Genomic DNA, 57,671 nt, shown 5'->3' with positions numbered 1-57,671 from the left:
GTCGTAACGCGCCCACAGCACCCCGACGCCGGTCGGTCCGACACATTTGTGGCCTGTGAATGCGACCGCATCGGCACCCAGAGTGCTTATGTCATAGGGCATCTGCGGCACGGCCTGGGAGGCGTCGACGACCACAATCGCGCCTACCGAATGCGCCTTGTCGGCGATCTGCGCGATCGGGTTGATCGTGCCGAGCATGTTGGACACATGGGTCAGGGAGACAACCTTTGTGCGTTCGGTGATCAGCTCGTCGATATTGCTCAGGTCGAGCCGACCCTCGTCGGTGATGCCGAACCATTTCAGCGTCGCGCCGTTGCGTTGCGTCATCAACTGCCAGGGCACGATGTTGGAGTGGTGTTCCATCTGGCTCACCACCACCTCGTCGCCCGGCCCGATGCGCAGGTCACCGGTCGCGTTGCCGAGCGAGTTGGCCATCAGGTTGAGTGCCTCGGAGGCGTTTTTGGTGAAAACGATCTCTTCGCGACTCGGGGCACCAATGAAGGAGGCAACGGTGTCTCGCGCCGCCTCCATCGCGGCCGTTGACTCCTCGCCAAGGTGGTGCATGGCGCGCGCGACATTGGCATTGTGGTGTGCGTAATGATCGGCGATCGTGTCGATCACGATTTGCGGCTTCTGCGACGTGTTAGCCGAGTCGAGGTAGCACAGCGGTACGCCGCCATCGAATACCCGTTGCAGGATAGGAAAATCCGCGCGGATCTTCTCGACGTCGTATCCGCCGCCGAGAGGCCCGGTGGCGGGTTGGCGGCTCGCGCTAGGCGCTTGCCTTGATGAAACGCTCATAGCCTTCGGCCTCCAACTGCTCGGCAAGCTCGGGTCCACCATGCTCGGCGATCTTGCCGGCGACGAATACGTGGACGAAGTCCGGCTTCACGTAACGCAGGATGCGGGTGTAGTGCGTGATGAGGAGCATGCCGAGGTCGCCGGTCGCCCGAGCCCGGTTGATGCCCTCGGACACGATCTTCAGCGCATCGATGTCCAAGCCGGAGTCGGTTTCATCCAAGACCGCCATCTTCGGCTTCAGAAGTTCCATCTGCAGGATTTCGTGGCGCTTCTTCTCGCCGCCGGAGAATCCTTCGTTGACCGAGCGCTCTGCGAAGGCGGGGTCGATGTCGAGGTTGCTCATAGCTTCCTTGACTTCCTTGATCCAGTGACGAAGTTTCGGCGCTTCACCACGTACCGCGGTTGCCGCTGTACGCAGGAAGTTGGACACCGAAACGCCCGGGACTTCAACGGGGTACTGCATCGCGAGGAACAGGCCGGCGCGGGCCCGCTCATCGACCGTCATCGCGAGTACGTCCGCACCGTCGAGCGTGACGCTGCCACCGGTGACGGTGTACTTCGGGTGGCCGGCGATCGAGTACGCGAGCGTAGATTTACCGGACCCGTTGGGGCCCATCAGCGCATGGGTCTCGCCCGAGTTGACCGTCAAGTCGACGCCTTTAAGGATTGGCTTGTCTTCGCCATCGGTCTTGACGGTGACCTGCAAGTCGCGAATTTCTAGAGTTGACACTTTGTCCTGTTTCTCCTGGTATGTAAGCGAAAGTTGAGAGATCGGCGCCGGCTAGGCGTTAGACAACCGCAGTTCGTCCTCGACCGCTTGGACGAGCTGCGCCTCGATATCTGGGATGCCGATTTTGCGGATGATGTCGGCGAAGAAGCCGCGCACAACGAGCCGGCGAGCCTCCTCGGCGGAAATCCCACGAGACTGCAGGTAGAACAACTGCTCGTCGTCGAAACGGCCGGTGGTGCTCGCGTGGCCCGCGCCTTCGATGTCGCCCGTCTCGATTTCGAGGTTAGGCACCGAGTCGGCGCGGCAGCCATCGGTCAGCACGAGGTTGCGGTTGGACTCATAAGTGTTGATGCCTTGGGCGATCTTGCGGATCAGCACGTCGCCGATCCACACGCCATGCGCATCCTTACCCTGCAGCGCGCCCTTGTAATCGACGTTGCTGATGGTCTTCGGCGCATTGTGATCGACGAACAGTCGGTGCTCCAGATGCTGGCCAGCGTCGGCGAAATAGATGCCGAGCAGCTCCACCTCGCCACCGGGCCCGTCGTACTCCACCGACCCTGTGAAGCGCACGACGTCGCCACCGAAGGTGACAGCCACGTGCCGCAGCATTGCGTCGCGGGATACGAGCGCGTGGTGGTGGGTCAGATGTATCGCGTCGTCGGCCCAGTCCTGAAGCGACACGACGGTCAATTTCGCGGAGTCGCTGGCAATAATCTCGACGTTTTCGGTGAGCATCGCCGAGCCGGTGTAGCGCAGGACGATGGTCGCCTTGCTGAACGCCTCGGCCTTGATCACCAGGTGCTGCGCAGAAGCCGATTCGATGGACTCGCCGCTGATCGTGACGATCGTCGGCGCATCGATGACGGCCTCGGTGGGCACGGTAATGGTCAGGGCTCCATCGGCGGCGTGCCACGCGCGGGCAGCGATCCGATCGGCCGGGAGGTAACCGCTGGCGCCCTTGGTGTCGTTGCCTTCCTGAGTGACGAGTACGCCGTCCGGGGCGTCGACGCCGATAGTGAGCGCCGACGCGTCGCCGATCGGGGTGTCTTTGTGCAGCCCGGCCAGCCGGCGCATCGGGGTGAATCGCCAGACCTCCTCGTGCCCGGTAGGCACCAGGTGTGCGTCGAGGTCTGTCGACCCCTGTGGATGCAGATGCGACTCGATGCGCTCGTTCTCGGCGAGTGCGGTCGCTACGTTGTTCTCAGACAAATCTGTGGCCATCGTGAGCCGACGGTTCCTTCCGTATGTTTGCGGTGCAGCAAGAGTGTTCGGACCAGCCCACTAACCGCCGCGCGGGCGGTTAGTGGGGATTGGGCGTCGGCTATCCGACGGCCCCTTCCATCTGGATGTCGATCAGGCGGTTCAGTTCGAGTGCGTATTCCATCGGCAGCTCGCGAGCGATCGGCTCGATGAACCCGCGCACGATCATTGCCATGGCCTCGTCTTCTTCCATGCCGCGGCTCATCAGGTAGAACAGCTGATCTGCGCTCACCTTGGTGACGGTCGCCTCATGACCCATCGACACGTCGTCGTTGCGGATATCGACGTAGGGATAAGTGTCCGAGCGGCTGATCTGATCGACCAGCAGCGCGTCACACTTCACGACCGAGGACGAGCCGGTCGCGCGTGGATTGATCCGGACCAACCCGCGGTACGACGTGCGCCCGCCGCCGCGGGCTACCGACTTGGAGATCACCGAGGACGAGGTGTGCGGCGCCATGTGCACCATCTTCGATCCGGCATCCTGGTGCTGTCCCGCTCCGGAGAACGCGACCGACAGCACCTCGCCGCGAGCGTGCTCACCGAGCATGAACACCGACGGGTACTTCATAGTCACCTTGGAGCCGATGTTGCCGTCGATCCATTCCATCGTGGCGCCCTCGTGCGCATTTGCGCGCTGTGTGACGAGGTTGTAGACGTTGGTGGACCAGTTTTGAATCGTCGTGTACCTGCAGCGCGCGTTCTTCTTGACGACGATCTCGACGACCGCCGAATGCAGCGAGTCCGACGAGTAGATCGGCGCGGTGCAGCCCTCGACGTAGTGCACGTAGGCGCCTTCGTCGACGATGATCAGCGTGCGCTCGAACTGGCCCATGTTTTCGGTGTTGATCCGGAAATACGCCTGCAGTGGGATATCTACGTGCACACCCGGTGGCACATAGATGAACGAGCCGCCGGACCACACGGCAGTGTTGAGTGCGGAGAACTTGTTGTCGCCGGCCGGAATGACGGTGCCGAAGTACTCTTCCATCAGTTCCGGGTACTCGCGCAGCGCGGTGTCGGTGTCCACGAAGATGACACCTTGTTCGGTGAGGTCCTCACGAATCTTGTGGTAGACGACCTCAGACTCGTACTGCGCGGCGACGCCGGAAACCAGCCGCTGCTTCTCGGCCTCAGGAATGCCCAACTTGTCGTAGGTCGCCTTGATATCGGCGGGCAGGTCATCCCAGGTGTCGGCTTGTTTCTCGGTCGACCGGACGAAATACTTGATGTCGTTGAACGGCACCCCGGACAGATCTGATCCCCAGGTGGGCATGGGCTTCTTCTCATACAGCCGCAGGCCCTTAAGCCGCGTGTTGAGCATCCATTCCGGTTCGCCCTTGAGCGCCGAGATGTCACGAACAACCTGCTCGGAAAGGCCGCGCTTGGCGATCAAGCCGGCTTCGTCGGAGTCCGACCAGCCATAGTTGTATTTGCTGAGAGCTTCGATGTGCTCGTCTTGCGAAATTGGCGCAGTGGCCTCGGTGCTATCGGTCGTCGTCATGCGGTAACCCCTTCATTTCTTGGGTTCTATACGACGCATCCGGTCAGGATGCGTGATTTTTGTGCGTGCGGTGATTGTTGTGTGCGATGGGCTGCTTGATCTAGAACTCGTGGATAGCGCGATTGGGCTGTGACGTTTGCTGGTGTTGGCCAAACTCGTGCTGCTGGTCATGGCGTTAGGCACGTGCGTGGTGCAGACCCCGTCGCCGCGGGCGATCGTAGCGAGACGTTGCACGTGTGAACCGACCAGTCGACCGATGACCTCGGTTTCGGCCGCGCATAGCTCGGGAAACTCCGCGGCCACGTGCGCGACTGGACAGTGCCGCTGGCACAACTGGCCTCCCGAGGCAAGTGTTTCGGCCGATGCAGCGTAACCCTCACTGGACAACGCCCGGGCAAGCGCTTCGGCACGGGCCATCGGGTCCGTACCAGCGCCGTCCATGGCGGTCCGACACCGACTCTCCAGTCCGGCCACCTGCGAATCGGCGAACACGCGGACCGACTCGCGACCTCCGATGGCGGCGAGTTGGCGAAGTGCCGAGAGTGCGAGGTCGTCGTAGGTGTGCGGGAAGTGCTCACGACCGGTATCGGTCAGCCCGTATCTGCGGGCGGGTCGACCACGTCGACCAGATTCCACCGACTGTTCGGCGACAAGTCCTTCGGACTCGAGGACATCAAGATGCCGGCGGATGCCCGTCGTCGTCAGCCCAAGCTCGCCCGCAACTTCGGACGCGGTCAGCGCGCCACGCTGCAGAAGTAACTCGATGATCCGATCACGGGTGCGTCCATCGACAGCCTCCTCGGTGGCTGTCGACTGCGCGCACGTGTCGGTCCTTTTCACAACACTCATGTTACCTAATTCGCCCAATAGGCGCGAATAGGCGAGATCAAGGGTGACCAACCCCATCACCGGTACTAAACGTGTACTTAGTTGCCCCCACCGGGTTTATTCATGCCGCTCAGCGGTTGACGTAGTCGGACAACTGATCCCGCTCAAACTGCAGGTTGTCGATCGCCGACTTGACTACGTCCCCGATGCTCACGATCCCCTTGAGCTCGCCGTCGTCGATAACGGGAAGATGCCGAATTCGACGCTCGGTCATCTCGGCTCGCACCTGCTCGATGCTGCTGTCCGTACGGCACACCGTCACATCGGCGGTCATGATCTCCTCGACCGGGTGATCGAGGACGCCTACGCCGTCGACGAGCCGGCGTACGACGTCACGTTCGGACACGATCCCCAACACTCGAGAGTCAGCGCCTTGAACGACCGCGGCGCCAATGTTGTGCTCGGCCATGACCACGATCAAGTCACGAACCGTAGTGGCCGGGACGACCGTAATCACGTCGGAACCCTTGCGCCGCAGTATCTCGCTGATATTCATGACGAACTCCCATCAGAAATGCCTTGCCAGACGTCCTTGGGCGGTGAACGCGGACCATATCCGTTGACTGTGATGGTAACCACAATCGACGTACTGCGATAGCGCAGTGATCGACGGCCGCGTGCCCGAAGTCGCACGCCTACCGAGGGCTTTCTCGGCGGCGCCGGATTACCCTCAGAGAGTGCGCACGCCTTTTGTTACTTCCACCGTGATCCGCCGACTCGCCTTGGCCAACGTGGTCACCAACATCGGAATCGTCGTCAGCGGCGGCGCCGTCCGGCTGACCGGCAGCGGACTGGGCTGTTCGACCTGGCCGAAGTGCACGTCGGACGACCTAGTACCCACGAGTGCGATGCCCATCCATACCTACATCGAATTCGGCAACCGCTTGCTGACCTTCGTGGTGGCCATCGTCGCGATCGCCACCTTCGTGGCGATCCGGCTGGCGAAACCGGTGCGGCGCGATCTCTCACTGCTCGCCCTGCTGGTGGGACTGGGCATTCCCGCGCAGGCGGTTCTCGGCGGGATCACGGTCCTCACCGGACTCAACCCTTACACAGTAATGGCGCACTTCTTGGTGTCCGTCGTACTTGTCGGCCTGGCAACGGTGCTGTGGCGACGTACCCAGCTTGACGAGCGCGCGCCATACCTGCCAGCCCGTCCGTGGATGCGAACCTTTGTGGTCGTGTTAACGGCCACCGCATTCGTGACCCTCGCGCTGGGCACCTTCGTTACGGGCAGCGGCCCGCACGGCGGAGACCCCAAGGCCGGGCGCACCGGATTCGATCCTGCGCTCGTCTCGCAGTTGCATGCGGACATCGTCTTTCTGCTGGTCGGCCTCACGGTCGCGCTCGTGATTCTCGTCAACGTCATCAATGTCGGGCAAACCGCCCGACGGGCCGCGTACATCCTTCTCGGCGTCGAGCTCGCGCAGGGCGTAATCGGTTATGTGCAGTACTTCACGGGACTACCGCTCGCGCTGGTCGAGCTCCACATGCTCGGCGCCGCGCTGCTCACCGCAGCGGTCGCCAATGTCGTCGTGCAGATCGCGGCCCCACGCGGCGTACCGAGCGACTTCGGGTCTACTTCGCGGCGCGACCGCGACCCATTCGACCCCACTCGTAGCCAGACGTCTTTACCGAATCCGTAGACTCCCGATCCCATTCGGGTGTGACCTCCAGGCCAGCGGCCACGGTCACGGCTTCGGCCGCCTCGGCGCTCGGCAGGACCTGGTCGCCGTAACGGCCGTCCTTGGCCACGACGACGACGCGGGTGAACGACGACGCCACATACTCGACGAACGTGTTCGCGGCGCCACCATGCGCGTCGGCGAACTTCGTGAGATTCTTGGCGGCAGCCTTGATGGCCTCGGCGTGCGGTGGAGTGGTCTTGGGCGCCTGCTCGTCCTCGCTTGGCGCGGGAGCGTTGGTCGACTCGGTCATGCTCTACAGGCTACCTGTGCACGTTTCCCGCCTGCGACTAGTGGAGAAGCGAGTCCACCGCGACGAGGATGAAGACCAGCGTCAGATACGTGTTGGACATGTGGAAGACCCGCATCGGCCGAATCGGCGCGCCCCGAACCGTCTGCACGTGGAGCCGGCCGGCCTCGAACAGGAACCACGCGCCGAGCAGGCTCACAATGATGCCGTAGACCAGCGTCATCGCCAGCGGCCACAGCGCGATCGAGAACGCAACCATGGCAACTGAATGAAACAGCATCTGCAATGTCACGGTGCGTGGTTCGGCCACCACCGGCAGCATCGGGACGTTTGCCGCGGCGTAGTCGTCTTTGTATTTGATTGCGAGGGCCCAGAAGTGCGGTGGGGTCCAGAAGAAGATGATCGCGAACAAGATGAACGGCGCTAGCGACAACGACCCGGTGACTGCGGCCCAGCCGATCAATACCGGCATGCAGCCCGCGGCCCCACCCCAGACAATGTTTTGCGAGGTGCGTCGCTTCAAGATCATCGTGTAGAACACGGCGTACAGCAAGATCGCGACGACGCACAAGACGGCCGCAAGCCAGGTCGTCTGCCACCACATCAGGCCGGTGGAAACTACCCCGAGCACGATGCCGAAAATCAGCGCCGAACGCGGCTCGACCACGTGCTTGACCAGCGGTCGCTTGGCTGTGCGATGCATGACCGCGTCGATGTCGCGGTCGACATAACAGTTGAACGCGTTCGCCGATCCGGCGCACATCGTGCCACCGATCAACGTCGCGATGATCAGGCGGACCGATCCGAGACCGCCGGCCGCGAGCATCATCGCAGGCACGGTCGTGATGAGCAGCTGTTCGATGATGCGTGGTTTCGTCAACGCAACATACGCACGAACCACGTCCAGCGTGTGTTGCCGACGCGCGGTCTTCGAGGGCGCCTTGCGGCGTACTTCGGTCGTCACGTCAGACAGCGCCAACGCAAAGATCGCGATGAGACCGACACGGAACAGACACAGCATCCCTCTAACACGAAAAGAATGAATTTGCCGGTGGGCGAACGGTCTGTTCGCACGGCGAAACCTCAGGCCGAGTCTAGCCCTACGGACGCGTTTGTTGGCGCCCAGGTAACGCGAGGGTGACCACACTCGCGAACCCAACCGGTAACACCCCAGGCCCGCGATTATTTTCGATCTAGACACGATGTGCCCGATGTTGCGCGGGGACTAGGCTTGAGCGAGACCCATCCGGCCCGCAACGAGGAGAGTTATTTCGTGTCCGAGCGTTCTGTATCAAAAGCCATACTCCCCGATAGCTGGACAGACCTCGACCAAGCCGCTATCGACACCGTCCGCACTCTCGCGATGGACGCCGTGCAAAAGGTCGGCAACGGGCACCCGGGTACGGCGATGAGCCTTGCCCCGGCGGCGTACTACCTCTTTCAGCAGGCGATGCGGCACGACCCGTCCGACGCGAACTGGGCCGGCCGCGACCGATTCGTGCTGTCTTGCGGCCATTCGAGCCTCACTCTCTACATCCAGTTGTTCATGAGCGGCTACGGCTTGGAGCTGAGCGACCTCGAGGCCCTTCGCACGTGGGGCTCGTTGACCCCGGGGCATCCCGAGCACGGGCACACCACCGGCGTGGAAATCACCACCGGCCCGCTGGGCTCCGGCATGGCGGCGTCCGTGGGCATGGCGATGGCCGCGCGCCGCGAGCGAGGCCTGTTCGATCCGGACGCCGCTCCGGGCGAAAGCGTCTTCGACCACCACATCTTCACGGTGGCCTCCGATGGCGACCTCGAGGAAGGCGTCACCAACGAGGCGAGCTCGCTCGCCGGCACTCAGCGCCTCGGCAACCTAGTGCTGATCTACGACGACAACAAGATCTCGATCGAAGATGACACCAACATCGCGTTCACCGAGGACGTCTCGGCACGCTACGAGGCACTGGGCTGGCACGTGCAGAACGTCAGCTGGATCACCGAAGACGACCAGTACGTCGAAAACGTGACCGCGTTCGCGGCGGCGATCGACCAGGCGAAGAAGGTCACCGACCGCCCGTCGTTCATCAACCTGCGCACGATCATCGGATGGCCCGCGCCCAACAAACAGAACTCCGGCGCGGCACACGGATCGGCTCTGGGTGACGACGAGGTCGCCGCAACCAAGTCCGCTCTCGGGCTGGACCCGGCAAAGACTTTCGACGTACCTGCCGAGGTCCTCGCGCACACGCGCAAGGTAAAAGAGCGGGGACAGGCCGCGCACGCGACGTGGAACGAGAAGTTCAGCGCGTGGCAGGCGGCAAACCCGGAGCGAGCGGCGCTCCAGGCTCGGTTAGCCGCGCGCGCCTTGCCCCGCGGATGGGAAAGCGCGCTCCCCACCTTCGATGCAGACGCCAAAGGCATCGCCACGCGTGCCGCGTCAGGCAAGGTGCTCAGCGCTCTCGCCTCGACTCTTCCTGAGCTATGGGGCGGGTCGGCCGATCTCGCGGGATCAAACAACACGACCATGGACGGCGAACCCTCATTCCTGCCGGACGATCGCCAGACCAAGGACTTCCCTGGCGGTCCGTACGGTCGCACCCTGCACTTCGGTATCCGGGAAAACGCGATGGGGATGATCCTCAACGGGATCGCCCTACATGGCGGCACGCGGCCGTACGGCGGCACGTTCCTTGTCTTCTCCGACTACATGCGCCCCGCGGTGCGGCTCGCCGCTCTGATGGGCGTGCCGGTCACCTACGTCTGGACGCACGACTCGATCGGGCTCGGCGAGGACGGCCCGACCCACCAGCCCGTTGAGCATTTGTCCGCACTGCGAGCGATCCCGGGCCTGGATGTCGTCCGGCCGGGAGATGCCAACGAGACGGCCGTCGCGTGGCGGACCGTCTTGGAGCACACGGCCCGGCCCGCCGGGCTCGCGCTGTCCCGTCAGGCATTGCCCACGCTTGACCGCACGAAATACGCGTCTGCCGACGGCGTCGCCAAAGGCGGTTACGTCATCCGCGAGGCCAAGGGTGGCACGCCGGAACTACTGATCATCGCCACCGGCTCCGAACTCTCGATCGCGCTGGAGGCTGCCGATTCGCTCGAAGACGCCGGCACCGCCACTCGCGTGGTCTCGATGCCCTGTGTGGAGTGGTTCGACGCGCAGGAGCAGTCCTATCGGGACGAAGTCTTGCCGCCGTCGGTGCGCGCTCGTGTCACGGTGGAGGCTGGCGTAGCGCAGAGTTGGTATCGGTTCCTCGGCGACGCCGGTCGCCCCGTTGCCATCGAGCACTTCGGCGCCAGCGCGGCCGCCGAGGTGTTGTTCAAGGAGTTCGGTTTCACGCCCGACAACATCGTGGCTGCCGGCAAGGAAAGCCTTGAGGCCGCCGCCCGCCAGCGCAACGCCTAACTAACTCACTACGGCTGAAGGAGATCACCAGATATGAGTTCGAACAAGCAACTACAGGAGCTGTCCAAGCAGGGCGTCGCGGTCTGGCTCGACGATCTATCTCGCGAACGTATCCAGAGCGGCGGGCTGGCCAAGCTGGCCAAGGATATGTCCGTCGTTGGCGTCACCACTAACCCGACGATCTTCCAGGGCGCTATTACCAAGTCCGATCTCTACGACGAGCAAGTCCGTGAATGCAAGCGGCTCGGCATGACGATCGACGAGACGGTCCGCATGCTGACCACGCACGACGTCCGCGACGCGTGCGACATCTTGCGACCGGCCGCAGACAGCAGCAACGGCCGCGACGGACGAGTCTCGATCGAGGTCGATCCGCGGCGGGCGCGCGATACCGAGGGGACCAACGCCGAAGCACGCACTCTGTGGTGGATGGTCAACCGCCCCAACTTGTTCATCAAGATCCCGGCCACCGTGGAATGCCTTCCGGCGATCACCGCGACGATCGCGCGCGGCATCAGCGTCAACGTCACCCTGATCTTTTCTCTTGAACGCTACAAGGCGGTCATGGATGCCTATCTAAGTGGCCTTGAGCAGCGAGTCGCGGACGGTGGAAGCCTCGAGGGATTGGAGTCCGTCGCGTCGTTTTTCGTCTCCCGCGTGGACACCGAAATCGACAACCGGCTCGATGCGATCGCGTCTGATGATGCGAAAGCCGCGCGCGGCAAGGCCGGCCTCGCCAATGCGCAACTGGCCTACCAGGCATACGAAGAGGTCATCGCGTCTGACCGATGGAAAGCGCTGGCCGCTAAGGGCGCGCACGTTCAGCGTCCGCTATGGGCCTCGACCGGAGTCAAGAACCCGGACTACCCAGACACCATGTATATCAGCGATTTGGTCGCTCCCGACACGGTCAACACCATGCCCGAGAAAACTTTGGACGCCTACGCCGACCACGGCAAGCTCGGCACGCCGGTGACCCAGACCTACGACACGGCGGCCGCCACAATGAAGGAACTCGCCGCGCTCGGCATCGACTACGACGATGTGGTGAAGGTTCTCGAAGACGAGGGCCTGGAGAAGTTCGAGAAGTCCTGGCACGAACTGCTGGACTCGGTGAAGGCTGAGGTCGACGCCAAATAGCCGACAACCAAGGGACGGCCATGACGCTGCGATATCGCGCATCCACAGACCTCGAACCCATCATCGAGCAACTCACCACGGACCAAATCGCATCGAAGCTCACGGCAGCCGATCCGACGCTGTGGGGTTCGGCCGCCGAGTCCGAGGCGTCGATTCGGCTGTCCTGGGTGGGCCTGGCCGAGTCATCCCGCCCGCTGCTGGCCGAGATCGAGGCGCTGCATGCGGAGCTACGCGAAGAAGGCCTCGACAGGATCGTGCTCGCCGGCATGGGCGGCAGTTCACTGGCACCCGCGGTCATCTGCGCGTCATTCGGCGTGCCGCTGATCACGCTCGACACGACCGATCCGGGCCAGGTGCACGCCGCGCTTGATGGCGACCTGAAGCGGACCGTGCTGGTCGTCTCATCGAAGTCCGGCGGCACGGTCGAAACCGATTCGCACCGGCGAGTTTTTGAGAAGGCATTCCGAGACAGCGGTATCGACCCGGCGCGCCGGATAGTGGTCGTCACGGACCCGAACTCCCCCTTATACGAGTTGGCGATGGAATCGAGCTATCGCAAGGTTTTCCTGGCTGACCCGCATGTCGGCGGTCGGTATTCCGCGCTGACCGCGTTCGGGCTCGTGCCTGCCGGCCTCGCCGGTGCTGACATAGGCGCGCTGCTCGACGATGCGGCCGACATCGCGCCGACCCTTGCACTCGACGAGCGCACCAATCCGGCGCTTGCGCTCGCCGCGATTCTGAGCGCAGCGCAGGAAGCTCGCGCCGAGAAACTCGTCCTGGCCGACGAAGGTTGGCCGCACAAGGGATTTGGTGACTGGGTGGAACAGTTGCTCGCCGAGTCCACCGGCAAGGACGGCATCGGCGTACTTCCGGTGGTTGTGGAGTCGCCCCAATCGGTCGGTTTCGTCGACGCCGGCCGCGACTGCGTCAAGGTCTCGCTAGGCGGGGCCGTTCCCGACGGTGGCAGCGACTACGCCGTAGCTGTCGGTGGCGAACTCGGCGCGCAGTTCTTGTTGTGGGAGTACGCGACGGCTATCGCGGGTCGGCTGCTTGGGATCAACCCGTTCGATCAGCCCAACGTCGAAGAGGCCAAGACACAGACCCGCAGCCTCCTGGATACCCAGGATCACGCCGCGCCAAAGTCACACTCAATCGAGCCAATCGCGACCGACGGTGCGGTCGAGATCTACGCGCATGGCGACTGGCTTGGAAACGCACGCGACCTGCGCGGTGCGCTTGACGCACTGACCGCCGCCGTGCCGGTCCACGGGTACGTCGCGGTCATGGCATATCTCAACAGATCCGACGACGGCGCGGTGCGCGAGGTTCGGACGCTCCTCGGTGCGAAGCGATCCGTCCAAACGACGTTTGGCTGGGGTCCGCGCTTCTTGCACTCGGCCGGTCAGTATCACAAAGGCGGCCATCAAAATGGCGCGTTCCTTCAGATCACCGCCGAATGCGCGCACGATCTCGAGATTCCAGACAAGCCGTACACGTTTCATAACCTGCAGCTCGCGCAAGCTGCCGGGGACGCTGCCGTGCTCGCCGGCAAAGACCGGCCGGTGCTTCGCCTGCATCTGACGAAACGTTCCAAGGGGATCGACGCGGTCCTGAAGGCATTACGTGCGAACTGAGCGAAAAGGAACCGAATGAGCGATAAGGCACGCGGTAACAAGAGCGCAGCGAAGAAAGCCTCAAAATCCGCTAAGTCCACGACAAAAAAGACGACGAAGTCAGCGGCCGCAAAAACACCAAGTACACCGAAGCCGGACGTCGTAGTCGAACCGGCGGACACGGCAGCGGAACTACCGCCGCGGTCCATCGACTCCTCGCACGCCGAGTTCGTCGCCGCCACCAGCCTGGCCCCGCTGGCCAATCCGCTGCGCGACCGTCAGGACCGACGCCTCCCCCACATGCCCGAACCCTGCGCTCTTGTCGTCTTCGGCATTACGGGCGACCTGGCCCGCAAGAAGCTGCTGCCGGCCGTCTACGACATCGCCAACCGGGGCCTGCTGCCGGCCAACTTCGTCTTAATCGGCTTTGCCCGACGCGACTGGGAGGACGGCGACTTCGCCTCTCTGGCACACGATGCGGCCAAAGAGCACGCGCGCACCCCTTGGGATGAAGGCGTGTGGCAACGCCTTGCGAACAACATCAAGTTCGTGTCAGGCAGTTTCGATGACGACAAGGCCTTTGACCGGCTCGCGCGCACCCTCACCGACCTGTCCGACTCGCACGGCATCGTCGGCAATGCCGCGTTCTATCTGTCCATCCCGCCCGCCTTCTTCCAGACGGTGCTGCGTCAGATCGAGCGTACTGGGATGGCCAACAATCATGCTGCCGGCGGCTGGCGCCGAGTGGTCGTAGAGAAGCCGTTCGGACACGACCTCCCCAGCAGCAAGGAGCTCAACGACCTCGTCGACGACGTATTCACCTGGCGCGACGTCTACCGGATCGACCATTACCTCGGCAAGGAGACCGTTCAGAACCTCTTCGCATTTCGGTTTGCCAACACCCTGTTCGAGCCGGTGTGGAATTCCCACTATGTCGACTCCGTCCAGATCACCATGGCCGAAGATGTCGGGATCGGCGGCCGGGCGGCGTTCTACGACCAGACCGGCGCGGCCCGAGACGTCCTCCAAAACCACCTCCTGCAGTTGCTCGCGCTCACCGCGATGGAGGAACCGGTCCGGTTCATCCCGTCCGCGATCCGCACCGAAAAGCTCAAGGTATTGCGCGCAGTCTCGCTGCCGGCCGACTTGCGCGGCAACGCAATTCGCGGTCAATACAGGCAAGGCTGGCTCGCTGGTGAGCGGGCAGTTGGCTACCTCCAAGAGGACGACGTGCCGGACGACTCGACGACCGAGACGTTCGCCGCGATCAAACTGCACATCGAGACCCGCCGCTGGGCCGGTGTCCCGTTCTACCTACGCACCGGCAAACGACTGCCCCGCCGGGTAACCGAGATCGCGCTGACGTTCCGGCAGGCTCCGCATCTGCCCTTCGCGCCGACCGACACCGACGAACTCGGTCACAACCAGCTTGTCATCCGCGTGCAACCCGACGAAGGCGTCACGCTGCGGTTCGGCTCCAAGGTGCCCGGGACCGTCATGGAGGTCCGTGACGTCGCCATGGACTTCCTGTACGGCGAGACCTTCACCGAAGGAAGCCCAGAGGCGTACGAACGGCTACTGCTCGACGTACTCCTTGGAGATGCGACGCTCTTCCCGCTCAACGAAGAGGTCGAGGCCTCCTGGGCCGTCGTCGACCAACTTGAGGACTTCTGGGAGGGTCAGAAGCCGTTCGACTACCGAGCCGGCGAATGGGGCCCTCCCGAGGCCGACCGGATGCTGGCCCGCGATGGACGCGCCTGGCGACGGCCTTGATCGCGACGACAGCGAAAGGACAGGGCATATGACCACACTCTGGAACACCACCGGCTCGGCGGTCGTCAAGGCGCTTGCTAATGAGCGGCGTACCGGCGGCGCGGTGACTTCCGGCAACGCGCTCACCCTCGTCGTTGGCGTTGACGAGCAGCACATCGGCGCGGCCGAGAAAGCGGCCGCGATCGCCGCCTCGCGCAACCCGTGCCGGCTGCTCGTCGTCGTACGGCGCGAGATCGACCTACCCAAACCGCGCCTCGACGCCGAGATACTCGTCGGCGGTCGCCTCGGCCCGGGCGAGGCCATCGTAATGCGGATGTACGGTCGGCTGGCGTTGCACGCAGAGTCGGTCACGCTCCCCTTGCTGGCGCCCGATGCGCCGGTCGTGACCTGGTGGCACGGACCGCCACCGGAGAAGATCGCTACTGACCCGCTTGGGGTGTTCAGTGACCGCCGCGTCACCGACTGCGGCTGGCTCGGTACCGGCATCGATGGGCTGCGCCAACGCGCTATCGACTACGCGGCCGGTGATACCGACCTCGGCTGGACCCGCACGACGCCGTGGAGATCCGCGCTGGCGTCCGCGTTCGACACCGTCCACTCTGATGCGGTCAGCGCGCGCGTGCTCGGGGATCCCACGGCGCCACCCGCGCTACTCGCGGCCGGCTGGATAAAGAGTCGGCTGTCGCTCGAGGTGCCCGTCGTAGAGACCACCCGCGCCACCGGAAGCGCCGGCATCGCCGGTATCGAGGTGACCTTTGACAACGGCGAGCAGCTCAACCTGCTGCGCGAGGGTGACAGCGTCATCATCACCCGCTCCGGGCAGCAAGACCAACAGGTGACTGTCACCGAACGCAATCTCGGTGAGTTGCTGACCGAAGAGCTGCGACGGCTGGACGCGGACGAGACGTACGCGGCCGCGTTATCCGCGGCTACCGGTGTCGGCGGCCTGCAGCATCGCTCCGCTTCGCGCCAACACGAATGGTCCGACCCGACGGTAAACGCGTCATGAGCGCCGACCAGGTCGTCGTACATGCCACACCCGCGTTGCTGGCCGAATCTGCCGCGGCCCGTCTCATCACGTCGATCGTGGACGCACAAACCAGTCGCGGCCGTGCCTCGATCGTCCTCACCGGTGGAAGCACCGGTATCGCCGTACTCGCAAGCGTCAACGCCTCGCCGGCTCGCGACGCTGTCGATTGGCAGAGGGTGGAAATTTGGTGGGGTGACGAACGATTCGTGCCGGCGAGCGACAAAGAACGAAACGACCTACAGGCATACGACGCGCTATTAGGCGCGGTCCCGGTCGACCCTGCGCGGGTGCATAGGGTGCCTTCCTCGGACGGCAAGTTCGGCGACGACGCCGCGGCCGCCGCCGCCTGGTATGCCGATCAATTGACGATGGTCAACAACGAAGCCGGCCCATGGTTCGACGTGCTCATGCTCGGCCTTGGCGAAGAGGGTCACACGGCGTCGATCTTCCCGGAGTCACCGGCGGCGTACGACGAGGGCGTGACGTGCGCGGTCCGGGACTGCCCCAAGCCGCCGCCGACCCGCGTGAGCATGACGTTTCCGACGCTCGCGCGAGCCGATGAAGTGTGGATGATGACGGCCGGCGGCGGTAAAGCGGACGCGGTCGGCAAGGCTCTTGGTGGCGCGGACCGGACTCGGGTGCCGGCCGCGGGGCCGAAGGGGCGCAGACGCACGTTATGGCTACTCGACCAGGCCGCTACTGGATCTTGAACAGCAGTCCTAGGACCACGATGCAGATCAGCCAGATCAGCGAACAGAACACGGTGATGACGTTGAGGTTCTTCTCGACGACCGATGATCCAGACAGCTGGGAGGTCATCGAGCCACCAAACATCGAGGAAAGGCCGCCGCCGCGTCCCTTGTGCAGCAGGACGAGCGCAATGAGAGCGAGGCTCATGGCAATGAGCACTATCTCGAACAACAGCTTCACTTCGTCAACCACTCCAACTCGATCTGCACGCGGCGTCGAACGCACCGGCGTGACCTAGACACCTTACAAGACTAGCCGTTGGTGTGGGCGACGCCCACGAGAGCCACGTCGTACCCGTTATAGGAGGGATTGATCACGACATTGGTCAACCGCTCACCGGCCAGCAGTACCGACTTTTCCTCCACGAGCGGAACGTACGTCGTGCTGGCTTGAAGCGCGTCGACGAGGGTCGCGTTAGCGGCGACCGGATCTGGAGTCGCGTTGGCCGCGTCGATGTCCGCGTCAATCGCCGGGTCGGCGAGACCGGCGAAGTTGGAGCCGGCGTTGTGGTTCGCTCGGGAGTCCGCGAGCCGGGTAACAAACGCTGTCACCGACGGATAGTCGGCATTCCAGCGGATCAGCATCAGCGCGAGCGCCTGTGCGGTGACCGCGTCTTTGTTGCCGATAGTCTGCGAGTAGTACGTCGCCGGGTCCGCGCCCTTGTCATTCACGACAATTCCAACTGACGCAAGAGACTTGCGCACCGTGCTCGAGATGAGCAGTTCGGTCGCGGAATTCGGTACGGCCAGGTTAAGCGGTGCCGAACCCTTCGGCCAGCACTCCGCGGCGACGTTCTGGGCCGGTTTTTCTGGGGGCTTAGGATCGGTGGCCTTCGGCGCGTCTGGTAGTCCGAGCGGGATTATCGAAGAGACCGCTGCCGCGCGGGTCGGCCCGCCCAGCGCCTTGACGACCGCGTCGCGGTCCAGTGCTCCCGCGACCGCCGCGCGACATTGCGGCCTGTCGAACGGGGCGACGTACGTCGGCATGACCACCATCCGGAGTCGCCCGTTGAGTACGTCGCTCGACCGCCCGGCGAGCGTGGACGACGAGGTGATCGTCCGTTCGGTACGCGCGGCCACACCACTGCCGGTGAGGTCGATGTCCGCGGCTCCGGATAGCACCGCCTGGTCGCGTTCGAGTTGGCTGCGACCGGCCTCTACGACGATCTTGTCCGGCAGGGCGGTCCGCACTGAGTCGGTGTCCGCGGACCAGTGCTCGTTGCGCACGAATACCAGCCCGCCGAGCGGAGTGTTGGACTCGATTTTGTACGGCCCCGAGGACGCCGGTGCCTGGCCGTACGCCGCCCGAGTATCGCGCGCCTGAGGTACCGGAGCGGACGACGGCATCGCAAGCACCTTCGGGAACTCGGCGAACGACCGGTTCAGGGTGAATACGATCGTCGCGTCGTCGGGCGTCTGCACCGAGTCCAGGGCAGGGGCGGCCGGTGCCGGCATGCCGGGAATGGTCGATGGCGGTGGCGGCTCTTCGTACGGTCCGGGGTACTGCGCATCGGGGTTGTCCAGCAGGCTGACGAGGTACGGCGGCCCCCCGATCACCACATCCGCGGCAAAATTGCGCTCGATTCCGTATTTCACCGCCGCGCTGTTGATCGGCGTACCGTCATCGAACTCCAGGCCAGGCTTGAGGTGGAACGTCCACTGCGTGAAGTTGTCGTTCGGCGTACCCGTATCGGTGGCGAGATCGGCGACGACCGGGGCGTTGCCGTTGTCCGGTTCGCCGTAGGTGACAAGGGTGCGCGTGTAGAGGCGCATCATGTTCCAAACCCACTGCTGATAGGAACGCGCCGGGTCGAGGCTGTCAATCGGACCCGCCACCGCGTGCAGGACACCGCCGTGCACCTTCGACGGTTGATAGGTCGCACTCTCCCCCACGTGCCCCAGTGGCACCGAGCCCGGCTTCTTGGTCGTGGACTCGGTCGACGTACATGCAGTCACCGCTAACACGCTGGCCAACACCGCAAGTGCGACGACCAGACGTACGACGGATGAGCGGGCACGGCCGCAGACCTTCGTCCCGGCCGATACCCGACTGCCGTGTGTGTACATAGGTGGCGGGACCGCTATGCGCCCGCGGCTCCCCGGGCAAACCGGCAGATAGCCGCGAACTGTTCCCCGTCGAGGCTTGCGCCGCCGACGAGCGACCCGTCGACATCGGGCTGTGCGGCGAGTGCGGCCGCATTATCCGGCTTGACCGAACCGCCATAGATGATCCGGACCGCGTCCGCCAGGTCGCCGCTGTAGAGGTCGGTGAGCTTGTCACGCAGCGCACCGCAAACCTCCTGCGCGTCCTCAGGCGTCGCGGTCTTGCCGGTGCCAATCGCCCACACAGGTTCGTAGGCGACCACCACGTTGCGTGCCTGGTCGGCGGGAATGCCTTCCATCGCGGCGGTTAGCTGCGCCGTACAGTGCTCCACCTGACTGTCAGCCTCCCGCACATCGAGGCCCTCGCCGACGCAGACGATCGGCACGATGCCGTTCTTGAACGCGGCCTTCGCTTTGGCGTTAACGGTCGCATCGTCTTCGTGGTGGTACTCGCGGCGCTCGGAGTGCCCGACCACGGCGTACCGGCAGCCGAGCTTCGCCAGCATCGCACCGCTGACCTCGCCGGTGTACGCACCCGAGTCATGCACCGAGATATCCTGCGCGCCGTACGCGACGTCAAGCTGATCACCGTCGATAAGCGTCTGTACGCCGCGGATCGACACGAACGGCGGAAGCACGGCCGCCTCGACCGCGGTGAGCTCCTTCTCGTTGAGCGTGAAGGCGATCTTTTGCACCAAGGCGATTGCCTCAAGGTGGGTGAGATTCATCTTCCAGTTTCCCGCGACCAGCGGGCGACGTCCTGAAGTCGTAGCCATTTATGCCTCCAGTACAGAAAGTCCGGGAAGTTCCTTGCCCTCAAGGAACTCTAGCGATGCGCCGCCACCGGTCGAGATGTGCGAAAACTTGTCTTCGGGTACGTCGAGCGCCCGGACCGCGGCGGCCGAGTCGCCGCCGCCGACGACGGAGTACGCCGACGACTGCGCGATTGAAGTCGCGACCCCCTGTGTGCCTGCGGCGAAGGCAGGCATCTCGAACACGCCCATCGGGCCGTTCCAGAAGATCGTCTGCGCCGCAGCGATTGTCGCCCCAAACAGCTCCACCGTCTGTGGTCCGACATCCAAGCCCATCTGATCCTGCGGTAGCTCGTCCGCGGCGTACACCGTTGCCGGCGAGTCAGCCTTGAACTCGGGCGCACAAACGACGTCCACCGGCAGCACGATCTTGTCGCCGGCCTCGGTCAACAGGCGCTTGCAAGTCTCGACCTGGTCCTTCTCCAACAACGAAGAGCCGGTCTGCTTTCCTTGCGCAGCAAGGAAAGTGAAGCACATGCCGCCGCCGACCAAAAGCTGGTCGACCCGCGGCAGAAGCGACTCGATGACTGCGAGCTTGTCCGAAACCTTGCTACCGCCGAGGACTACGACGTACGGACGCTGCGGTGATTCGGTCAGTCGCTCGAGTACGGCGACCTCCTGCTCGACCAGTCCACCGGCGTACGCCGGAAGCAGCTTTGCCACGTCGTACACCGAGGCCTGCGCGCGGTGCACGACACCGAAACCTTCCGAGACAAACGCGGCCTCGGGCCCGACCAGATCGGCAAGGTCGGAGGCGAGTGCCTGCCGCTCGGCCTCGTCCTTGCTGGTTTCGCGAGGATCGAAGCGGACGTTCTCCAACACGACGACCTCGCCGTTGCCCATCCCCGCGATCGCTGACTTCGCGGACTCGCCGACGACGTCGGCGGCGAGCGTTACCCTGACGCCGAGTAACTCTCCCAGCGCTAGAGCGGCTGGTGCTAGCGAGTATTTCGCGTCCGGCTCGCCTTTCGGCCGACCCAAATGCGCCGTGATGACGACCTGGGCACCGGCCTCGGTCAACTTCCGGATAGTCGGAACGGTGGCCACGATGCGGCCTGTGTCGGTGATCGTCGTACCGTCGAGAGGCACATTGAGGTCGGCCCGGACAAGTACCTTGCGGCCTTCGATCCCGACGCCGACGAGGTCATCCAAGTTCTTCACGATGCAGACAAATCCTGTCAGATAGAGGTAAATGCCTCACATGGTCCGTCGTACCCGCGAGTACGACGGCATGTGAGGCATTATCCGGAACTGCTTGCTTAGAGCGACTGACCGACAACCCGAGTCAGATCGACGAGGCGGTTGCTGTAGCCCCACTCGTTGTCGTACCAGCCCACGACCTTGACCTGATCGCCAATGACCTTGGTCAGACCCGCGTCGAAGATGCACGACGAGGGATCGGTGACGATGTCCGAGGAGACAATCTCGTCTTCGGTGTACTTGAGGTAACCCTTGAGCTGTCCTTCAGCGGCGGCCTTCATCGCAGCGTTGACTTCCTCGACAGACGTTTCGCGTCCGACGTTGACGGTCAGGTCGGTCGCCGAGCCGGTCGGGACCGGTACCCGCAACGCGTAGCCGTCAAGCTTGCCCTTGAGCTCAGGCAGCACCAGCGCGATGGCCTTCGCGGCGCCGGTCGAGGTCGGCACGATGTTGATCGCGGCGGCGCGTGCACGGCGCAGGTCCTTATGCGGGCCGTCCTGGAGGTTCTGGTCGGCGGTGTAGGCGTGGATCGTGGTCATCAGGCCCTGCTTGATGACAAACGTGTCCTGCAGCACCTTCGCCATCGGCGCGAGGCAGTTGGTCGTGCACGACGCGTTGGAGACGATGTGGTGCTGCTGCGGGTCGTAGTCGCCGTCGTTCACACCCATCACGATGGTGATGTCTTCGTTTTTCGCTGGCGCCGAGATGACGACCTTCTTGGCGCCCCCATCGAGGTGCACCTTGGCCTTTGTCGCGTCGGTGAAGATGCCGGTGGACTCGACGACGACGTCCGCGCCGATATCACCCCACGGCAGTGCTGCCGGATCGCGCTCCGCGAATGCCTTGAAGGTGTTTCCGCCGGCGGTGATCTCGGTGTCCGTCGACGAAACCTCGCCGTCGAACCGCCCGAGGATCGAGTCGTACTTGAGAAGGTGAGCCAGCGTGGCGTTGTCCGTCAGGTCGTTGACCCCAACGATCTGAATATCCGCGCCACTGGCCACGACGGCCCGATAGAAGTTACGGCCAATGCGCCCGAAGCCGTTGATGCCAACACGAATCGTCACTTCGAAAACTCCCGGAGGTTTGTTCGCGTCCGCACACAAGGAAGCGAGCACGTTACGCGCTAAATGTCAGTCCGGCGATTCTACCGCCCATCGATACGCGCCGAGCACCCCATCGATGAGGATCACACATCCCCGTTACGTCGATTCCGCAATCGGTCACGAAAGACCGGTCGTCCGGTTAGTCAGTTGAGCATGTCGTCGGTAACGACCGACTCAGTATCCGGAACCCCGTCGTCGTGCGCACGCTTGTCGGCGAGCGCGAGGAGCCGGCGAATGCGACCGGCGACAGCATCTTTGGTCATTGGCGGGTCGGCGAGCTGGCCGAGCTCCTCAAGAGAAGCCTGGCGGTGCTCAAGGCGCAGCCGACCGGCGAAGACGAGGTGATCGGGTACGTCCTCGCCGAGGATTTCCATGGCGCGCTCGACGCGGGCGCTCGCCGCAACGGCCGCCCGCGCCGAACGACGCAAGTTGGCGTCGTCGAAGTTGGCGAGACGGTTGGCGCTGGAGCGGATCTCCCTGCGCATACGGCGTTCTTCCCAAGCGAGCACAGACTCGTGCGCGCCAATTCGCGTCAGCATCGCGGCGATCGCGTCACCGTCTCGGATCACGACGCGGTCGGCGCCGCGAACCTCTCGCGCCTTCGTGCTGATCCCCAGTCGCCGAGCGGCACCGACAAGTGCAAGAGCGGCCTCGTTGCCGGGGCACGTGATCTCCAGCGACGACGATCGACCTGGCTCGGTGAGTGACCCATGCGCCAGGAATGCCCCGCGCCACGCCGACTCCGAGTCACAGGTCCCGCCCGCGACGACGGCCGGCGGTAATCCACGCACGGGACGTCCGCGCAAGTCGACAAGGCCAGTCTGGCGGGCCAAGCTGTCGCCATCCTTGCTAACGCGGACCAGGAACCGACTGTTCTTGCGCAGATTGCCGCCGCTCATCATCTGAATGTCCGAGCTCAGCCCGAACAGGTCAGCGATGTTGCGGTGCAACCTGCGCGCTACCGCACCGGTATCGAGCTCTGCCTCGACGACAATCCGGCCACCGACCAGGTGAAGTCCACCTGCAAGGCGGAGCATGGTGGCGACCTCGGCGCGGCGGCAGCACGTCTTGCGCACTTCCACTCGACTCAGTTCTGCTTTTACATCCGCTGTCATCGCCATGTAGGGGCCCTCGGTCTCGTCGGTGCAATTACTCATCAGATTGTGCCTTGTATGGCAAGCACCGTCAGGTCGATGTCGGGTTAGGTGACCTGTTCGACGGCCGCGGCGATCACATCGGCGTACCTGCCGGGGTCATGTTCGAAGCGCGACGAGGCGGACGCAATGGGCTCTACAAGCAGCCGTGCTCCTATCGCGTCACACTCCCGCTCCAGCTCACGCAAGTCGAGGATCGCCTCGGGATCGGCGATTACGCCATCAATCCGCAAGCCTGGGGCATGCGCGCATAACGCCGCCAGCAGTTCGGCGGGCGAGAAGTTATCGGTCTCCCCCGGCTGCTGCGCGAGATTGAGTGCGACAAGTCGCTTCGCGGGCGATGCCTCCATCGCGCGGCGCAGATCCGGCACCATCAAGTGTGGGATCACGGACGTGAACCAAGATCCAGGTCCGAGTACGACGACATCGGCCTGTTCGATTGCAACACATGCTTCGCGGCATGCCGGCGGGTCGACCGGAAGCAGGTGCACCGACTGGACCCGCCCCGGCGTCGTGGCGACGGCGACCTGGCCGCGAATGCGGCGACTGTCGCTAGGGTGCGCCGGATCGATGCCGCTGACGAGCGCCGCGATCTCTAACGGCTGCGGAGACATCGGCAGCACGCGACCGACCGCTCCAGCGACATTGCCCACCAGTCGCAGCGCCTCTAGGGGGTCGTCGCCGAGCACTTCGGTGAGGCCCGTGATCAGTAAGTTGCCGACGTTGTGCCCGGCCAGCGCGCCTTCGCCGCCGAACCGGTGCTGCAACAGATTCGCGAACACTCGATGCCCATCCTGGTCACCGGCTAGCGCGGCTATCGCCATCCGCAGGTCACCGGGTGGAAGGACCGGGAGCTCGCGGCGAATCCGGCCGCTCGAGCCGCCGTCATCGGCGACCGTGACGACGGCGGTGATATCGGTCGCGATCAGTCGCAGCGCCCGCAGCGTGGCCGCGAGCCCGTGGCCGCCGCCAAGCGCGACGACGCGGTTGATGACCTCGCGTTGGGGGTGGTTAAGCGCCATCACTCGTTTCCTACGTCGCGGTGGTCGACTCGGGTCTGGATGTCGTCCGAGCCGAGCCGTCGCGCGAACTCTTCGGCGATCGCGACCGACCGATGCTTCCCACCCGTGCAACCGATCGCCACAGTGAAGTAGCGCTTGCCTTCACGACGATAACCACTGCTGATCGTGTGGATGAGCGCCTCGAACTGATCCAGCGCGAGCCGGGCGTCGTCGTTGCCGAGCACAAAGTCACTTACTGACTTGTCTTGGCCGGTGAGCGGGCGTAGTTCCGGTACCCAGTGCGGATTGGGCAGGAATCGAGCGTCGAAGACGACGTCGGCGTCGAGAGGTATCCCGTATTTGTAACCGAACGACATGACGGTCGCCTTGAGCGGTCCGGACAAGTCCTCGTCGAAGGTCTCTTCGAGTTTGCGCCGCAGGTCGTGCACCGAACGGTTCGACGTGTCGAGATAGACGTCGGCAGCGGTCCGGACCGACGTGAGCAAACCGCGTTCCTCAGCGATCCCGTCCACAATCCGCCCGTCGCCCTGCAGCGGGTGCGCCCGGCGAACGCTCTCGTAGCGACGTACGAGTACGTCATCGGTGGCATCGAGGAAAACGACGGTCGGTCGGATGCCCTCGTCCTCGACCTTTTTCAGTACGTCGTCGAGCCGGTCGAAGAACGTTCGGCTGCGCACGTCGGTCACGATCGCGAGCTTGGAGATCGCGCGTGCGGACACCGCGCCGAGGTCGACGATGTTGGGAATCAACGCCGGCGGCAGGTTATCGACGACGTAGTAGCCCAGGTCCTCAAGAACCCGTGCCGCCGTGCTGCGGCCGGCACCGGACAGTCCGGTGATCAAGACGACCTTGATCGGCGGGGTGTCGGGCGTTTCTTCGCTCGTCATTGGGACTCCCCCAGTTGCTTGGATTGATCGCTGGCGTGAGGTGCCTCGTCGGGCTCGAGCAGCTCGCCCGTCAACGGGTCGACCGCCCCCATCGGCGGCGCCTCGACGTCGTGAAGTGCCGCGTAGATCGACTGAGCCGTCACCCGGCCGATGCCCTCGGTCTCGGTAATCTGCTCCACCGTGGCGGCACGTAGTTTACGAACACTGCCGAACTTGGCCAACAATGCCTGCCGCCGAGTCGCGCCGAGCCCGGGCACTCCGTCAAGCAGACTCGCGACCATCGCCTTGCCGCGTTTTTGACGGTGGAATGTGATTGCGAAGCGATGCGCCTCGTCGCGGACACGCTGAAGCAGATAAAGTGCCTCGCTGTTGCGCGGCAGGATTATCGGGTCTTCCTCGTCCGGCACCCAGACTTCTTCGAGACGCTTGGCGAGTCCGATCACGGCGATATCGGTAATGCCGAGCTCATTGAGTGCATCGCTGGCCGCACCCACTTGCGGGGCGCCGCCATCTACCACAAAGAGGTTTGGCGGATAGGCAAACCTGCGCGGCTTGCCGTCTTCGTCGTGCGTGCCGTGCTCCTTGGCTTCGAGGTATCGAGCGAACCGCCGGCTCACCACTTCGTGCACGGAGGCGGTGTCGTCCACGCCCTCGCCGCGCCGAACCTCGTCGACGCGAAGGGACTCTCCGTCGCGTTGCGCGCCCTTGATCGCGAACCGCCGGTATTCACTCTTGCGGGCCAACCCGTCCTCGAAGACGACCATGCTGGCGACTACGTTGGTGCCTTGCACGTGCGACACGTCAATGCATTCGATCCGCAGCGGCGCCTCGTCGAGGCCCAGGGATTCCTGCAGCTGAGCTAGCGCCGCCGAGCGCGCGGTCAGATCGCTCGCCCGACGGAGCCGATGCTGGGTGAATGCCTCCGCGGCGTTTCGTTCGACGGTCTGCATGAGCGTCCGCTTGTCGCCACGCTGCGGGACCCTGATCGATACGTTGGACCCGCGGAGCTCAGTCAGTCGTGTTTCGTGCGCGGCGACGTCGACTGGCAGCTCGGGTACCAATATCTCCCTAGGTACTAAGGACATCAACGGAGTCTTGTCCTCCGCCTCGGGATCGTAAATCTGCACGAGGTAGCGGTCGACTAGGTCTGCGGTAGTGACGTCCTCGACCTTGTCGACGATCCAGCCGCGCCGTCCGCGGACCCGCCCGCCGCGTACGTGGAACACCTGCACCGATGCCTCCAGCTCATCCTGCGTAAAGGCGAGTATGTCGCAGTCTGTGCCGTCCGGCAGGACGATCGCGTTTTTCTCCATAGCCCGGTTCATCGCGGCCAAGTCGTCGCGAAGCCGTGCCGCCTTCTCGAACTCCAGGCTGTCCGATGCATCGGCCATCCTGCGTTCGAGACGTTTGATGAAACGATCGGTCTTACCGGCCATGAAGTCACAGAAGTCGTCGACGATCGCGCGGTGTTCCTCCGCGCTCACTCGCCCAATGCACGGCGCCGAGCATTTGTCGATATAGCCCAGCAGGCACGGTCGTCCCATCTGGCCGTGGCGTTTGAACACGCCCTTCGAACAGGTGCGTGCCGGGAACACTCTGGTCAGCAGGTCCAACGTCTCGCGGATCGCCCAGGCATGGGCGTACGGCCCGAAGTAGCGCACACCTTTGCGTTTGGGCCCACGCATGACCTGGAGCCTCGGATATTCCTCGTTGAGGGTGACGGCGAGGCTTGGATAACTCTTATCGTCGCGGTAACGGACGTTGAACCGCGGGTCGAACTCTTTGATCCAGGAGTATTCAAGCTGCAGCGCCTCGACCTCTGTGTTGACCACGGTCCAGTCGACGCGGGCACCGGCCTGCACCATTTGCTGCGTGCGAACGTGCAGCGCGGTGATGTCCTGGAAGTACGACGAGAGCCGCGAGCGCAGGCTTATGGCCTTACCGACGTAGATGACCCGCCCATGCTGGTCGTAGAAGCGATAGACGCCCGGCTCGTCCGGGATTGTCCCCGGTGCTGGGCGGTAGGTGGATGGGGCGGCCATCTAGTCGGGTTTTCGGTACGTCGTAGTCACAGTTTCAGCCTACGATCTCGTCCCTGCCGCCGCCGATTTCTTGGCGGCTGTGCGCCGAGCCGTCGGGGCAGCCTTTTTTGCGGGCGCTTTAGTGGCCTTCTTCGCCGGTGCCTTGGTTGCCTTCTTCGGTACGGCGGACTTCGCGGCTTTCTTCGCCGCGTCGGCCTCGGCCTTCTTAGCCTCTCGCGCCGCGGCGCGTTTGGCCTTCCGTTCGTCGGCCGCCGCCGCCTGCTTAGCTTCCTTGCCCTCCTGATAGGTCAGCGGGCGCGCCTTGGCAGTGACCGGCTTGCTGGTCGGATGCGCGCGGTCGAGCACCATGTGCTTGAGGAACGAACCGGTGTGGCTGCCATCCACTCGCGCGATGTCTTCCGGCGTGCCGGTCGCCACGACTTGGCCACCCCCGGAACCACCTTCCGGTCCCATGTCGATGAGCCAGTCCGCGGTCTTGATGACATCGAGGTTGTGCTCGATGACAATGACCGTGTTGCCTTTTTCGACTAGTCCGTCCATCACCTTGAGCAGTTTGCGGATGTCTTCAAAATGCAGGCCGGTGGTTGGTTCGTCGAGCACATAGACGGTGCGTCCGGTCGAACGTCGCTGGAGTTCGGAGGCGAGCTTGACCCGCTGCGCCTCGCCACCGGACAGCGTCGGCGCGGGTTGGCCGAGCCGGACATACCCCAGCCCCACGTCGACCAGCGTGACGAGATGCCGACTGATTGCCGGGATCGCCTCGAAGAACCCGGCGGCCTCCTCGATCGGCATATCGAGCACCTCGGCGATCGTCTTTCCTTTGTAATGCACCTCCAGCGTCTCGCGGTTGTAGCGCGCGCCGTGGCAGACCTCGCACGGTACGTAGACGTCGGGAAGGAAGTTCATCTCGATCTTGATCGTGCCGTCACCGGCGCAGTTTTCGCAGCGGCCACCTTTGATGTTGAACGAGAAGCGCCCCGGCTGGTAGCCGCGCACCTTCGCCTCGTTGGTCTGCGCGAACAGCCTGCGGACGTGGTCGAAGACGCCGGTGTACGTCGCCGGGTTGGAGCGCGGCGTACGGCCGATCGGCGACTGGTCGACACCGACGACTTTGTCGATCAGCTCAAGTCCGCTGACCCGGGTGTGCCGTCCGGGCACGAGCCGTGCCTTGTTGGCGACATTGGCCATGACCGAATACAGGATGTCGTTGACGAGGGTCGACTTGCCCGAGCCCGATACGCCCGTGACGGCCACGAGGCAGCCGAGCGGAAAAGTCACGTCGATGTTCTTGAGGTTGTTTTCTCGCGCGCCGTGCACCGTGAGGGCGCGATCGGGATTTGGCGTACGTCGGGCCTTCGGTATCTCCAGCGTGAGCCGACCCGACAGATACGCCCCCGTGCTGCTCTCCTTGCTCTTGAGGAGGTCATCAACGGTCCCGGACACGACGACGTGACCGCCATGCTCACCGGCGCCGGGGCCGATGTCGACAACCCAGTCAGAGGCCCGAATGGTGTCCTCGTCGTGCTCAACCACGATCAGCGTGTTGCCGAGATCGCGCAGCCGGATCAGCGTCTCGATGAGACGGTGGTTATCGCGCTGGTGCAGCCCGATCGACGGTTCGTCGAGGACGTACAGCACGCCGACGAGCCCGGAGCCAATCTGGGTGGCCAGCCGAATGCGCTGCGCCTCGCCGCCGGCCAGGGTCGCCGCCGGGCGATTGAGCGACAAATAGTCGAGACCCACGTCGACCAGGAAGCCCAGCCGGGCATGCACTTCTTTGAGCACCCGCGACGCGATCATCGCGGCACGCTGGTCCAGGGTCAGCGCGCCGAGGAACTCGTTGCAGTCTCCGATGGACATCTCGGTGACCTCGGCGATGGATCGACCGCCAAGTCGCACCGCGAGGATCTCCGGCTTGAGTCGGGTGCCCTTGCACACCGGGCACGGGACGTCGCGCATGAACCCTTCATAACGTTCGCGAGACCACTCGGACTCGGTCTCGTTATGGCGGCGTTCGAGGAACGGCAGCACGCCCTCGAAGTTTGCGTAGTAGGAGCGCTGCCGACCGTACCGGCTGCGGAATTTGACGTGGACCTTGTCGTTGCTGCCGTTGAGGATCGCCTTCTGCACTGTGCGCGGCAACGACTCCCACGAGGCATCCATCGAGAAGTCGAGCTGCTCGGCAAGCGAACGCAACAGGTGTTGGAAGTATTCGCTGTTTTGGCCGGCCATCGCCCACGGCGCGATCGCGCCGTCGTTGATCGACTTTGCGGGGTCGGGGACGACCAGCTCCGGGTCGACCTCCTTGCGAAAGCCGAGACCGGTGCACTCGGGGCACGCGCCGTAAGGGCCGTTGAACGAGAACGACCGTGGCTCCAGCTCCTCGATACCAAGCGGGTGGCCATTGGGGCAGGCCAGCCGTTCGGAGAACCTGCGCTCGCGATGCTCATCGTCCTCGGTCAGGTCGACACGGTCGATGACCACGAGGCCCGACGCGAGCCCGAGCGCGGTCTCCACCGAGTCGGTCAGCCGTCGCTTCGAGCTGTCCTTGACCGACAGCCGGTCGACGACGACCTCGATGTCGTGCTTCTCCTGCTTCTTGAGCGTCGGCGCCTCGATCAGCGGATAGATGACCCCATCGATCCTGGCGCGGGAGAATCCCTGTCCCTGCAGGGATGAGAACAGGTCGAGATATTCACCTTTGCGGCCACGGATGACCGGCGCGAGAACCTGGAACCGGGTGCCCTCGGGCAACTCCATCACCTGGTCGACAATCTGCTGCGGAGTCTGCCTAGCAATGACCTCGTCGCAGATCGGGCAATGCGGCGTACCGGCGCGCGCGAACAACAACCGCAGATAGTCATAAACCTCGGTAATTGTGCCCACTGTCGAGCGGGGGTTGCGGTTGGTCGACTTCTGGTCGATCGAAACGGCCGGCGACAGCCCCTCGATGAAGTCGACGTCCGGCTTGTCCATCTGGCCGAGGAACTGGCGCGCGTACGCCGACAGCGACTCGACGTAGCGGCGTTGCCCTTCGGCGAAGATGGTGTCGAACGCAAGGCTCGACTTGCCGGATCCCGATAGCCCCGTGAAGCAGATGAGACTGTCACGTGGGAGGTCGAGATGTACGTCTTTGAGGTTGTGCTCGCGGGCACCGCGAATGAGCAGCCGATCCATATATTCGAGCCTACGCATCCCCACTGACAGTTTCCGGCCGCGTGCAAATTTCGGTTCGACGGTTGCGCCACATAAGGTGATGTGTGGGCGGCCGGGCGGGCCGGCACGCATCAGGCATCGGGAGCACGCATGGGCACGGAAGACCAGTACACCGGGCACGTCGACGCTGGAGGCACCTCGGCGGTACGTCGTACCTCTGTCCTCGAGATCACCAAAGCGTCCGTCGGGCCGATGGACAACAACGCATACCTGCTGCGCTGCACCGCGACCGGCGACGGGCTCATGATCGACGCGGCCAACGAGCCAGAACGGCTGCTCGATCTCGTGCACGAGCGGCTCGGCAGCGGGATCTTGTCAACAGTCGTCACCACACACCGGCACAAGGACCACACCGAGGGCCTCAGCATGGTGGTGGGGGTAACCGGCGCGATCGCACTCGCACACCCGAAGGACGCGCCGGAGTTGCCGATCCCGTCCGACCCAGTCGAGCACAAGGACACGGTGCGGGTCGGCGACGTCGAGCTCAGCGCGATCCACCTGCGCGGCCATACGCCCGGCAGCGTCGCACTCTATTGGCGTGACCCCGAGGGCGAGGGGCACCTGTTCACCGGGGACAGCCTCTTCCCTGGCGGACCCGGTCGCACGTGGTCAGCGGAGGACTTCGAATCGCTGCTGGACGATCTCGAGCACCGGATCTTCGACGTACTCCCAGACGACACCAACGTCTATCCCGGTCACGGTGACGACACCACGCTCGGCGCGGAACGTCCGCATCTCGCCGAATGGCGCGAACGCGGCTGGTAGTCGCTCAGGGCGTCTCGGTGTGCACGTACTTCCCGCCACGCAGCCACGACGCGAACGCCGCGATTAGGCAGGCCGCGATCGCAAACCCGAAGGCAATACCAAGCCCATCCGAAAACGGTCCGGAGATCAAAGCCGGGAAGAAGCCGCGGCTGGTGAGGTACGCCGCGTGACTCGCCGGTATCTGACCGAGCACCGTCGGGCCAAGCAGCGTCTGGATCGGGTTATAGCCCAGCAACGACGCGAAGAGCACCGATACCGGTGGCAGACCGACAACGTTCGCGACGTCGTGCGCCGGCACGCCCTGTGCGAGGAGACCGACAGACAGCGCGTGCGGCAGCGCCTTGGCCAGGCCGGTGATCATGAGCGAGAAGAAGATACCGATCGACAGCACCATCGCGGAGTTCTGAAAGGTGGTGCTCATCCCGGCGCCGACGCCCCGTTGGTTAGGCGGCAGCGAGTTCATGATCGCGGCCCGGTTGGGTGCGGCGAACAAACCCATCCCGATTCCGTTGAGCAGCAGCACGATCGCGAACTCCCAGTAGCTAAAGTTCACCGGAACCAGCGCGAGCCACAAGAAACTGGCCGCGGCCAGCAGCATGCCGCCCGTGGCGAAGGCGCGCGCGCCGTATCGGTCCGATAGCCATCCGGACACCGGCCCCGCGACGAGGAAGCCGACCGTCAGCGGGAGCATATAAATACCGGCCCACAGTGGCGTCGACTCGAAGCTGAACCCGTGCCGAGGCAGCCAAATCCCCTGCAGCCAGATGATGAGAATGAACATCAGCCCGCCGCGGCCTAGTGCGGATAGCAAAGATGCGAGGTTTCCGGCGGTGAACGCGCGTATTTTGAACAACCCGAGTCTGAACATCGGGTCGGCGACCTTCGTCTCCACCACGCAGAAAACTCCCAGGACTACTGCCCCGCCGATCAGCGCCGCCAGCACCCACGGGTTGGTCCAGCCCATCGTGTGCCCGGCGTACGGCTGGATTCCATACGTGATCCCGGACAGGATCGCAATCAGGCCGACCGCGAAGGTCAGGTTGCCCCAAATGTCCAGCCGGGCCGGCTCGCGAATACCGGTGTCGTGCAGCTTCCAGTAAGCCCACAAGGTGCCGAACACACCGAACGGCACCGATACGAGAAAGACCAGGTGCCACTCCACCGGTCCGAGAAGACCGCCGAGGATCAGTCCGATGAAAGAGCCGGCAATGCCCGCGACCTGGTTCAGGCCGAGCGCGAGGCCGCGCTGCTCGACCGGGAACGCATCGGTGATGATCGCGTTGGAGTTGGCCATCAGCATCGCGCCACCGACGCCCTGGAGTATGCGCATAATGATCAGCCACAGTACGGCGCCGGTGCCATGCATCCAGGTAATCGACAACAGCACCGAGAAAACCGTGAACACGGCAAATCCGGCGTTGTACATCCTGACCCGGCCGTACATATCGCCCAGTCGCCCGAAGCTGACGACCAGCACGGCGGTCACGACCATGTAGCCCATGATCAGCCACAGCAAAAGGCTCGTGTTGCCCGGAATCAGCGGATTGATGCCGACGCCGCGGAAGATGTCCGGCAGGGCGATCAGCAGAATCGACGAATTGATGGTCGCAATCAGGACGCCGAGGGTGGTGTTGGTCAGCGCGATCCACTTGTAATGCGGGCTGGCAATCGCTTCGGCCGCCCGGCCGCGGCGGCGTTCGCCGCGATCCCTTGGTGGCCTCTCGGACATCATGGTCATCGGCAACACCCCCGAAGAAGGAAGTTCGTTATTAGTTGCTTAACGTAACTAACACTACGCCGCGGTCATCGCCAACCGCACTTGCCTGGGGCGTCTAAGGTCGGGTGCCTTCACCACGTGCGAGGCTTAGCAGGTAGTACGAGGTTCACGACGTACAACCTAGGTAAAGGACAGCAGTGACTACACACTCGGACCCCGATGGGTCCTCCGGCAGCGAGTTCGTGGTCGTCGCCAACCGGTTACCGCTTGACCGGGTTATCGACGACAAAGGAAACACAAGCTGGCGGCGTAGCCCCGGCGGCTTGGTGACCGCGCTCGAACCGTTCATGCGAGAGCATAACGGCGCATGGATCGGTTGGTCTGGGGCGGAAGACGACGTACCCGAGCCGTTCGAGAACGATGGCATGCTTCTATATCCGGTCGCGCTATCCGGAACGGACATCACCAACTACTACGAAGGCTTCTCCAACGCGACGCTGTGGCCGGTCTATCACGATTCCGTTGTGCCTGCCGAATATCACCGCGGATGGTGGAACACCTATTACGAGGTGAACCAGCGCTTCGCCGAAGCAGCGGCGAAGCAGGCTGCCAAAGGCGCATTCGTGTGGGTCAACGACTATCAGCTGCAACTCGTCCCTGCAATGCTGCGTCAGCTCCGCCCCGATGTGAAGATCGGCTTCTTCCTACACATCCCGTTCCCGCCCCGGGAGCTGTTCGCGCAGATCCCCTGGCGTAAGGAAATCCTGCGTGGTCTGCTCGGCGCCGACCTGATCGGCTTTCAGTTGCCGGGCGGGGCAGCGAACTTTATTCGGCTTTGCCGCGAACTGCTCGGATTTAAACCGCAGGGTAACTCGGTGACCATTGGCGAGCGGACGGTACATGCCAGCGCCTTTCCCATCTCGATCGACACAGCAACGTTCAGCGCGCTGGCCGACAAGTCGTCGGTCCGCGCTCGGGCCGAAAAGATTCGAGCCGACCTCGGCCGGCCGAACAAAATCTTGCTCGGCGTTGATCGACTGGACTACACCAAAGGCATCGCCAACCGTTTGGAGGCGTTCGAGGAACTTCTCGAGGCGGGCCAACTCAAGGTCCCGGACGTTGTGATGGTCCAAGTCGCCACCCCAAGCCGCGAACGCGTGGAACAATATCGCGTGCTGCGTGAAGACATCGAACGTCGCGTTGGCCGGATCAACGGCAGCTACGCAAACGTCGGCGTACCCGCAGTCCACTACATCCATCGTTCCGTCGACCGCGAGGAGCTGTCCGCGCTGTACCTTGCCGCAGATGTCATGGTCGTCACCCCACTCCGGGACGGCATGAACCTCGTCGCCAAGGAGTACGTCGCCTCCCGAAACCACAATCACGGCGCTCTGGTCCTGTCCGAGTTTGCCGGTGCCGCCCGCGAGTTACGGCAGGCGTACCTAGTCAACCCGTACGACGTAGAAGGAATGAAGCAGAAGTTCATGACCGCACTCACGATGAGCGCAACGGAAAACCAGCGCCGAATGGCTGCGATGCGGCGGCAGGTGCAGCGTAACGACGTCGGCAAATGGGCGGGTAGCTTCCTCGCCGCGATGGGGATCAAGTCCGACGGGTCTCGCTCGTGACCGACTCAATGACTCCGCCCAGCGAGGGAACCGGCGTACCGGATGAAATCCGACGGCTCCTGGTGTCTCTCTCTCGTACGCCGCACCTGCTCGTTGCTTCCGACTACGACGGCACCATGGCGCCTATCGTCAGCGACCCGTCGCAGGCTCGTCCGATCGCCGAGTCGATGACCGCTATCCGCCGGCTTGCTGGACTGCCGCAGACTTCCGCCGCCGTCATCTCCGGACGGTCGCTGCGCGATCTGGCCGTACTCTCGCGGCTGCCTGAAGAGGTTCACCTGGTCGGCAGCCACGGCCTCGAGTTCGACGCCGGGTTCTCCGCCGGGCTCACACCAGAGCAGCGGCGTCTGCTCGCAAATGTCACGAACGGAGCGCGCGAGATCGCCGACCAGATCGACGGTGTACAGGTTGAGGAGAAACCTGCGAGCACCGCCGTACATTTCCGTAACGTCGCCGACATCGACCGTGACCGAGCACAGAGGATGATCGAAGACAAGCTCGTCGGCGTACCTGGACTACAGGTCACGCACGGCAAGGCGGTCGTCGAGTTCGCCGTCATCGAGATGGACAAGGGCTACGCGCTAGACAAGCTACGTCACCAAACTGGCGCGAGCGCCGTTATCTTCCTTGGCGATGACGTCACCGATGAAAAGGGATTTGCCCGGCTGCGCGGCCCCGACGTCGGTATTAAGGTCGGCGCCGGCGAGACGCTTGCCGGCTGTCGCATCGACAGTCCGCACACCGCGGCGCAGGTGCTGGCCATGTTGGTCGGGATGCGCCAGAACTGGCTGTTTGGCAACAAGGCGATACCGATCGAGCGGCATAGCCTGCTCGCCAACGGCCGCGGCCACGCGCTGATGACACCTCGCGCGCGAGTTACCTGGCAGTGCCACCCGCAAGTCGACTCGGCCGCCATCTTCGCCGACGTCGTCGGCGGCGAAAGTGCTGGCCACTTCAGTATCGTGCCCGGCAACAGCGCGGCATTCCTGGGTCAGCGCTACCTCGACGATTCGATGGTGCTCGAAACCCGGTACGCCGGGGTCAGCATCGTGGACTACCTCGCCGGCGACACCGAGCCAGGACGCACCGATCTGGTCCGCGTCATCAACGGCTCAGGCACGGTGCGCATAGAGTTCGCCCCGCGGCCGGAGTTCGGCCAGATCCCGGCGCGTATTCAGCGGCAGCAAGACGGCCTGCGAGTGTTTGGCACCAACGAGGCCATCGTGCTGCGCTCCCCCGGCGTCATCTGGGATCTCGTCGACGACGCCCAGCACACCACCGCCATCGCCGACGTCGCGCTCGGCGATGCGCCGCTCATCCTCGAGCTGCGCTGCGGCACCGACGACCTGACTCGACATGCCACCGACGAGCCCACTCGGCGTGCGTTGACAGCCAAACCATGGCAGGACTTTCTCGATGCACTCACGCTTCCCGAGGTCGCTCGCGGCGCGGTCGCACGCAGCGCGCTAACCCTCAAAGCGCTGTGCAACAACGAAACCGGCGCCATCATCGCCGCCGCAACGACGTCACTGCCGGAGTCGATTGGCGGCGTGCGCAACTGGGACTACCGCTACTGCTGGATCCGGGACGCGTCGATGACGGCCTCAGCGCTCGTGGACCTCGGCTCGATCAGCGAGGCAGAAGCGTTCTTGCACTGGCTTGTCGGCGTACTGCATAACACCGCCGGGCCCGAATGGCTACATCCGCTGTACACCATTCACGGCAACCACCTCACCCCCGAGGCATCGATCGAAGAGCTGTCCGGGTACGCCGGGAGCCGACCGGTGCGTATCGGAAACGCCGCCAACACGCAGCTTCAGCTCGATGTCTTCGGTCCGGTCGCCGTACTCATCCGTCAGGTCGCCGAACACAAGGGAGCGCTGACCGCCGAACAGCTCGAGGTGCTCGGCGACATGGTCCTGGCGGTCGAGCGTCGCTGGCACGAGCCAGACCATGGGATCTGGGAGATCCGCGACGAACCGCGCAACCACGTCTACTCGCGAGTCCAGGGCTGGCTGACCGTCGACTGCGCAATCGCGGTCAACACCCAGCTTGGCGTCGAGGTCCCAGAGGCCTGGGTCAAGCTGCGGGACGAGATTCGTGCCGACGTACTCTCCCGGGGCTACAACGAGGAAGTCGGCTCGTTCACCGCGTCGTACGAGCAGACCGACGTCGATGCCTCAGCCCTGTGGGTCGGGCTCAGCGGCATGCTCGATCCGAGTGACCAACGATTCGTCTCCACCGTCGCCGAGATCGAGCGCCAACTACGTAGCGGCCCTACCGTCTACCGTTACCGGTTCGATGATGGGCTCCCCGGCACCGAGGGCGGTTTCCATATCTGTACGACGTGGCTCATCGAGTCGATGCTGCTCATCGGCCGACTTGGCGATGCACGTGAGCTCTTCGACGCGCTGCTCGACACCGTCGGACCAACAGGCCTGATGGCCGAACAATGGGATCCGGTCAACGAACGGTCATTGGGCAACCATCCACAGGCCTACAGTCACCTCGGCGTGATCCGGTGTGCGCGGTTGTTCGATCAGCTCGGTGGCCGGCACAAGCCGGTGGGCACGCTCGCTTCGGAACTCGTCGGCCGAGTGGACCTATAGCGATAGCTGCGTGATGCCAGTGACGGGACTCCGCTCAGCCGAGCGCCGCGAGCGCCGCCGGAATCCGCGCATCACGCTCGGGCAAGGTCGCCTCAAACTGCGCCATCTCCGGCTCCGTCATCGCGAACCCGACCATCCAGTGGGCATCCACTCGGTAGATCGCGATCTCATCGGCCAAGGCTGACAACGGCTGACCGTAGAGGGTCGACAGGTAGCGATCTATCGCCGCGGCGGCGTCGCCTGCGAGGCGCACGGCCACGCCGTGCGCCCACACGCCGTACCCGTCACGTGGCGTGTAGCCGACACTGATCGCTGGCCGTCGCATCAGATGGCCCGCCTTCACCGCGCTGCCGGCCGTTGAGAAGTACCAGTGCCCATGCAAGAAGTGCCCGTCCACGGCCGACAGGCGCGGCTCACCCCTGTTTGTGACAGTTGCAACATTGAGCACGACCACACCCCGAAGCTCAGCGCAGAGCCGTTCGGCCGACAGCTGTCGCTGCGGCTCGACGATGTCGGTCAAATGCCGTCGCCCTCCTGCCGCGCTGCGATCGAGCAGTAGTTGCAGTGTTTCGAGTTCCTCGGCTGATTCGTTCATGCGATCACCGTCCCACGTCACTACGACAAAGCCGCCGTCCGCAAGCGGCCTATGCGGCGTTGGTGTCCTTCGCCGACTTGCGCAGGCTGAGAATCGTTGTGACGACCAGAACGCCGATAATGACGACCAGCGACACCTCGATGCCGACGTGCGGCGCCCAACCGACGCCGACTGCGCTCATGGCCTCAAAGATCAACTTGACCCCGATGAAACCGAGGATCACTGCCAGCCCGATCGAAAGGTACACGAGCCGGTCGAGGAGGCCACCGATCAGGAAGAAGAGCTGCCGCAGGCCCATCAAGGCGAACGCGTTAGCGGTAAACACGATGTACGGCTCGTCGGTCAGGCCGAAAATCGCCGGAATCGAATCCAGCGCAAACAGTAGATCCGTCGTGCCGATCGCGATCATCACAATGAACATCGGCGTCACAAAACGCTTGCCGTGCAGCCGAACAAAGCTCTTCGCGCCGTGGTAGTCGTCGGTGACCGGCATGGCCTTTCGAGTCCATTTGATCAGTTTGTTCTCTTTGAACTCTTCGTCGTCATCATTCTTTTGGAACGCGAGCTTCCACGCGGTATAGATCAGGAAAGCCCCAAAGATGAAGAAGACCCACTGGAATCGCGCGATCACAGCGGCCCCGGCGACGATGAACCCGGTACGCAGCACCAGTGCGATGAGGATCCCGATCAGCAGCACCTTGTGCTGGTGGATCTTCGGTACGGCGAAGGTCGACATGATCAGCACGAACACAAACAGGTTGTCGACACTCAGCGAGTACTCGGTGATGTAGCCCGCGAAGAATTCTTTACTGTGTGTGCCATCGACGAGCAGCCACATGCCGAGACCGAAAAGCACCGCGAGCGTGACATAGAAAACGACCCACTTAGCCGCCTCGGAGGTCTTGACCTCATGCGGATTGTGGTCCACGACAAAGAGATCGACGGCCATCAGCCCGAGCACGGCGCCAATCGTGATGAGCCACACCCACCAGGGAAAGAACGGTTCGTGGGTGGCGGGATTGGTCTCGGCCAGTACGGCGGATGTTGTGCTAAAGGTGTCAGCGAGGGTCATGAGTATCTTTCGGTAGTCGCAAACCGCCGACCGCGGGGGTCGATCGTGCACAGCGAAACAAACCGAAGGTCTCTTCCGCTCCTACCGTCTCACTCGACGAGCGAAGCCACCGGATCCGGACCCGCGCGTGGCGAGTCGTGCTGACGAATCCGATGCGAAAGGAATACTCCCCTTCAACAGGCCCGTGTGCGAGCCCGCGCGATCAGTCTACGTGACTAGTGTCGTGGGTGTCTGCCAAGGAGGACTCGTGTCGAAGCTGCTCATCGTCCATCACACCGTCTCGCCGGCAACGTCCGAGATACTTGACGCCGCGAAGTCAGCATTCGACCTTGAAGAGTTGTCGGACGTTGAGGTCATCGCGCGGCCCGCGCTTGTCGCTTCGGCCATAGATACCCTCGAGGCCGACGGAGTCGTGCTGCTCACACCGGTGAACATCGGCTACCTGTCTGGCGCGATGAAGCACTACTTCGACCAGATCTACTACCCGTGCCTCGACGCCACGAAGAAGCTCCCGTTCGCGGCCGTGCTGCATTCCAACCTCGATGCGTCCGGAGCACTGCGTGCGCTCGACGCGATCACCACCGGAATGGAATGGACCCAGGTCGCCGAACCACTGTTGGTGACCGGCGCCATCGACGCTGGCGTCCGCGAACAGATCACCGAGCTCGCGGGCACAGTCGGCGCGTACGCCGCCGGCCTGATCGACTGACCGTCGAGGTTAGATGCCGGCGCGGTCCATCGCCTTCAGTTCCCGCTTGAGCTCGCCGATTTCGTCGCGAAGCCGAGCCGCCAGCTCAAACTGCAGTTCACGGGCCGCCGCAAGCATCTGCTCGGACAGCTTCGCGATCAGGTCCGCCAGGTCATTGCGCGGCATCGACGACACATCCGCCGGGATGACGCCCGCGCTGTCCCCCTGCTTGACGCGCTCGGTCGACTTCCCGCGCGACTGCGACCGCCCGCTACCGCCGACCGACAGTTCCTCTTCGGCCTCACGGTAGATGTCGTCGAGGATGTCAACGATCTTTTTGCGCAACGGCTGCGGATCGAGACCCCTCTCCTCGTTGTAGGCGATCTGCTTCTCGCGGCGCCGATCGGTCTCCTCGATCGCCTGCCGCATCGAAGGCGTGACAACGTCGGCGTACATGTGCACCTCGCCGGAAACGTTGCGGGCGGCTCGACCGATCGTTTGGATCAACGACGTACCCGACCTCAGGAAGCCTTCCTTGTCGGCGTCCAAAATCGATACCAGTGACACCTCGGGTAGGTCGAGGCCCTCACGCAGCAGATTGATGCCGACGAGTACGTCGTAATCGCCCTTGCGCAGCTCACGCAAAAGCTCGACCCGGCGCAACGTGTCGACCTCGGAATGCAGGTAGCGCACCCGGATGCCGAGTTCCAACAGATAGTCGGTCAGATCCTCGGCCATCTTCTTGGTGAGGGTCGTGACGAGCACCCGCTCGTCACGGTCGGCGCGCGTCCGAATCTCGTGCACCAGGTCATCGATCTGGCCCTTGGTCGACTTGACCACGACCTTGGGGTCGACGAGTCCGGTGGGGCGGATGACTTGCTCGACATACTCCCCACCCGACAGGCCCATCTCGTACTTGCCCGGAGTCGCCGAGAGATAGACCGTCTGCCCGACCCGGTCTTTGAACTCCTCAAACTTCAGCGGCCGGTTGTCCATCGCGCTGGGCAATCGGAACCCGTGCTCGACGAGCGTGCGTTTGCGCGACATGTCCCCCTCGTACATAGCGCCGATCTGCGGGATGGTTGCGTGCGACTCGTCGAGCACCAGCAGGAAGTCCTCCGGGAAGTAGTCAAGCAGGCAGGACGGCGCCGAGCCGGCCTCCCGCCCATCGAGGTGTCTCGAATAGTTCTCGATCCCAGAACAAAACCCGACCTGACGCATCATCTCGATGTCGTACGACGTACGCATCCGCAGCCGCTGCGCCTCGAGCAGCTTGTTTTGCTTCTCCAGCACCGCGAGCTGCGTCTCAAGCTCCGACTCGATCCCGCGGATCGCACGTTCGAGCGCCTCGGACCCGGCCGCGTAGTGCGTCGCCGGGAAGACGAACATCTCCTTGACCTCGCGCACGATCTCACCAGTCAGCGGATGCAGGAAATAGAGTCGCTCGACCTCGTCGCCGAACATCTCGATCCGCAGCGCCAATTCCTCGTACGCCGGGATGATCTCGATCGTGTCGCCACGCACGCGGAAGGTGCCGCGGGTGAAGGCGATGTCGTTGCGGGCGTATTGCATGTCGACGAGCCGGCGCAGCAGCATGTCACGGTCGTACTCCTCCCCGACCTTGAGCCGGACGCTGCTGTCGATGTATTCCTGCGGCGTACCGAGGCCATAGATGCAAGACACGGTCGCGACGACGACAACATCGCGCCTCGTCAGCAGACTGCGGGTCGCCGAGTGTCGAAGCCGCTCGACCTCCTCGTTGACCGACGAGTCCTTCTCGATGTAGGTATCGGTTTGCGGGACGTAGGCCTCGGGTTGGTAGTAGTCGTAGTAGGAGACGAAGTATTCGACCGCGTTGTGGGGCAGCAGCTCTCGAAACTCGTTGGCCAACTGCGCCGCGAGAGTCTTGTTATGGGCCATGACCAGCGTCGGACGCTGCAGCTTCTCGATCAGCCACGCCGTCGTTGCGGACTTGCCGGTGCCGGTCGCACCCAGCAGTACGACGTTTTGCTCGTTGGCACGAATACGTTTTTCGAGGTCGGCGATCGCCGTCGGTTGGTCACCCGACGGGTTGTATTCGCTGATGACTTCGAACTTGCCTTCGGTCGGTATCAATTCAGTCTTTGCGCGCACCGGACCAGCCTACGTCGATGCACCGACAAGATTCGGGCCTGAGAGAATTCGGCGTCAACTACAAAAGAGGTTCCATGGAGATCTGGCCAGGACGGCCGTACCCACTGGGCGCGACGTACGACGGCGCCGGGACGAATTTCAGTCTGTTCAGCGAGGCCGCGGACCGTGTGGACCTGGTCCTGTTCGACGACGCCGGCGCCGCCACGAACATCACGATGCCCGAGGTCGACGGGTTCGTCTGGCACTGCTACCTGCCCGCGATCACCCCAGGGCAACAGTATGGCTACCGCGTGCACGGACCCTACGACCCGCAGACCGGCGTACGGTGCAACCCCGCGAAGTTGCTCCTCGACCCCTACGCCAAGGCGATACACGGACAGCTCGAATGGAATCAGTCGCTCTTCGGGTACGCCGAAGATCCCGACCTGCCCAACGAAGCGGACTCGGCGCCGCACACGATGCGCTCGGTGGTCGTCAGTCCTTACTTCGACTGGGGCAACGACCGTCTGCCCGAGACGCCCTACCACTCGACACTCATCTACGAGGCACATGTCAAAGGACTGACCGCGACACACCCGGAGATCCCGTCGGAGATCCGCGGGACGTACGCAGCGGTGGCGCACCCCGCGATCATCCGGCATCTGAAGAAGCTCGGCGTCACCGCGCTTGAGCTTATGCCGGTGCACCAGTTCATCCAGGACGAGCGCCTGGTGGCCGACGGGCTGAGCAACTATTGGGGCTACAACACGATCGGATTCTTCGCTCCGCACAACAGTTACTCGTCCATGGGCGAGCTGGGCGGCCAGGTGCAGGAGTTCAGATCGATGGTCAAGGCGCTGCATCGCGAAGGTATCGAGGTCATCCTCGACGTGGTCTACAACCACACCGCCGAAGGCAACCAGGGCGGTCCCACGCTGAGCTTCCGCGGGATCGACAACGCGGCGTACTACCGGCTCGACGACGAGGACCGGCGGATCTACACCGACTACACGGGCACCGGTAACTCCTTCAACGCGCGTCAACCGCACGCACTGCAGCTGATCATGGACTCCCTGCGCTACTGGGTGACGGAGATGCACGTCGACGGGTTCCGTTTCGACCTCGCCTCAACGCTGGCCCGCGAGCTCCACGACGTCGACCGGCTGTCAGCGTTCTTCGACCTAGTCCAGCAGGATCCTGTCGTGAGCCAGGTCAAACTGATCGCCGAACCGTGGGACCTCGGTGACGGCGGCTACCAGGTCGGCAATTTCCCTGGCCTATGGACCGAATGGAACGGTAAGTACCGCGACACTGTCCGCGACTTCTGGCGAGGCGAGTCCGCGACGCTCGGCGAGTTCGCCGCCCGGCTCACTGGCTCCGCGGATCTTTACGCACACAACGGACGGCGGCCCGCGGCCAGCATCAACTTCGTCACCGCGCATGACGGCTTCACCTTGGCCGATCTGGTGTCGTACAACGAAAAGCACAACGTCGCCAACGGCGAGGACAACCGTGACGGCGAGAGCCACAACAGGTCGTGGAACGGCGGCGTCGAGGGTGCGACCGACGACCCCGCCGTGCTCGCACTTCGACTCCGACGGCGGCGGGCGTTCATCGCTACTTTGCTGCTGTCGCAGGGAGTTCCAATGCTGTCGCACGGAGATGAGCTTGGCCGGACACAACACGGCAACAACAATGCCTACTGCCAGGACGGCCCGCTTAGCTGGATCGACTGGGCACACGTGGATGACGAGATGGTCGACTTCGTAGCCAACGTGTCACAGCTGCGGGAGGAGCATCCGGTCTTTCGTCGGCGGCGCTTCTTCGACGGCAAACCGGTGCCCGGGGACAAGGGCAAGGAAGGTCGCGACATCGCATGGCTGACACCCCGTGGCGAAGAAATGACGGCCGGCGACTGGGACAGCGCTTTCGGCAAGGCAATCATGGTCTTCGTCAACGGGCACGGCATCCCGGACACCAACCGCCGCGGCAAGCCGGTCCTCGACGACTCGTTCCTACTCTGTTTCAACGGGCATGACGACGACCTGGAGTTCACGCTCCCCGACGATGAATACGAGGCGGCATGGCACACCGTGGTCAACACCGCGACCGGGCAGGCGACCACCGCGGGCGACCTCACTTTGGCCGGTACGTCGATCGTCGTACCAAGCCTGTCGATGATTGTCCTACAGGAGGCGCACCTAGCCGGCTGACCCGCTAGTTGGGCGGCATGAGCTGCTTCTTGAGCGTCGGGATGTCGAGATCGGTCTTCGGGTACTGCGGGTCGATGTCTCGAAGTGTCTCAAGCAATAACCGCGACACCGCCCAGTTGCGGTACCACTTCCGGTCAGCTGGGATCGAATACCAGGGCGCGGCGTCAGTCGAGCATTTTGTGAGCGCTTCGAGGTAGGCGACCTGGTAGTCGGCCCAATAGCCACGCTCCTTGACGTCGCCCTCGTTGAACTTCCAGTGCTTGGTCGGATCGTCGAGGCGGGCAAGAAGTCGTTCACGCTGCTCGTCGTACGACACGTTGAGGAAGCATTTGACGACGATAGTGTCGTCGTCCACTAGCTCCTGTTCAAAGTCGTTGATCTGGTCATACCGCTGGGACCACTCGTCGGCGGCCACAAGATCGTGCACCCGGACGATGAGCACATCCTCGTAGTGCGAGCGGTCGAAGATCCCGATCTTCCCCGCGATCGGTAGGACCTTGCGTACCCGCCAGAGAAAGTCGTGCTCGAGCTCTTCTTTGGTCGGCGACTTGAAGGAGTGTTGCTGGAGTCCGTTGGGATTGACCAGGCCCATCACGTGCTCGATGACACCGCCCTTCCCGGATGTGTCCATGCCCTGGAGTACGACAAGGATCTTCTTGTTGCCGCCGACCGCTGCCATGGCAAAGAACCGTTCTTGGAGTTCGGTGAGCTCCGGACCCCGGCCCTGCATGCGCTCGACCGTTTCGTGCTTGTTGCCGGGCGCATACGGCGTCGCGCGCGAATGGACTTGTTGCAGGTGCTCACGCACGGCCTCAGCGTCACCGTCAGTGGGCACCCGTAGTGCCGCACTGAGCGAGAAGTTGTCCTTGACCTTTTTCTTACCCATGGTGGGAGCGTAGCGGGCACGACCCCGTTAACCTGCAAAAGACAAACTATGAGATGGAGTCGGGATGGCGGAGAACGGACCAATCGTGGTCGTCGGCGCGACCGGGTTTCTCGGGTCGCGCCTGGTCCGGCTGCTCGCCGATCGAGAAGAACACGTCGTCGGAGTCGGGCGCGACACCGAAAGACTCGCGGCCTTGGGCGACGATATTCGCACCTATCAAGTCGATATGGCCGACCCGCACCAGGCGGCGATGACCGTCGACACGATCGTCACCGACGTCGGGCCGCCGCGAGCGGTCATCGCGGCACTAGGTGGCTGGTATGTCGAGGATGAAACCGTCGACGTCACGATCGAACGCTGGGAAGGCACGCTGCGCGCGAACCTGACGACACATTTCGTCAGCGCCAAGTCATTCGCGCCTGCGCTCGGAGGAGCGGACCCGGCGTACATCGCGCTCAACGGCATCGCCTCGCACTACCCCTGTGTGGGTTCCGTTGCGGTGTCCGCGGCCGGCGCGGCGCAACGGATGCTCATCGACGTACTCGCCGCGGAAACAATCGGTCGCGCCGTCCGGTTCCACGAGCTGGTGATCAACACGCCCGTGCTCGAGCCTGGCGACGTGCACGACAAGGACGAGGCGACCCATACAACGCACCAAGTTTGTGACACCGTGATGCAGATGGTCAACAGCCCGGCGATGCGAGAAACACGGCGCGTAGAGCTGAATTGATGGCGGCGCGTCGATCCGTTCGCCCATGATCGCGACAGCGGCACTGCAAACCCGGCGCGGCGCGCTTTGAGACAAAGTGACACGCCCTCAGGAAAGATGGAACCCGTGACCGATCCACTCAAGCCCCAGAAGCCGCTACCGGTGCTAGCTACCGGCGACCTTTCGTTTGCAGCCGGCGACGACGGTCGACTCACGATCGCGCCAACCGTTGTGTCGAAGGTCGCCGCGATCGCCGCCCGCGAGGTCAGCGGAGTGCACTCGCTTGGTCTTGGATCCGCCCGCGCAGTGACCGCCGTTCGCGACCGGATCCCTGGTGCGCAGCCGACCCCGCCGTCAGGAGTAAGCGTCGAGGTCGGGCAGACGCAAGCGGCCATCGACATCGATCTCATCGTCGAGTACGGCGCGCCCATCACCGACATCGCCCGGCAGGTACGCCGCCAGGTCATTTCTGCGGTCGAGCAGTTCACCGGCCTCGAAGTCGTCGAGGTCAATATCACGGTCGACGACATCAACCTTCCGTCAGGCGCCCACGATATCGAAGGACCCCGGTTGCAGTGATCGACGCACGCGCGCTCGCCGCGGCCGTCCGCACGCAGCCCGGAGTCGCCACGCTCCATCCGGGCCCCCTCGGCACGGCGTCGACATTCACCGCAGCCGGCCGGGTCTGGGGTATCCGGATCAGCCCGGACGCGATCGACGTCCATGTCGTCGTACGCCCAGGCTTCTCCCTCGTCGCGCTCGCGCAGGCCTTGACCGCAATCGTGGGTAGCGCAGTCGATGACCCGGCGTACACCGGAGAGATTCGCGTGCACGTCGAGGACCTCCTCGTGGATGAAAAAGTAACCACGCTTGCCGCCTTGTCCTTCGAACCACACCTACCTGCCGACGCGCCGCCGAGCGCGCCGCCCGCATCATTACCCAGGAGGAAGCAGTGACTTCAGCACAGATTGGTCTTCTCGCCGGCATGGGCATCGGCCTCGCGGCCATCATCGGCGGTTTCCCCGGCTTCCTACTCGTCGTAGCGCTCGGCGCTATCGGGCTTATCCTCGGCCGCGTGCTCGACGGTGAGCTAGACGTCGGCTCCATACTGCGGACAAAAGGCCGCGACCGCTCATGACTTCGCAGTCCCCGGGTGATGTTGGGCCGACGGTAGTTGATCCCGGCACCCGCGGCCTCACCCGGATCGCTCCCAATGTCGTTGAACGTGTCGCCGCCTTTGCGTGTCGTGACGCGGACGGCGTGTTGTCTGCGCGGTCGGCGCCGAGTGCGTCGAAGATGCCACCGATTCGCGCGCGAGCAGACGTCATGGGTTCCCACGTGCATCTCTCGGTGCGGGTGCCTGTCGTTTACCCCCGCCGGATCATCGAGGTGTCGGCTTCTGTGCGCGCCGAGATCAGTCGTGCTGTGCAGCATCTCTGCGGGCTCCACGTGGACGGTGTCGACGTAGAGGCGGTACCGGTCAACCAGACACGAGTCACCAGAGTCCAATGACAACGGCAAACCGGGTTATCAATCGACTGCTCTCGGCGCTGCTCGGGCTGGTGCTGCTGGTCGCCGGCCTTGCCGGTGTCATCGAGGTCCTCGTGTCACTCTTCGGCGGCGCGCACTTCGTCGTGCCCACCGACAAGTGGCTTGCCACGCTGCGATCGACACCATGGAACGCCGAGTCCGTCGTACTTGTCTCGACGATCGTCGTCGTGGTCGGCATTGTTCTGATCATCTCCGGAGTCGCGGCGCGCGCGCGAATTATCGGTCTGCGCAAGCCCAAAGACACGGTCGAAGTCGTTGCATCCGCACGTGCAGTGGCTCAGATCCTGCGCCGTCAGGCCGAGTCTGTGTCCGGCGTGGCGTCGGCGAGCTCCGAGGTCTCAGCGCGCGGCGCGCGGGTGGTGGCCGACGTCCCGATGGCCGATCCGCAGCGGATCGAAGTCATGCTCAGTCAGGTCCTGTCAGAGACGATGCGCAAGATCCCGTGGACGAGCGCACCGACGCTGCGGGTCGAGGTCTCGTCCGGCCAGCCGAAGGATGCGCGCGGTCCGAGTCGCGTCGCCGTCGGCGGACGACCTGCCGAGGAGCGTGATCATGACACCGCGCGTTGACCGCATCAACCGGGTTTTCCTCATCCTGATCGGCATCGTCCTCGTTGTCATCGGGGTGCTTGCGCTGCTACAGAGTGGTTCGGTATTCGGATCCGCACGGGCGAAAAGCCCGGTCGTGAGCGATCCCACCGCACACTGGTACGGCGCCAACGGGACGTGGTTCTGGCCGACGGCCGGCGCAGTAATGCTCGTGATTGCGGGACTGTGCGTCTGGTGGGTATCGGCTCAGATCCGCACGCAGGGATCGACTCGGATCGAGTTGGACCGTGGCCATGACGGCACCGTGACCGCATCCGCTGCGGCGCTGGCCGACTGCGTCGAGGCCGACACAATCGCACAGCCCGGCATCGCGCGGGCGCGCGCCAAGCTCAGTAGCGTTGGTGAGATAACCCGTCTGCACTTGACCCTGTGGGTCGAATCGCCTTACGACATCGCGGACGCGGTCGCGCGCGTGACAAATACGGTTCTCCCGCACCTGTCGTATGCCTTCGACGGTCCAACTCCGCGACCGCTGCGCACGACAATCCACGTCGAGGCCGCGGAGGCGCCCGCTGCCCGGCTACGCTAGACGTGCGCTTAGCAGTTCGCCCAAATACCAAGGAGTTCCCATGACCGACCGCACGCCCTCCGCGGCCGCCGCACAGCCAGCGGTGGACCTGTCACTTGAAGATGCGGGGGCGCTTGCGCCGCTCGTCACTCCCCAGGACGCGGCCACCCGCATCGCGGACGGCGCTTTCCACATCGACGTACGCTCGGAAACCGGCCGTGCCACCGCGGGCACGATTCCCGGCGCCACGGCGGTGGATCGAAACGAGCTCGATGCCCTGTTTGACCAGGCGTCCGCGCAGAAGCTGCCGGCTGCAAAGGGTCTGGACACCCCTATCGTCGTATCGTGCGGTTCGGTTCGCGGCTCGGGGCCGGTCGCCGCCGTCCTCCGCGACAAGGGATACACGGACGTCGTCCATGTGGAGGGCGGCTTCGACGGCTGGAAGCAAGCCGGCCTGCCGACCGATCCGCCGGGCGGCAGCATCAACCAGAAAGCCGGCCAGCCCTCCTGACAGAAGTCCGCGCCCGTGATGGACTATGCGGGTGGACCTATCTGTCGAATTTCCGCTCACACCCATCCTGGCGAAGGCCGCCCGCACGCTACCTGAGGGCGACGGCTGGCTCTACGAACCCAAATGGGACGGCTTCAGGTGCATCATCTTCCGTGACGGCGATGAGGTCGAGCTGTGCAGCCGCGGCGGCAAGCCCCTGACTCGCTACTTCCCGGAGATCGTCGAAGAGGTTCGGTCTCAGTTGCCGCAACGGTGCGTGATCGACGGCGAGTTGGTGATCCAGTCCGGTGACCGGCTCGAGTTCGAGATGTTGCAGGCACGGATCCACCCTGCGGCGTCCAGAGTCGCCCTGCTTCAGGAGCAGACACCTGCGTCGTACGTCGCGTTCGACATGATCGTCGACGGTGACGAAGACCTGACCGACCAACCGCTGTCCGTCCGTCGTACCCATCTTGCGACCGCTCTTGACCGGATCCGCCCCCCGTTCTACGCGACTCCGTCCACCGCCGACGCGGCGGTAGCGAACAGTTGGTTCGACGTCTTCGAGGGCGCCGGTCTCGACGGCGTCATCGCCAAACCACTCGATTCTTCCTATCAGCCAGGCAAACGGGTATTCATCAAACTCAAACACCAACGCACCGCGGACTGCGTGCTGGTCGGATTCCGGTGGCACAAGAGTGGTCCGATCGTGGGATCGCTGTTGCTCGGTCTGTACGACGACCACGGGTCGCTGCAGTTCGTCGGTGCGGCGGCGGCGTTCACGATGAAGCGCCGTGCCGAACTGGTCGACGAGCTCGCCCCGTATCGCGAGAACGCGCTGATCGACCATCCGTGGAGTGACTGGCAGTCGCCCCAGGAGAACGACCCGGAGCGGATGCCTGGGGCGGTCAGCCGGTGGAACTCGGCCAAAGACCTCAGCTGGCAACCATTGCGCCCCGAACGCGTCGTCGAGGTGCAGTACGACCAGTTGGAAGGTTTCCGGTTCAGGCACGTCGCCAAGTTCGTCAGGTGGCGTGACGACCGCGAGGCCAGCTCGTGCAGGTTCGACCAGCTCGATACACCGGTCAGCTACGACTTGGCCGACGTGCTGTCCGCAGACACATCATCCTGATCACGATTGGCCTAGAAGTTCCGGAGATCCGCCAGTGCGCCGTTCGTCGTTGATGCTGGGCACGCTCATCGGCGTGCTGCTGGTCACGGCCGGATGCACCTCTACCGTCACCGGACTGGCGACGCCGGCAATGTCAAATCCGGCTTCGGCGTACGTCGACCCGCTCGCGCCGCTACCCACACCGCCGACTCCCAACATCACCTGGGACGACTGCACAAACTTGATCAAACCGCAGCTGTCCGGCCAGCCCAACTCGGACCGCGATATCACCTACGGCTGCGGCCGGCTCGACGTACCGGTCGACTATGCCCACCCCGACGCGAAGACGTTGTCGCTGTTCCTCGTGAAGGCACACCTGGCCGGTCAGTCCAACCGCATCGGTTCGCTCGTGGTCAACCCCGGAGGTCCAGGCGGCTCGGGCGCAGACCTCGCAATCGGTTTATCGCTGTCACTGCCCATGGGCATTCTGCAACGTTTCGACGTCGTCGGATTCGATCCGCGAGGCGTCGGCAACAGTGCCCCGCTGGTCTGCCTCGACAGGGCGCAGAAGGATGCCGAGGCAGCGAGCCCGCCTCGCCCCAACACGCCAGCAGAAATCACCAATTTCACCAACCACGCACATCAGTTCGCATCCGACTGTCTGAGCAAGTACCCGAACCTCGAACATCTCAATACGGTTGAGACAGCCCGCGACCTGGATCTGATCCGCAACGCGTTGGGCGATGACAAGCTCAGCTACCTCGGGTACTCCTACGGCACCGAGCTGGGCGCGGTGTACGCGACATTGTTCCCCAACCGGGTGCGCGCTTTTGTCCTCGACGGCGCGGTCGACCCGACGCTCAACGACGTCGAGTCCGATCACCAACAGGCCGGCGGATTCGAGAACGCCTACAACCGGTTCCTACAGCACTGCATCGCCCAGGGCTCGGCGTGCCCGCTCGATTCTGACCCGGCCGCCGAGGTCACCGCGCTACTTCAGCAGACCGCGGCCGCCCCGATCGCGAGTCCGGATCCCAAGGAGACGCGCAAAGCGACCGATGGGATCGTCACGACCGCCATTATCTCGGCGATGTACGACGAGACGAGTTGGGACGAGCTCAGTAAGGCGATCGCATCCGCAAAGGCTGGCGACCCGACCGGAGTATTCACGCTGGCCGACTCGTACAACGGGCGTTACACCGACTCCAGTGGCACAGTCCACTTCAGCAACCTGCTCGATGCCAACGCGGCCATCGACTGCAACGACTCGACGCAAGTCGTTAGCCTCGACCAGGTCGAGTCCTACTCGAATGCCTGGGCCGAGCAGTACCCGATGTTCGGCGGATCCTTCGCCTGGAGTCTTTACACCTGTACGCCGTGGCCGACGCGTCGCCATCCGCTGCCCACCATCACCGCGCCGACGGCCGCGCCGAGCCTTGTCATCGGTACGACAAACGACCCGGCGACGCCCTACGCCGGTGCCATCAACTTGACCAAGGCGCTAGGGACGGCTCGATTGCTGACCTGGGACGGCGACGGGCATACGGCGTACCCCAAGACCAGCTGTGTCAGCAACGCCGTCGACGACTACCTCATTTCGCTGTCGCTGCCACCGAACGGACTGGTGTGCCCCGCCTGAGAAGCGCGGCACTCTCGGACCGGGTGTCGGCACTTTGCCGGTTTATGGGATCAGCACAAACTTGCCACTGGGGTGGGCCTGTTGGAGCTCCGCGTGCGCCTGAGCCGCATTCGCCAGCGGAAACGTCTTGGCGACCTTCACGGTGATCCCCTTCGAAGCCGCGAGCTCGGCCAACTTTAGTCTCGACGCACGCCGGATCTCACCGCTCTTCGGGCTGGCGCCGCCGATAGCCGGGAACCCCTCTTTGCCCGCTCGCTCAAACGCGGAGATCGTCACCAGCCGCTTACGGTCGGCGAGGAGCTCGAGCGAGACATCAACGGCTTCGTCCGTACCGACGGTATCTATCGCCGCATCGATCTCGTCGGGCGCCACCGAACGCACTCTGTCGATTAGGCCCTCGCCGTAAGTGATTGGGATCGCGCCGAGTTCGCGCAGGGCATCGTGGTTGGCCTCGCGGGCGGTCGCAATCACCGTGGCACCGCGAATCTTGGATAGCTGAATGACGAGCAGTCCCACGCCGCCGGCGCCCCCATGCACCAAGACCGTCTCGCCTTCGCCGAGGCCGACCGTCTCCAGCGCTTCGTCCGCCGTACCGGACACCGCCGGCCAACCTGCCGCGGACTCCCAGTCGAAGTGCGCGATTTTCGGGATCACCGAATCACCCGGTACGACGACCCGCTCGGTGTACGCACCCGGCACCGCCGACAGGATTACCTCATCGCCGACATTCACCGCCCCCGCGGGGCCAACGGCGCCCTGACCGACGGCCGTGACTACGCCCGACGCTTCGCCGCCTAGGCGTAGCGGCAAGGTTGACTCATCCGTGCCAAACTCGCCGCTGTAGACCTTATAGTCGAACGGGTTGACCCCGATCGCGCGCAGCTCCACGAGTACTTCTCCCGCCCCGGGGGTCGGGTCCGGTTCGTCGATGACCCGAAGTACGGCCGGTCCACCAAATGCCGTTGCTACAACTGTCTTTGTCATGCATCCACCTTTGCATTCGCGGCGCGGCCCGGCAAAGTTGCCTAGGTCGGATTCAGTCGAGAGTGAGCTCCGGCCAGAATGAGTGCGACCCCGCGGACGAAGCGATCGGTCGAGAACTGGCGGCCCAGGTCGTCGTCCAGCGTGTCCTCCCCACTGATGGCACCCAGGTCGGCGGCCTGCCAATGCTGCTGCTCGTTTGTCGTGTAGCCCAAGACGAAGTGCAGCAGTACGGAAGCTGCTGTTTCCGCGTCTTCCGGTACGAGTCCCGCACGGCTCAGCTCATCGGCGAAACTTCGAAACAGCGCCTTGGATCCAAGCTTGAACGCGAAGGCGGTCGCGACCAGCTCGGCGCCGTCCTTATGCGCCAATAGCTCGGTGCGCAGACTCAGCGACAGGTCGGTGATCCGCTCTTGCCAGGTTGCGCCTTCGACGGCGGCGACGTGATCAAGAATGTGATCTGCGAGTCCCGCCAGCAACTCCTGCTTGCTGTTGAAGTGCCAATAGAGCGCGCTCTGTTGAACGCCGAATTCGGCCGCGATTCGCCGCATGGCCAGCGCGGGAAGGCCACCGCTGTCTAACAGCGATAACGCTCCACCCAAAATGTCCGCGCGCGTAATGGTCCCCGCCATATCCCGTTCTCTCAGTTGACGTCAGCACTCGACCTACCTTAACCTGAACGCCGTTCACTGAACAGCGTTCAGGGGACGGCGACCTCAGATTTGAACCCGGCCGCAGCCTGGCATGCACGAGAGGACCCATCACTTGTCTCACCGACGTAACTCCGCGCGCGATCTTGCCCAGATCGCCATCTTCGCGGCACTCATCGCAGCGCTCGGGCTTCCGGGGTCGCTTGCGATCGGGTCCACCGCGGTGCCTATCACGTTCCAGACACTCGGCGTCATGCTGACTGGAGCCATCATCGGCGCCCGCAAAGGATTCCTCGCCGTTTTGCTGTTTCACGTCCTTACTATCGCCGGTTTGCCGCTTCTGTCCGGTGGTCGCGGCGGGATCTCCTGGTACACCACGTCTCCGTCGGCCGGCTACGTGTACGGATGGTTGCTCGGCGTGCTGTTCATCGGCTACTTCACTGCGAAGATTCTTCCGGCCTACCCGTTGTGGGCGGCCTTCGTGATTACCGCGATCGGCGGCATTGTGCTGATCTACGCCGTCGGCATACCGGTCACCGCAATGAACCTGCACCTGCCGATGTGGGGCGCGGTGGTCGACTCGTTCAAGTTCCTTCCAGGCGACCTGATCAAGGTGGTCGCCACCGTGCTCGTCGCCAAACAAGTGCATCGCGCGTACCCGGATTTGCTGGTCACCAACACGCGTGCGCGGGTCCGGGTCGGCAGTGACAGTCACTGACCCCGCGCGGCTGGGAGAGTTGGGCGTGTGGCTGCGCGGCTCTCCCGATAGCCCGGCGCTCACGCTCGGCGGGCGCACCCTGAGCTATCGGCAGTTTGCCGATGAGATCGCCCGCCTGGAGCTCCCCGCGAGCGGATCGGTCGACGCCTCAAGCGTCGACCCCCTGCGCACCCTCACCTTGTTGTACGCCGCCATCACACGCGGCCGACCGGTCATCATCGCCGATCCGGCACACGCGGTCGACACCATTGACGAACCCCCACCAGGCACGTTTCTGGTGGCAGTCACTTCCGGATCGAGCGGACATCCGCGGCCCGTGGCGAGGACCGCCGCGTCCTGGACAGATTCCTTCGCGCCGCTTGCCGAACTCGCCGGTCTTCGTGCGACCGACACGGTCGGGCTCACCGGGCCACTGCACTCGACACTGCACCTGTTCGGTGCCATGCACACCCTATGGCTCGGGGCCCACCTCACTGAGGCAACTAGCGAAGCCACGGCCGTGCACTGCGTGCCGACCGTGCTCATGTCACTGCTCGCCACCCGCCCTAGCCGACTCCGGAGCGCCGTTGTCGCCGGGGCTGCGCTGCCCGACCACGTCACGAAAACCGCTACTGCACAGGGGATCTCGCTCCTCGAGTACTATGGCGCGACCGAACTATCGTTCGTTGCGGCGCGCCAGGTCCCGCGTCCGATGCGGGCCTTCCCCGGCGTCGAGCTCGACCTCCGCAGCGGTGTGCTGTGGTCGCGATCGCCGTACACGTCTCTCGGGTATGTCGGCGTCGACGGGCCGCTGCTTGTCGATGCTGAGGGGTTTGCAACCGTCGGCGACCTGGCAACGCTGTCCAGTGACGGCGACCTTATCGTCCGGGGCCGATCCGATGCCGCAATTCTCACGGGCGGATCGACAGTCATCGCCGAAGACGTCGAGTCGGTCCTCATGTCGCTGCCCGGAGTCCGGTCCGCGGCGGTCGTTGGTCGACCACATCCTCGTCTGGGCCAAGTGGTCATCGCCGTGCTTCAGCTCGCTACGGACACCGACATCGCCACCGTGCGGGCACTTGCTAGGCGGTCGCTGCGCGCCGAAGCCCTCCCAAGACGCTGGCATGCCGTCGACAAAATGCCGACGACCTCGACCGGCAAAGTAGCGCGCACCCTGGTAGCACGCGGCATAGCCGACGGCTCCCTGCTCACCCGGCCGGCGATCAAATCGTGACAACCGCGCACTCCCCAGTCATCGTCTCTGCGCGCCGTACGCCGGTCGGCACCGCCGGACACGGCCTCCGTTCGCTGACAGTCGATGCTCTCGCGGCAGCAGTGCTTACACCCGTCGCTGAGGATGTCGCCGGGCTCGGCCTCGACGTCGACGACGTAATCCTCGGCAACTGCCTAGGCCCAGGCGGCAATATCGCCCGTGTGGCGGCATTGCGCGCAAAGATGGGCGAGTCGGTACCAGGCGTCACAGTGGACCGACAGTGCGGCTCTGGTCTCGATGCCATCCTCCAGGGCGCGTCCCGGGTCGCCGCGGGTGACGCTGAACTGGTGCTCGCTGGAGGCGCCGAGTCGGCGTCGACGGCGCCCTGGAGGATGTGGCCGCCGGCGGGCGACACGCCGGCACATCGCTACACGCGAGCGCCGTTCGCACCGAACGGATTTCCGGATCCCGAGATGGGTCCTGCCGCAGACGCACTCGCCGCCCGCCTTGGAATCAGCCGCGAACGCCAGGACGCATGGGCCGCACGTTCACATCGCCGCGCACTGGCGGCGCAGACAGCCGGGCTGTTTGCAGCGGAGCTGGTTTCGGTCGGCGGTCTCGACCACGACGAGCGGCCCCGCGCGGGCCTCGACGAAAGACGTCTTAGTCGGTTACGCGCCGCGTTCGCACCAACTTCGGACGGATTGACCGGCACCGCGACAGCAGGCAATTCCTGTGGCATCTCTGACGGCGCCGCCGTTACCGCGATCACCACCGAACGCCATCGCGTCAGTGCCGGCTTGCCCGGCCTGCGGGTGATCGCGAGCGCGGTCGCCGGTTCCGACCCGGCGCTCCCGGGCATCGGTGCCATCCCCGCAATCCGCAAAGCACTACAGCGGAGTGATGTCGGCGTACCCGATATCGGCGCCGTCGAGATCACCGAGGCTTTCGCGTCTCAAATCATTGCCGCCGTCGACGACCTCGGCTTTGACGAAAACATTGTGTGCGCAGACGGAGGAGCGATCGCCTACGGTCACCCGTGGGGCGCGTCCGGCGCAATTCTTGTCACCCGACTGTTCACCCGAATGCTTGCGCCAGCTGGGCCAGCTGTCGGGCTCGCGGCCTGCGCAATCGGTGGCGGTCAAGGGATTGCGCTAATAGTGGAGCGGGTTCGTTGAGCCAGATCGAGTTTCGAAACGTGCACCATGCGTACGCCGACCGGCTTGTCCTCGACGGCATCGACCTCACGCTCACCGAGGGTCGCGTCGGGATCGTCGGCGCTAACGGATCCGGCAAGTCGACTCTTGCCCGGATGATCAACGGGCTCGTCGACCCGACATCGGGGGTCGTGTCCATCGACGGTTTGCACGTGGCGAAGAACCGCCGCGCCGTACGCCGGAAGGTCGGGTTCATCTTCACCAACCCCGACAATCAGATTGTCATGCCCACCGTCGGCGAGGACGTCGCGTTTACGCTGCGTCGTACTGGCCTATCCAAAGACCAGGTCGCCACGCGGACGGCCGCCGCGTTGGACCGATTTGGGCTCAGCGAACTCGCAGAACAACCGGCGCACCTGCTTTCTGGGGGACAGAAGCAACTCCTCGCGATGGCTTCGGTGATCGTGGGCGACCCGGCGATCGTGGTCGCCGACGAACCGACCACGCTGCTGGACTATCGCAATGCGCGAATGATCAACGAGATGTTGGCCGGTCTAGACCAACAGGTCGTCGTTGTCACGCATCACCTGCATCTGCTCGAAAACTTCGACCGCGTCATTGTCATTGAGGACGGCCGGGTGTACGCCGATGACACCCCGCAGCGCGCCCTCGACGCTTACCGTGCCCTGCTCGGCTGATGCCCCGATGATCGGTCTCTACGTCGCCGGAAACTCAGTCCTACACCGGGTTCCTGCCGGTCTCAAGCTCCTGCTCTTGGCGATCGGCATCTTCGGGGTTCTGCTGTTGCGCCGACCCTGGCAGATGGGAATCGCCCTACTCGCGGTCATAGCGCTGTATGCGCTGGCGACGGTCCCGTGGCAGACCGCGTGGGCGCAGCTGCGGCCGCTGGTCTGGATCGTCGTGATCGTCGCGTCGTTCCAGCTCGTCTTCGCAGGCGTCGACCGCAGCGTGATGGTCGCCGGCGCACTAGTTGTAAACGTGGCGCTCGCCGCGTTGCTGACCCTCACCACTAAGGTGACGGCGATCCTCGATGTGTGCCAATGGCTGCTGCGGCCGTTCAGGCGCGTCGGGCTCGATCCCGACCGGATCGGGCTGATGCTTGCGTTGACCATCAGATGCGTGCCCCTGGTCGCCGGCATTGTCTCCGAGGTGTCTGATGCCCGCAAGGCTCGCGGGGTTATCGGACTACGTGGGTCCGTCGTCGCGCTGGCCGCGCCCGCCGTCATCCGAGCGCTTCGCGCCGCCGATGCCATCGGCGAATCCCTTACCGCCCGCGGCATCGACGACTAGTGCGGATGCGCCTTCGTCGGCCAACTGCAATTCCGCGGTTTCCTCATAGACGGGGAACTGCCGCGGTACGACGAAAACCAGCACAAGGAACGTCAGGACCCCAGCAATCAAGAGCCCGACAAACACCGTGTGCATTGACAAGTGCAGCGAGTCGCGCAGGTACGCCGCGACACCCTCGTCTTCATGTCCATCCGCCAGCAGCCTGCTGATATCGCTGACGCTCGACGGCAGACCACCGCGGACATCCGCCGGCGCGGAGTCGAGCCTGCTGAGCAATACGAAGTTGGTGATGGCGCCAAAGATTGCCGCACCGAGACTCTGTCCAAGAGTGCGCGAGAACATCGAGCCGCTGGTGATTACGCCGCGCTCGGACCACCCGACCGTCGACTGCAGGCCGAT

The 57,671-nt window shown here is 64.0% G+C and carries 53 protein-coding genes (2 of these 53 cut by a window edge); 27 read left to right on the top strand and 26 right to left on the bottom strand.

The window, feature by feature from the left end; all coding sequences use genetic code 11:
* The 6 genes from CLV47_RS04970 to CLV47_RS04945 form a co-directional block, all read right to left on the bottom strand.
* A protein-coding gene (locus tag CLV47_RS04970; RefSeq protein ID WP_106347859.1) for a cysteine desulfurase crosses the window boundary here: on the bottom strand, positions 1–801 show its 5' portion. Its footprint begins 510 nt before the window's first position; 801 of the gene's 1,311 nt are visible here — the first part of the coding sequence; its start codon is at positions 799–801; the stop codon falls past the left edge of the window.
* Positions 773–1,531, bottom strand: coding sequence for a Fe-S cluster assembly ATPase SufC (gene sufC, locus CLV47_RS04965; protein WP_106347858.1), 759 nt, complete (start codon positions 1,529–1,531; stop codon positions 773–775). Before sufC ends, CLV47_RS04970 begins: the two co-directional genes overlap by 29 nt.
* Positions 1,532–1,582: 51 nt before the next feature.
* Positions 1,583–2,755: a Fe-S cluster assembly protein SufD gene (gene sufD, locus CLV47_RS04960; RefSeq protein ID WP_106347857.1), complete on the bottom strand. Its 1,173-nt coding sequence runs from the start codon at positions 2,753–2,755 to the stop codon at positions 1,583–1,585.
* Positions 2,756–2,855: 100 nt separating this feature from the next.
* Positions 2,856–4,298: a Fe-S cluster assembly protein SufB gene (sufB, locus tag CLV47_RS04955; protein WP_106347856.1), complete on the bottom strand. Its 1,443-nt coding sequence runs from the start codon at positions 4,296–4,298 to the stop codon at positions 2,856–2,858.
* A gap of 12 nt (positions 4,299–4,310) precedes the next feature.
* Positions 4,311–5,138: a helix-turn-helix transcriptional regulator gene (locus CLV47_RS04950; protein WP_238145236.1), complete on the bottom strand. Its 828-nt coding sequence runs from the start codon at positions 5,136–5,138 to the stop codon at positions 4,311–4,313.
* Between the two features lie 118 nt (positions 5,139–5,256).
* Entirely contained in the window at positions 5,257–5,682 is a 426-nt protein-coding gene (locus CLV47_RS04945; protein ID WP_106347854.1) for a CBS domain-containing protein, read from the bottom strand.
* 181 nt (positions 5,683–5,863) lie between these two features.
* Between CLV47_RS04945 and CLV47_RS04940 the strand changes: the two genes are divergently transcribed.
* Positions 5,864–6,832, top strand: a complete 969-nt coding sequence (locus CLV47_RS04940) for a COX15/CtaA family protein (RefSeq protein ID WP_106347947.1) — start codon at positions 5,864–5,866, stop codon at positions 6,830–6,832.
* On the opposite strand, the gene CLV47_RS04935 is transcribed toward CLV47_RS04940, so the two are convergent.
* Positions 6,765–7,124: a hypothetical protein gene (locus CLV47_RS04935; protein WP_106347853.1), complete on the bottom strand. Its 360-nt coding sequence runs from the start codon at positions 7,122–7,124 to the stop codon at positions 6,765–6,767. The two genes, CLV47_RS04940 and CLV47_RS04935, sit on opposite strands and share 68 nt — an antisense overlap.
* 37 nt (positions 7,125–7,161) lie before the next feature.
* A complete protein-coding gene (locus CLV47_RS04930) occupies positions 7,162–8,142 on the bottom strand; it encodes a heme o synthase (RefSeq protein WP_106347852.1) in 981 nt (326 codons plus the stop codon).
* Positions 8,143–8,352: 210 nt separating this feature from the next.
* Between CLV47_RS04930 and tkt the strand changes: the two genes are divergently transcribed.
* Genes tkt through pgl form a run of 6 tightly spaced genes read left to right on the top strand, consistent with a single transcriptional unit; the run spans position 8,353 to position 16,784 of the window.
* Entirely contained in the window at positions 8,353–10,518 is a 2,166-nt protein-coding gene (gene tkt, locus CLV47_RS04925) for a transketolase (protein WP_238145235.1), read from the top strand.
* 33 nt (positions 10,519–10,551) lie between these two features.
* Positions 10,552–11,658 carry a transaldolase gene (gene tal / locus CLV47_RS04920; protein WP_106347851.1) on the top strand — a complete coding sequence of 369 codons (1,107 nt, stop codon included), beginning with the start codon at positions 10,552–10,554 and terminating at the stop codon, positions 11,656–11,658.
* A 20-nt stretch (positions 11,659–11,678) separates the two neighbouring features.
* Positions 11,679–13,292 carry a glucose-6-phosphate isomerase gene (locus CLV47_RS04915; protein WP_106347850.1) on the top strand — a complete coding sequence of 538 codons (1,614 nt, stop codon included), beginning with the start codon at positions 11,679–11,681 and terminating at the stop codon, positions 13,290–13,292.
* Positions 13,293–13,307: 15 nt separating this feature from the next.
* Positions 13,308–15,044, top strand: a complete 1,737-nt coding sequence (gene zwf / locus CLV47_RS04910; RefSeq protein WP_106347849.1) for a glucose-6-phosphate dehydrogenase — start codon at positions 13,308–13,310, stop codon at positions 15,042–15,044.
* Positions 15,045–15,072: 28 nt separating this feature from the next.
* A complete protein-coding gene (locus CLV47_RS04905; protein WP_106347945.1) occupies positions 15,073–16,053 on the top strand; it encodes a glucose-6-phosphate dehydrogenase assembly protein OpcA in 981 nt (326 codons plus the stop codon).
* The gene (gene pgl / locus CLV47_RS04900; RefSeq protein ID WP_106347944.1) at positions 16,050–16,784 is read left to right on the top strand and encodes a 6-phosphogluconolactonase; all 735 of its coding nucleotides are present in this window, start codon (positions 16,050–16,052) and stop codon (positions 16,782–16,784) included. The genes CLV47_RS04905 and pgl overlap by 4 nt, the downstream gene beginning before the upstream one ends.
* Here the strand turns inward: pgl and secG are convergent.
* From secG to uvrA, 10 genes are all read right to left on the bottom strand, one after another.
* A complete protein-coding gene (gene secG / locus CLV47_RS04895; protein ID WP_272946780.1) occupies positions 16,771–17,016 on the bottom strand; it encodes a preprotein translocase subunit SecG in 246 nt (81 codons plus the stop codon). The genes pgl and secG overlap by 14 nt on opposite strands.
* Positions 17,017–17,075: 59 nt before the next feature.
* The gene (locus CLV47_RS04890; RefSeq protein WP_106347848.1) at positions 17,076–18,890 is read right to left on the bottom strand and encodes an ABC transporter substrate-binding protein; all 1,815 of its coding nucleotides are present in this window, start codon (positions 18,888–18,890) and stop codon (positions 17,076–17,078) included.
* Between the two features lie 14 nt (positions 18,891–18,904).
* Positions 18,905–19,702 (bottom strand): triose-phosphate isomerase, encoded by a 798-nt coding sequence (gene tpiA, locus CLV47_RS04885; RefSeq protein ID WP_106347847.1) that lies wholly within the window; start codon positions 19,700–19,702, stop codon positions 18,905–18,907.
* Positions 19,703–20,899 carry a phosphoglycerate kinase gene (locus tag CLV47_RS04880; RefSeq protein ID WP_106347846.1) on the bottom strand — a complete coding sequence of 399 codons (1,197 nt, stop codon included), beginning with the start codon at positions 20,897–20,899 and terminating at the stop codon, positions 19,703–19,705.
* Positions 20,900–20,997: 98 nt separating this feature from the next.
* Positions 20,998–22,002, bottom strand: coding sequence for a type I glyceraldehyde-3-phosphate dehydrogenase (gap, locus tag CLV47_RS04875; RefSeq protein WP_106347845.1), 1,005 nt, complete (start codon positions 22,000–22,002; stop codon positions 20,998–21,000).
* Between the two features lie 182 nt (positions 22,003–22,184).
* Positions 22,185–23,198 carry a DNA-binding protein WhiA gene (whiA, locus tag CLV47_RS04870; RefSeq protein ID WP_474862647.1) on the bottom strand — a complete coding sequence of 338 codons (1,014 nt, stop codon included), beginning with the start codon at positions 23,196–23,198 and terminating at the stop codon, positions 22,185–22,187.
* Between the two features lie 44 nt (positions 23,199–23,242).
* Entirely contained in the window at positions 23,243–24,217 is a 975-nt protein-coding gene (locus tag CLV47_RS04865; RefSeq protein ID WP_106347844.1) for a gluconeogenesis factor YvcK family protein, read from the bottom strand.
* Positions 24,217–25,104, bottom strand: a complete 888-nt coding sequence (gene rapZ, locus CLV47_RS04860) for an RNase adapter RapZ (protein WP_106347843.1) — start codon at positions 25,102–25,104, stop codon at positions 24,217–24,219. Before rapZ ends, CLV47_RS04865 begins: the two co-directional genes overlap by 1 nt.
* A complete protein-coding gene (gene uvrC, locus CLV47_RS04855; protein ID WP_106347842.1) occupies positions 25,101–27,146 on the bottom strand; it encodes an excinuclease ABC subunit UvrC in 2,046 nt (681 codons plus the stop codon). The genes rapZ and uvrC overlap by 4 nt, the downstream gene beginning before the upstream one ends.
* A 39-nt stretch (positions 27,147–27,185) precedes the next feature.
* Positions 27,186–30,341: an excinuclease ABC subunit UvrA gene (gene uvrA / locus CLV47_RS04850; protein ID WP_238145234.1), complete on the bottom strand. Its 3,156-nt coding sequence runs from the start codon at positions 30,339–30,341 to the stop codon at positions 27,186–27,188.
* A 111-nt stretch (positions 30,342–30,452) separates the two neighbouring features.
* On the opposite strand from uvrA, the gene CLV47_RS04845 reads away from it, so the two are divergent.
* Positions 30,453–31,127, top strand: a complete 675-nt coding sequence (locus CLV47_RS04845) for an MBL fold metallo-hydrolase (protein ID WP_106347941.1) — start codon at positions 30,453–30,455, stop codon at positions 31,125–31,127.
* 4 nt (positions 31,128–31,131) lie between these two features.
* Here CLV47_RS04845 and CLV47_RS04840 read toward each other — a convergent pair whose 3' ends face one another.
* Positions 31,132–32,865, bottom strand: a complete 1,734-nt coding sequence (locus CLV47_RS04840; protein WP_238145233.1) for an MFS transporter — start codon at positions 32,863–32,865, stop codon at positions 31,132–31,134.
* A gap of 176 nt (positions 32,866–33,041) precedes the next feature.
* Here CLV47_RS04840 and CLV47_RS04835 point away from each other — a divergent pair, with 176 nt between their 5' ends.
* Positions 33,042–34,472: an alpha,alpha-trehalose-phosphate synthase (UDP-forming) gene (locus CLV47_RS04835; protein ID WP_106347840.1), complete on the top strand. Its 1,431-nt coding sequence runs from the start codon at positions 33,042–33,044 to the stop codon at positions 34,470–34,472.
* Complete coding sequence (gene otsB / locus CLV47_RS04830; protein ID WP_238145232.1) at positions 34,469–37,081, top strand: trehalose-phosphatase; 2,613 nt, start codon at positions 34,469–34,471, stop codon at positions 37,079–37,081. Before CLV47_RS04835 ends, otsB begins: the two co-directional genes overlap by 4 nt.
* 34 nt (positions 37,082–37,115) lie before the next feature.
* On the opposite strand, the gene CLV47_RS04825 is transcribed toward otsB, so the two are convergent.
* Both CLV47_RS04825 and CLV47_RS04820 read right to left on the bottom strand, forming a co-directional pair.
* Positions 37,116–37,676: a pyridoxamine 5'-phosphate oxidase family protein gene (locus tag CLV47_RS04825; protein WP_106347839.1), complete on the bottom strand. Its 561-nt coding sequence runs from the start codon at positions 37,674–37,676 to the stop codon at positions 37,116–37,118.
* A gap of 49 nt (positions 37,677–37,725) precedes the next feature.
* Positions 37,726–38,748: a TerC family protein gene (locus CLV47_RS04820; protein WP_106347838.1), complete on the bottom strand. Its 1,023-nt coding sequence runs from the start codon at positions 38,746–38,748 to the stop codon at positions 37,726–37,728.
* A 247-nt stretch (positions 38,749–38,995) separates the two neighbouring features.
* On the opposite strand from CLV47_RS04820, the gene CLV47_RS04815 reads away from it, so the two are divergent.
* A complete protein-coding gene (locus CLV47_RS04815) occupies positions 38,996–39,457 on the top strand; it encodes a flavodoxin family protein (RefSeq protein ID WP_106347837.1) in 462 nt (153 codons plus the stop codon).
* 9 nt (positions 39,458–39,466) lie between these two features.
* Here CLV47_RS04815 and uvrB read toward each other — a convergent pair whose 3' ends face one another.
* The gene (gene uvrB, locus CLV47_RS04810) at positions 39,467–41,569 is read right to left on the bottom strand and encodes an excinuclease ABC subunit UvrB (RefSeq protein ID WP_106347836.1); all 2,103 of its coding nucleotides are present in this window, start codon (positions 41,567–41,569) and stop codon (positions 39,467–39,469) included.
* Positions 41,570–41,643: 74 nt separating this feature from the next.
* Between uvrB and glgX the strand changes: the two genes are divergently transcribed.
* A complete protein-coding gene (gene glgX / locus CLV47_RS04805; RefSeq protein WP_106347835.1) occupies positions 41,644–43,761 on the top strand; it encodes a glycogen debranching protein GlgX in 2,118 nt (705 codons plus the stop codon).
* Positions 43,762–43,765: 4 nt separating this feature from the next.
* On the opposite strand, the gene CLV47_RS04800 is transcribed toward glgX, so the two are convergent.
* On the bottom strand, positions 43,766–44,647 hold the full coding sequence (locus CLV47_RS04800; RefSeq protein ID WP_106347834.1) for a PPK2 family polyphosphate kinase: 882 nt from the start codon (positions 44,645–44,647) through the stop codon (positions 43,766–43,768).
* A 64-nt stretch (positions 44,648–44,711) separates the two neighbouring features.
* Here CLV47_RS04800 and CLV47_RS04795 point away from each other — a divergent pair, with 64 nt between their 5' ends.
* The 10 genes from CLV47_RS04795 to CLV47_RS04750 all read left to right on the top strand — a co-directional run bounded on the left by CLV47_RS04795 (position 44,712) and on the right by CLV47_RS04750 (position 51,263).
* Positions 44,712–45,377, top strand: a complete 666-nt coding sequence (locus CLV47_RS04795) for an SDR family NAD(P)-dependent oxidoreductase (protein WP_106347833.1) — start codon at positions 44,712–44,714, stop codon at positions 45,375–45,377.
* A 105-nt stretch (positions 45,378–45,482) separates the two neighbouring features.
* Entirely contained in the window at positions 45,483–45,935 is a 453-nt protein-coding gene (locus tag CLV47_RS04790; RefSeq protein ID WP_238145231.1) for an Asp23/Gls24 family envelope stress response protein, read from the top strand.
* Positions 45,932–46,312, top strand: coding sequence for an Asp23/Gls24 family envelope stress response protein (locus CLV47_RS04785; protein ID WP_106347831.1), 381 nt, complete (start codon positions 45,932–45,934; stop codon positions 46,310–46,312). The genes CLV47_RS04790 and CLV47_RS04785 overlap by 4 nt, the downstream gene beginning before the upstream one ends.
* The gene (locus tag CLV47_RS04780) at positions 46,309–46,494 is read left to right on the top strand and encodes a hypothetical protein (RefSeq protein ID WP_106347830.1); all 186 of its coding nucleotides are present in this window, start codon (positions 46,309–46,311) and stop codon (positions 46,492–46,494) included. Before CLV47_RS04785 ends, CLV47_RS04780 begins: the two co-directional genes overlap by 4 nt.
* Positions 46,491–46,868: an Asp23/Gls24 family envelope stress response protein gene (locus CLV47_RS04775; protein ID WP_106347829.1), complete on the top strand. Its 378-nt coding sequence runs from the start codon at positions 46,491–46,493 to the stop codon at positions 46,866–46,868. The genes CLV47_RS04780 and CLV47_RS04775 overlap by 4 nt, the downstream gene beginning before the upstream one ends.
* The gene (locus tag CLV47_RS04770; RefSeq protein WP_106347828.1) at positions 46,865–47,476 is read left to right on the top strand and encodes a DUF6286 domain-containing protein; all 612 of its coding nucleotides are present in this window, start codon (positions 46,865–46,867) and stop codon (positions 47,474–47,476) included. The genes CLV47_RS04775 and CLV47_RS04770 overlap by 4 nt, the downstream gene beginning before the upstream one ends.
* Positions 47,460–48,044 carry an Asp23/Gls24 family envelope stress response protein gene (locus CLV47_RS04765; protein ID WP_106347827.1) on the top strand — a complete coding sequence of 195 codons (585 nt, stop codon included), beginning with the start codon at positions 47,460–47,462 and terminating at the stop codon, positions 48,042–48,044. The genes CLV47_RS04770 and CLV47_RS04765 overlap by 17 nt, the downstream gene beginning before the upstream one ends.
* A gap of 40 nt (positions 48,045–48,084) precedes the next feature.
* Positions 48,085–48,534, top strand: coding sequence for a rhodanese-like domain-containing protein (locus tag CLV47_RS04760; RefSeq protein ID WP_106347826.1), 450 nt, complete (start codon positions 48,085–48,087; stop codon positions 48,532–48,534).
* Between the two features lie 31 nt (positions 48,535–48,565).
* Positions 48,566–49,645: an ATP-dependent DNA ligase gene (locus CLV47_RS04755; protein ID WP_202862383.1), complete on the top strand. Its 1,080-nt coding sequence runs from the start codon at positions 48,566–48,568 to the stop codon at positions 49,643–49,645.
* Between the two features lie 34 nt (positions 49,646–49,679).
* A complete protein-coding gene (locus CLV47_RS04750) occupies positions 49,680–51,263 on the top strand; it encodes an alpha/beta hydrolase (protein ID WP_238145230.1) in 1,584 nt (527 codons plus the stop codon).
* Positions 51,264–51,305: 42 nt separating this feature from the next.
* On the opposite strand, the gene CLV47_RS04745 is transcribed toward CLV47_RS04750, so the two are convergent.
* Both CLV47_RS04745 and CLV47_RS04740 read right to left on the bottom strand, forming a co-directional pair.
* The gene (locus tag CLV47_RS04745) at positions 51,306–52,247 is read right to left on the bottom strand and encodes an NADP-dependent oxidoreductase (RefSeq protein WP_106347823.1); all 942 of its coding nucleotides are present in this window, start codon (positions 52,245–52,247) and stop codon (positions 51,306–51,308) included.
* Positions 52,248–52,288: 41 nt separating this feature from the next.
* Complete coding sequence (locus CLV47_RS04740) at positions 52,289–52,876, bottom strand: TetR family transcriptional regulator (protein ID WP_106347822.1); 588 nt, start codon at positions 52,874–52,876, stop codon at positions 52,289–52,291.
* Positions 52,877–53,009: 133 nt separating this feature from the next.
* Between CLV47_RS04740 and CLV47_RS04735 the strand changes: the two genes are divergently transcribed.
* From CLV47_RS04735 to CLV47_RS04715, 5 genes are read left to right on the top strand one after another with little or no spacing between them, the layout of a single operon-like run.
* Complete coding sequence (locus CLV47_RS04735; protein WP_238145229.1) at positions 53,010–53,612, top strand: biotin transporter BioY; 603 nt, start codon at positions 53,010–53,012, stop codon at positions 53,610–53,612.
* The gene (locus CLV47_RS04730) at positions 53,599–54,825 is read left to right on the top strand and encodes a class I adenylate-forming enzyme family protein (RefSeq protein ID WP_202862382.1); all 1,227 of its coding nucleotides are present in this window, start codon (positions 53,599–53,601) and stop codon (positions 54,823–54,825) included. Before CLV47_RS04735 ends, CLV47_RS04730 begins: the two co-directional genes overlap by 14 nt.
* Positions 54,822–55,982, top strand: coding sequence for a thiolase family protein (locus CLV47_RS04725; protein ID WP_177557484.1), 1,161 nt, complete (start codon positions 54,822–54,824; stop codon positions 55,980–55,982). The genes CLV47_RS04730 and CLV47_RS04725 overlap by 4 nt, the downstream gene beginning before the upstream one ends.
* On the top strand, positions 55,979–56,659 hold the full coding sequence (locus CLV47_RS04720; RefSeq protein ID WP_106347819.1) for an energy-coupling factor ABC transporter ATP-binding protein: 681 nt from the start codon (positions 55,979–55,981) through the stop codon (positions 56,657–56,659). Before CLV47_RS04725 ends, CLV47_RS04720 begins: the two co-directional genes overlap by 4 nt.
* The gene (locus CLV47_RS04715; RefSeq protein ID WP_202862381.1) at positions 56,610–57,272 is read left to right on the top strand and encodes an energy-coupling factor transporter transmembrane component T family protein; all 663 of its coding nucleotides are present in this window, start codon (positions 56,610–56,612) and stop codon (positions 57,270–57,272) included. Before CLV47_RS04720 ends, CLV47_RS04715 begins: the two co-directional genes overlap by 50 nt.
* On the opposite strand, the gene CLV47_RS04710 is transcribed toward CLV47_RS04715, so the two are convergent.
* Positions 57,168–57,671, bottom strand: the 3' end of a protein-coding gene (locus CLV47_RS04710) for an MFS transporter (protein WP_202862380.1). It continues 1,131 nt past the right edge of the window; only the last 504 of its 1,635 coding nucleotides appear in the window; its start codon lies off the right edge, out of view — the gene reads right to left on this strand; the stop codon is at positions 57,168–57,170. The two genes, CLV47_RS04715 and CLV47_RS04710, sit on opposite strands and share 105 nt — an antisense overlap.

The organism is Antricoccus suffuscus (genome assembly GCF_003003235.1).
GTDB classification, from domain to species: domain Bacteria; phylum Actinomycetota; class Actinomycetes; order Mycobacteriales; family Antricoccaceae; genus Antricoccus; species Antricoccus suffuscus.
Note: the sequence above shows the minus strand (reverse complement) of the source record. Positions and strands in the feature narration are given on the sequence as shown.

Excerpts from the sequence above, each read along its gene's own strand:
- sufD (WP_106347857.1), bottom strand. The coding sequence starts at position 2,755 with ATGGCCACAGATTTGTCTGAGAACAACGTAGCGACCGCACTCGCCGAG.
- sufB (WP_106347856.1), bottom strand. The coding sequence starts at position 4,298 with ATGACGACGACCGATAGCACCGAGGCCACTGCGCCAATTTCGCAAGAC.
- CLV47_RS04945 (WP_106347854.1), bottom strand. The coding sequence starts at position 5,682 with ATGAATATCAGCGAGATACTGCGGCGCAAGGGTTCCGACGTGATTACG.
- CLV47_RS04935 (WP_106347853.1), bottom strand. The coding sequence starts at position 7,124 with ATGACCGAGTCGACCAACGCTCCCGCGCCAAGCGAGGACGAGCAGGCG.
- CLV47_RS04930 (WP_106347852.1), bottom strand. The coding sequence starts at position 8,142 with ATGCTGTGTCTGTTCCGTGTCGGTCTCATCGCGATCTTTGCGTTGGCG.
- tal (WP_106347851.1), top strand. The coding sequence starts at position 10,552 with ATGAGTTCGAACAAGCAACTACAGGAGCTGTCCAAGCAGGGCGTCGCG.
- CLV47_RS04915 (WP_106347850.1), top strand. The coding sequence starts at position 11,679 with ATGACGCTGCGATATCGCGCATCCACAGACCTCGAACCCATCATCGAG.
- zwf (WP_106347849.1), top strand. The coding sequence starts at position 13,308 with ATGAGCGATAAGGCACGCGGTAACAAGAGCGCAGCGAAGAAAGCCTCA.
- CLV47_RS04905 (WP_106347945.1), top strand. The coding sequence starts at position 15,073 with ATGACCACACTCTGGAACACCACCGGCTCGGCGGTCGTCAAGGCGCTT.
- pgl (WP_106347944.1), top strand. The coding sequence starts at position 16,050 with ATGAGCGCCGACCAGGTCGTCGTACATGCCACACCCGCGTTGCTGGCC.
- CLV47_RS04890 (WP_106347848.1), bottom strand. The coding sequence starts at position 18,890 with ATGTACACACACGGCAGTCGGGTATCGGCCGGGACGAAGGTCTGCGGC.
- tpiA (WP_106347847.1), bottom strand. The coding sequence starts at position 19,702 with ATGGCTACGACTTCAGGACGTCGCCCGCTGGTCGCGGGAAACTGGAAG.
- whiA (WP_474862647.1), bottom strand. The coding sequence starts at position 23,198 with ATGAGTAATTGCACCGACGAGACCGAGGGCCCCTACATGGCGATGACA.
- CLV47_RS04865 (WP_106347844.1), bottom strand. The coding sequence starts at position 24,217 with ATGGCGCTTAACCACCCCCAACGCGAGGTCATCAACCGCGTCGTCGCG.
- rapZ (WP_106347843.1), bottom strand. The coding sequence starts at position 25,104 with ATGACGAGCGAAGAAACGCCCGACACCCCGCCGATCAAGGTCGTCTTG.
- uvrC (WP_106347842.1), bottom strand. The coding sequence starts at position 27,146 with ATGGCCGCCCCATCCACCTACCGCCCAGCACCGGGGACAATCCCGGAC.
- uvrA (WP_238145234.1), bottom strand. The coding sequence starts at position 30,341 with ATGCGTAGGCTCGAATATATGGATCGGCTGCTCATTCGCGGTGCCCGC.
- CLV47_RS04845 (WP_106347941.1), top strand. The coding sequence starts at position 30,453 with ATGGGCACGGAAGACCAGTACACCGGGCACGTCGACGCTGGAGGCACC.
- CLV47_RS04840 (WP_238145233.1), bottom strand. The coding sequence starts at position 32,865 with ATGACCATGATGTCCGAGAGGCCACCAAGGGATCGCGGCGAACGCCGC.
- CLV47_RS04825 (WP_106347839.1), bottom strand. The coding sequence starts at position 37,676 with ATGAACGAATCAGCCGAGGAACTCGAAACACTGCAACTACTGCTCGAT.
- CLV47_RS04820 (WP_106347838.1), bottom strand. The coding sequence starts at position 38,748 with ATGACCCTCGCTGACACCTTTAGCACAACATCCGCCGTACTGGCCGAG.
- glgX (WP_106347835.1), top strand. The coding sequence starts at position 41,644 with ATGGAGATCTGGCCAGGACGGCCGTACCCACTGGGCGCGACGTACGAC.
- CLV47_RS04800 (WP_106347834.1), bottom strand. The coding sequence starts at position 44,647 with ATGGGTAAGAAAAAGGTCAAGGACAACTTCTCGCTCAGTGCGGCACTA.
- CLV47_RS04795 (WP_106347833.1), top strand. The coding sequence starts at position 44,712 with ATGGCGGAGAACGGACCAATCGTGGTCGTCGGCGCGACCGGGTTTCTC.
- CLV47_RS04775 (WP_106347829.1), top strand. The coding sequence starts at position 46,491 with ATGACTTCGCAGTCCCCGGGTGATGTTGGGCCGACGGTAGTTGATCCC.
- CLV47_RS04770 (WP_106347828.1), top strand. The coding sequence starts at position 46,865 with ATGACAACGGCAAACCGGGTTATCAATCGACTGCTCTCGGCGCTGCTC.
- CLV47_RS04765 (WP_106347827.1), top strand. The coding sequence starts at position 47,460 with ATGACACCGCGCGTTGACCGCATCAACCGGGTTTTCCTCATCCTGATC.
- CLV47_RS04760 (WP_106347826.1), top strand. The coding sequence starts at position 48,085 with ATGACCGACCGCACGCCCTCCGCGGCCGCCGCACAGCCAGCGGTGGAC.
- CLV47_RS04745 (WP_106347823.1), bottom strand. The coding sequence starts at position 52,247 with ATGACAAAGACAGTTGTAGCAACGGCATTTGGTGGACCGGCCGTACTT.
- CLV47_RS04740 (WP_106347822.1), bottom strand. The coding sequence starts at position 52,876 with ATGGCGGGGACCATTACGCGCGCGGACATTTTGGGTGGAGCGTTATCG.
- CLV47_RS04715 (WP_202862381.1), top strand. The coding sequence starts at position 56,610 with ATGACACCCCGCAGCGCGCCCTCGACGCTTACCGTGCCCTGCTCGGCT.